This window comes from Bradyrhizobium sp. 179 (genome assembly GCF_023073535.1).
Classification (GTDB): domain Bacteria; phylum Pseudomonadota; class Alphaproteobacteria; order Rhizobiales; family Xanthobacteraceae; genus Bradyrhizobium.
Genome location: NZ_JADPJR010000028.1, coordinates 54,057 through 110,129, shown reverse-complemented (window position 1 = coordinate 110,129; position 56,073 = coordinate 54,057). Strand labels below are relative to the sequence as shown.

56 protein-coding genes and 3 pseudogenes (2 of these 59 running past the window's edge) are annotated in these 56,073 nt (G+C 64.2%); 32 read left to right on the top strand and 27 right to left on the bottom strand.

Going from position 1 to position 56,073, the window contains the following annotated elements; all coding sequences use genetic code 11:
- From IVB12_RS06185 to IVB12_RS06170, 4 genes are all read right to left on the bottom strand, one after another.
- Window positions 1-553: the 5' portion of a MoxR family ATPase gene (locus IVB12_RS06185; protein WP_247296649.1), read on the bottom strand. Its footprint begins 371 nt before the window's first position; only the first 553 of its 924 coding nucleotides appear in the window; it begins with the start codon at window positions 551-553; the stop codon falls past the left edge of the window.
- A 61-nt stretch (window positions 554-614) separates the two neighbouring features.
- Window positions 615-1,421, bottom strand: a complete 807-nt coding sequence (locus IVB12_RS06180) for a xanthine dehydrogenase family protein subunit M (protein ID WP_247296647.1) — start codon at window positions 1,419-1,421, stop codon at window positions 615-617.
- Between the two features lie 33 nt (window positions 1,422-1,454).
- On the bottom strand, window positions 1,455-1,940 hold the full coding sequence (locus IVB12_RS06175) for a (2Fe-2S)-binding protein (RefSeq protein ID WP_247280731.1): 486 nt from the start codon (window positions 1,938-1,940) through the stop codon (window positions 1,455-1,457).
- A gap of 135 nt (window positions 1,941-2,075) precedes the next feature.
- A complete protein-coding gene (locus IVB12_RS06170) occupies window positions 2,076-2,522 on the bottom strand; it encodes a carbon monoxide dehydrogenase subunit G (protein WP_247296645.1) in 447 nt (148 codons plus the stop codon).
- A 169-nt stretch (window positions 2,523-2,691) separates the two neighbouring features.
- Here IVB12_RS06170 and IVB12_RS06165 point away from each other — a divergent pair, with 169 nt between their 5' ends.
- From IVB12_RS06165 to IVB12_RS06155, 3 genes are all read left to right on the top strand, one after another.
- Window positions 2,692-4,047 (top strand): 3-carboxy-cis,cis-muconate cycloisomerase, encoded by a 1,356-nt coding sequence (locus IVB12_RS06165; protein WP_247296643.1) that lies wholly within the window; start codon window positions 2,692-2,694, stop codon window positions 4,045-4,047.
- A 27-nt stretch (window positions 4,048-4,074) separates the two neighbouring features.
- Entirely contained in the window at window positions 4,075-4,857 is a 783-nt protein-coding gene (gene pcaD / locus IVB12_RS06160; RefSeq protein ID WP_247296641.1) for a 3-oxoadipate enol-lactonase, read from the top strand.
- A 107-nt stretch (window positions 4,858-4,964) separates the two neighbouring features.
- Window positions 4,965-5,357 carry a carboxymuconolactone decarboxylase family protein gene (locus tag IVB12_RS06155; protein WP_247296639.1) on the top strand — a complete coding sequence of 131 codons (393 nt, stop codon included), beginning with the start codon at window positions 4,965-4,967 and terminating at the stop codon, window positions 5,355-5,357.
- Here the strand turns inward: IVB12_RS06155 and IVB12_RS06150 are convergent.
- Entirely contained in the window at window positions 5,319-5,843 is a 525-nt protein-coding gene (locus tag IVB12_RS06150) for a hypothetical protein (RefSeq protein ID WP_247296637.1), read from the bottom strand. The two genes, IVB12_RS06155 and IVB12_RS06150, sit on opposite strands and share 39 nt — an antisense overlap.
- Before the next feature lie 184 nt (window positions 5,844-6,027).
- Window positions 6,028-6,189 carry a hypothetical protein gene (locus tag IVB12_RS06145; protein ID WP_164934786.1) on the bottom strand — a complete coding sequence of 54 codons (162 nt, stop codon included), beginning with the start codon at window positions 6,187-6,189 and terminating at the stop codon, window positions 6,028-6,030.
- 275 nt (window positions 6,190-6,464) lie between these two features.
- On the opposite strand from IVB12_RS06145, the gene IVB12_RS06140 reads away from it, so the two are divergent.
- From IVB12_RS06140 to IVB12_RS06120, 5 genes are all read left to right on the top strand, one after another.
- Window positions 6,465-7,382, top strand: a complete 918-nt coding sequence (locus tag IVB12_RS06140) for a branched-chain amino acid ABC transporter permease LivH (RefSeq protein ID WP_247296635.1) — start codon at window positions 6,465-6,467, stop codon at window positions 7,380-7,382.
- Window positions 7,383-7,413: 31 nt separating this feature from the next.
- The gene (gene livM / locus IVB12_RS06135) at window positions 7,414-8,715 is read left to right on the top strand and encodes a high-affinity branched-chain amino acid ABC transporter permease LivM (RefSeq protein WP_247280767.1); all 1,302 of its coding nucleotides are present in this window, start codon (window positions 7,414-7,416) and stop codon (window positions 8,713-8,715) included.
- Window positions 8,712-9,545: an ATP-binding cassette domain-containing protein gene (locus IVB12_RS06130; protein WP_247296632.1), complete on the top strand. Its 834-nt coding sequence runs from the start codon at window positions 8,712-8,714 to the stop codon at window positions 9,543-9,545. Before livM ends, IVB12_RS06130 begins: the two co-directional genes overlap by 4 nt.
- Complete coding sequence (locus tag IVB12_RS06125; protein WP_247296630.1) at window positions 9,542-10,285, top strand: ABC transporter ATP-binding protein; 744 nt, start codon at window positions 9,542-9,544, stop codon at window positions 10,283-10,285. Before IVB12_RS06130 ends, IVB12_RS06125 begins: the two co-directional genes overlap by 4 nt.
- Window positions 10,286-10,458: 173 nt before the next feature.
- A complete protein-coding gene (locus IVB12_RS06120; RefSeq protein ID WP_247296628.1) occupies window positions 10,459-11,577 on the top strand; it encodes a branched-chain amino acid ABC transporter substrate-binding protein in 1,119 nt (372 codons plus the stop codon).
- A 74-nt stretch (window positions 11,578-11,651) separates the two neighbouring features.
- Here the strand turns inward: IVB12_RS06120 and IVB12_RS06115 are convergent, their stop codons facing one another.
- A complete protein-coding gene (locus tag IVB12_RS06115; protein ID WP_247296625.1) occupies window positions 11,652-12,038 on the bottom strand; it encodes a response regulator in 387 nt (128 codons plus the stop codon).
- A 234-nt stretch (window positions 12,039-12,272) separates the two neighbouring features.
- Between IVB12_RS06115 and IVB12_RS06110 the strand changes: the two genes are divergently transcribed.
- The 3 genes from IVB12_RS06110 to IVB12_RS06100 are packed head-to-tail and all read left to right on the top strand — an operon-like array spanning window position 12,273 to window position 16,443.
- Entirely contained in the window at window positions 12,273-15,125 is a 2,853-nt protein-coding gene (locus IVB12_RS06110) for a PAS domain S-box protein (protein WP_247296623.1), read from the top strand.
- A gap of 58 nt (window positions 15,126-15,183) precedes the next feature.
- Complete coding sequence (locus IVB12_RS06105; protein WP_247296621.1) at window positions 15,184-16,194, top strand: P1 family peptidase; 1,011 nt, start codon at window positions 15,184-15,186, stop codon at window positions 16,192-16,194.
- A 36-nt stretch (window positions 16,195-16,230) separates the two neighbouring features.
- Window positions 16,231-16,443: a KTSC domain-containing protein gene (locus tag IVB12_RS06100; RefSeq protein WP_247296620.1), complete on the top strand. Its 213-nt coding sequence runs from the start codon at window positions 16,231-16,233 to the stop codon at window positions 16,441-16,443.
- 158 nt (window positions 16,444-16,601) lie between these two features.
- Here IVB12_RS06100 and IVB12_RS06095 read toward each other — a convergent pair.
- Window positions 16,602-17,307 (bottom strand): annotated as a pseudogene (locus IVB12_RS06095) (EF-hand domain-containing protein).
- Here IVB12_RS06095 and IVB12_RS06090 point away from each other — a divergent pair.
- Together IVB12_RS06090 and rpe are read left to right on the top strand one after the other, a co-directional pair.
- The gene (locus IVB12_RS06090) at window positions 17,201-17,431 is read left to right on the top strand and encodes a hypothetical protein (protein WP_247296709.1); all 231 of its coding nucleotides are present in this window, start codon (window positions 17,201-17,203) and stop codon (window positions 17,429-17,431) included. The pseudogene IVB12_RS06095 and the gene IVB12_RS06090 overlap by 107 nt on opposite strands.
- A 177-nt stretch (window positions 17,432-17,608) precedes the next feature.
- Entirely contained in the window at window positions 17,609-18,310 is a 702-nt protein-coding gene (gene rpe / locus IVB12_RS06085) for a ribulose-phosphate 3-epimerase (RefSeq protein WP_247296618.1), read from the top strand.
- A gap of 264 nt (window positions 18,311-18,574) precedes the next feature.
- Here rpe and IVB12_RS06080 read toward each other — a convergent pair whose 3' ends face one another.
- The gene (locus tag IVB12_RS06080) at window positions 18,575-18,784 is read right to left on the bottom strand and encodes a hypothetical protein (protein ID WP_247296616.1); all 210 of its coding nucleotides are present in this window, start codon (window positions 18,782-18,784) and stop codon (window positions 18,575-18,577) included.
- 26 nt (window positions 18,785-18,810) lie between these two features.
- Between IVB12_RS06080 and IVB12_RS06075 the strand changes: the two genes are divergently transcribed.
- Window positions 18,811-19,002: a hypothetical protein gene (locus IVB12_RS06075; RefSeq protein ID WP_247296614.1), complete on the top strand. Its 192-nt coding sequence runs from the start codon at window positions 18,811-18,813 to the stop codon at window positions 19,000-19,002.
- Window positions 19,003-19,024: 22 nt separating this feature from the next.
- Here IVB12_RS06075 and IVB12_RS06070 read toward each other — a convergent pair whose 3' ends face one another.
- The 5 genes from IVB12_RS06070 to IVB12_RS06050 all read right to left on the bottom strand — a co-directional run bounded on the left by IVB12_RS06070 (window position 19,025) and on the right by IVB12_RS06050 (window position 23,364).
- Window positions 19,025-20,464, bottom strand: coding sequence for a bifunctional serine/threonine-protein kinase/universal stress protein (locus tag IVB12_RS06070; protein ID WP_247296612.1), 1,440 nt, complete (start codon window positions 20,462-20,464; stop codon window positions 19,025-19,027).
- Window positions 20,465-20,469: 5 nt separating this feature from the next.
- The gene (locus IVB12_RS06065) at window positions 20,470-21,210 is read right to left on the bottom strand and encodes a metallophosphoesterase family protein (protein WP_247296610.1); all 741 of its coding nucleotides are present in this window, start codon (window positions 21,208-21,210) and stop codon (window positions 20,470-20,472) included.
- Window positions 21,211-21,327: 117 nt separating this feature from the next.
- Entirely contained in the window at window positions 21,328-21,933 is a 606-nt protein-coding gene (locus IVB12_RS06060) for a hypothetical protein (RefSeq protein WP_247296608.1), read from the bottom strand.
- Window positions 21,926-22,597: a hypothetical protein gene (locus IVB12_RS06055; protein ID WP_247296606.1), complete on the bottom strand. Its 672-nt coding sequence runs from the start codon at window positions 22,595-22,597 to the stop codon at window positions 21,926-21,928. The genes IVB12_RS06060 and IVB12_RS06055 overlap by 8 nt, the downstream gene beginning before the upstream one ends.
- Window positions 22,594-23,364: a MotA/TolQ/ExbB proton channel family protein gene (locus IVB12_RS06050; RefSeq protein WP_247296604.1), complete on the bottom strand. Its 771-nt coding sequence runs from the start codon at window positions 23,362-23,364 to the stop codon at window positions 22,594-22,596. The genes IVB12_RS06055 and IVB12_RS06050 overlap by 4 nt, the downstream gene beginning before the upstream one ends.
- A 214-nt stretch (window positions 23,365-23,578) precedes the next feature.
- Between IVB12_RS06050 and IVB12_RS06045 the strand changes: the two genes are divergently transcribed.
- The gene (locus IVB12_RS06045; protein ID WP_247296602.1) at window positions 23,579-24,949 is read left to right on the top strand and encodes a histidine kinase; all 1,371 of its coding nucleotides are present in this window, start codon (window positions 23,579-23,581) and stop codon (window positions 24,947-24,949) included.
- Window positions 24,950-24,956: 7 nt separating this feature from the next.
- Entirely contained in the window at window positions 24,957-25,610 is a 654-nt protein-coding gene (locus IVB12_RS06040; protein ID WP_247296599.1) for a response regulator transcription factor, read from the top strand.
- Window positions 25,611-26,052: 442 nt separating this feature from the next.
- On the opposite strand, the gene IVB12_RS06035 is transcribed toward IVB12_RS06040, so the two are convergent.
- Window positions 26,053-26,640: a TetR family transcriptional regulator gene (locus IVB12_RS06035; RefSeq protein ID WP_247296598.1), complete on the bottom strand. Its 588-nt coding sequence runs from the start codon at window positions 26,638-26,640 to the stop codon at window positions 26,053-26,055.
- 557 nt (window positions 26,641-27,197) lie between these two features.
- Between IVB12_RS06035 and purB the strand changes: the two genes are divergently transcribed.
- Window positions 27,198-28,505, top strand: coding sequence for an adenylosuccinate lyase (purB, locus tag IVB12_RS06030; RefSeq protein ID WP_247296596.1), 1,308 nt, complete (start codon window positions 27,198-27,200; stop codon window positions 28,503-28,505).
- Between the two features lie 147 nt (window positions 28,506-28,652).
- Window positions 28,653-29,821 (top strand): annotated as a pseudogene (locus IVB12_RS06025) (M20 aminoacylase family protein).
- A gap of 381 nt (window positions 29,822-30,202) precedes the next feature.
- Here the strand turns inward: IVB12_RS06025 and IVB12_RS06020 are convergent.
- The 4 genes from IVB12_RS06020 to IVB12_RS06005 all read right to left on the bottom strand — a co-directional run bounded on the left by IVB12_RS06020 (window position 30,203) and on the right by IVB12_RS06005 (window position 35,460).
- Window positions 30,203-32,008: a caspase family protein gene (locus tag IVB12_RS06020; RefSeq protein ID WP_247296705.1), complete on the bottom strand. Its 1,806-nt coding sequence runs from the start codon at window positions 32,006-32,008 to the stop codon at window positions 30,203-30,205.
- Between the two features lie 203 nt (window positions 32,009-32,211).
- On the bottom strand, window positions 32,212-34,119 hold the full coding sequence (locus tag IVB12_RS06015; RefSeq protein ID WP_247296594.1) for an acyl-CoA synthetase: 1,908 nt from the start codon (window positions 34,117-34,119) through the stop codon (window positions 32,212-32,214).
- Between the two features lie 173 nt (window positions 34,120-34,292).
- Window positions 34,293-35,030 carry a hypothetical protein gene (locus IVB12_RS06010; protein WP_247296592.1) on the bottom strand — a complete coding sequence of 246 codons (738 nt, stop codon included), beginning with the start codon at window positions 35,028-35,030 and terminating at the stop codon, window positions 34,293-34,295.
- A gap of 85 nt (window positions 35,031-35,115) precedes the next feature.
- Entirely contained in the window at window positions 35,116-35,460 is a 345-nt protein-coding gene (locus IVB12_RS06005; protein ID WP_247296591.1) for a hypothetical protein, read from the bottom strand.
- Between the two features lie 159 nt (window positions 35,461-35,619).
- Between IVB12_RS06005 and IVB12_RS06000 the strand changes: the two genes are divergently transcribed.
- The 8 genes and pseudogenes from IVB12_RS06000 to IVB12_RS05965 all read left to right on the top strand — a co-directional run bounded on the left by IVB12_RS06000 (window position 35,620) and on the right by IVB12_RS05965 (window position 43,102).
- Window positions 35,620-36,693, top strand: a complete 1,074-nt coding sequence (locus IVB12_RS06000) for a preprotein translocase subunit SecD (protein ID WP_247296589.1) — start codon at window positions 35,620-35,622, stop codon at window positions 36,691-36,693.
- A gap of 251 nt (window positions 36,694-36,944) precedes the next feature.
- Window positions 36,945-37,751 (top strand): cyclic nucleotide-binding domain-containing protein, encoded by an 807-nt coding sequence (locus tag IVB12_RS05995; RefSeq protein ID WP_247280699.1) that lies wholly within the window; start codon window positions 36,945-36,947, stop codon window positions 37,749-37,751.
- A gap of 231 nt (window positions 37,752-37,982) precedes the next feature.
- On the top strand, window positions 37,983-38,780 hold the full coding sequence (gene murI / locus IVB12_RS05990; protein ID WP_247296587.1) for a glutamate racemase: 798 nt from the start codon (window positions 37,983-37,985) through the stop codon (window positions 38,778-38,780).
- A 61-nt stretch (window positions 38,781-38,841) separates the two neighbouring features.
- Window positions 38,842-39,615 carry an aldolase/citrate lyase family protein gene (locus IVB12_RS05985; RefSeq protein ID WP_247296585.1) on the top strand — a complete coding sequence of 258 codons (774 nt, stop codon included), beginning with the start codon at window positions 38,842-38,844 and terminating at the stop codon, window positions 39,613-39,615.
- Between the two features lie 68 nt (window positions 39,616-39,683).
- A pseudogene (locus IVB12_RS05980) lies at window positions 39,684-40,066 on the top strand (cupin domain-containing protein).
- 111 nt (window positions 40,067-40,177) lie between these two features.
- The gene (locus IVB12_RS05975) at window positions 40,178-40,945 is read left to right on the top strand and encodes an acyltransferase (protein WP_247296583.1); all 768 of its coding nucleotides are present in this window, start codon (window positions 40,178-40,180) and stop codon (window positions 40,943-40,945) included.
- 198 nt (window positions 40,946-41,143) lie between these two features.
- A complete protein-coding gene (gene rpsD / locus IVB12_RS05970) occupies window positions 41,144-41,761 on the top strand; it encodes a 30S ribosomal protein S4 (RefSeq protein WP_247296581.1) in 618 nt (205 codons plus the stop codon).
- A gap of 273 nt (window positions 41,762-42,034) precedes the next feature.
- Window positions 42,035-43,102 (top strand): threonine aldolase family protein, encoded by a 1,068-nt coding sequence (locus IVB12_RS05965; RefSeq protein WP_247296579.1) that lies wholly within the window; start codon window positions 42,035-42,037, stop codon window positions 43,100-43,102.
- A 44-nt stretch (window positions 43,103-43,146) separates the two neighbouring features.
- Here IVB12_RS05965 and IVB12_RS05960 read toward each other — a convergent pair whose 3' ends face one another.
- From IVB12_RS05960 to grxD, 4 genes are read right to left on the bottom strand one after another with little or no spacing between them, the layout of a single operon-like run.
- The gene (locus IVB12_RS05960; protein ID WP_247296577.1) at window positions 43,147-44,409 is read right to left on the bottom strand and encodes a serine hydrolase domain-containing protein; all 1,263 of its coding nucleotides are present in this window, start codon (window positions 44,407-44,409) and stop codon (window positions 43,147-43,149) included.
- 1 nt (window position 44,410) lies between these two features.
- A complete protein-coding gene (locus IVB12_RS05955) occupies window positions 44,411-45,697 on the bottom strand; it encodes a serine hydrolase domain-containing protein (protein ID WP_247296575.1) in 1,287 nt (428 codons plus the stop codon).
- Between the two features lie 45 nt (window positions 45,698-45,742).
- Window positions 45,743-46,294 carry an O-acetyl-ADP-ribose deacetylase gene (locus IVB12_RS05950; RefSeq protein ID WP_247296573.1) on the bottom strand — a complete coding sequence of 184 codons (552 nt, stop codon included), beginning with the start codon at window positions 46,292-46,294 and terminating at the stop codon, window positions 45,743-45,745.
- 3 nt (window positions 46,295-46,297) lie between these two features.
- Window positions 46,298-46,624, bottom strand: coding sequence for a Grx4 family monothiol glutaredoxin (gene grxD / locus IVB12_RS05945; protein ID WP_247296571.1), 327 nt, complete (start codon window positions 46,622-46,624; stop codon window positions 46,298-46,300).
- A gap of 236 nt (window positions 46,625-46,860) precedes the next feature.
- Between grxD and egtB the strand changes: the two genes are divergently transcribed.
- Window positions 46,861-48,159 carry an ergothioneine biosynthesis protein EgtB gene (gene egtB / locus IVB12_RS05940; RefSeq protein WP_247296568.1) on the top strand — a complete coding sequence of 433 codons (1,299 nt, stop codon included), beginning with the start codon at window positions 46,861-46,863 and terminating at the stop codon, window positions 48,157-48,159.
- 51 nt (window positions 48,160-48,210) lie between these two features.
- Window positions 48,211-49,182, top strand: a complete 972-nt coding sequence (egtD, locus tag IVB12_RS05935) for an L-histidine N(alpha)-methyltransferase (protein ID WP_247296566.1) — start codon at window positions 48,211-48,213, stop codon at window positions 49,180-49,182.
- Between the two features lie 10 nt (window positions 49,183-49,192).
- On the opposite strand, the gene IVB12_RS05930 is transcribed toward egtD, so the two are convergent.
- Together IVB12_RS05930 and IVB12_RS05925 are read right to left on the bottom strand one after the other, a co-directional pair.
- Entirely contained in the window at window positions 49,193-50,374 is a 1,182-nt protein-coding gene (locus IVB12_RS05930; protein ID WP_247280766.1) for a low temperature requirement protein A, read from the bottom strand.
- Between the two features lie 39 nt (window positions 50,375-50,413).
- A complete protein-coding gene (locus IVB12_RS05925; RefSeq protein WP_028137365.1) occupies window positions 50,414-50,668 on the bottom strand; it encodes a BolA family transcriptional regulator in 255 nt (84 codons plus the stop codon).
- A 175-nt stretch (window positions 50,669-50,843) separates the two neighbouring features.
- Between IVB12_RS05925 and IVB12_RS05920 the strand changes: the two genes are divergently transcribed.
- Window positions 50,844-51,203: a DUF427 domain-containing protein gene (locus tag IVB12_RS05920; RefSeq protein ID WP_247296564.1), complete on the top strand. Its 360-nt coding sequence runs from the start codon at window positions 50,844-50,846 to the stop codon at window positions 51,201-51,203.
- 73 nt (window positions 51,204-51,276) lie between these two features.
- On the opposite strand, the gene IVB12_RS05915 is transcribed toward IVB12_RS05920, so the two are convergent.
- Window positions 51,277-51,450, bottom strand: coding sequence for a DUF1328 domain-containing protein (locus IVB12_RS05915; protein ID WP_007612121.1), 174 nt, complete (start codon window positions 51,448-51,450; stop codon window positions 51,277-51,279).
- 161 nt (window positions 51,451-51,611) lie between these two features.
- On the opposite strand from IVB12_RS05915, the gene IVB12_RS05910 reads away from it, so the two are divergent.
- A complete protein-coding gene (locus IVB12_RS05910; protein WP_247296562.1) occupies window positions 51,612-52,799 on the top strand; it encodes an acyltransferase in 1,188 nt (395 codons plus the stop codon).
- 33 nt (window positions 52,800-52,832) lie between these two features.
- On the opposite strand, the gene purL is transcribed toward IVB12_RS05910, so the two are convergent.
- On the bottom strand, window positions 52,833-55,043 hold the full coding sequence (gene purL, locus IVB12_RS05905; protein ID WP_247296560.1) for a phosphoribosylformylglycinamidine synthase subunit PurL: 2,211 nt from the start codon (window positions 55,041-55,043) through the stop codon (window positions 52,833-52,835).
- A gap of 184 nt (window positions 55,044-55,227) precedes the next feature.
- Here purL and IVB12_RS05900 point away from each other — a divergent pair, with 184 nt between their 5' ends.
- Both IVB12_RS05900 and IVB12_RS05895 read left to right on the top strand, forming a co-directional pair.
- Window positions 55,228-55,707 carry a PaaI family thioesterase gene (locus IVB12_RS05900; RefSeq protein ID WP_247296553.1) on the top strand — a complete coding sequence of 160 codons (480 nt, stop codon included), beginning with the start codon at window positions 55,228-55,230 and terminating at the stop codon, window positions 55,705-55,707.
- 74 nt (window positions 55,708-55,781) lie between these two features.
- Window positions 55,782-56,073, top strand: partial view of a DMT family transporter gene (locus tag IVB12_RS05895; RefSeq protein ID WP_247296551.1) — the start only. Its footprint extends 671 nt past the window's final position; the window shows 292 of its 963 coding nt (coding positions 1-292); it begins with the start codon at window positions 55,782-55,784; the stop codon falls past the right edge of the window.

Below are 56,073 nucleotides of genomic sequence, written 5' to 3'. Positions count from 1 at the left end.
TGATGACGATCGGCGGGTGCGGCGCCCTCACGGTGCCGAATTCGGGGATCGTCACCTGGAAGTCGCTGAGGATTTCGAGCAGGTACGCCTCGAACGCCTCGTCGGCGCGGTCGAGTTCGTCGATCAGCAGCACCGGCGGACCCGCGACGTCGGGCTCCAGCGCCTGGAGGAGCGGCCGCTTGATCATGTAACGGTCCGCGAAGATGTCGCTCGATAGCTGGTCGCGATCGGTGTCGCCGGCCGCTTCCGCCATCCGGATTGCGATCATCTGCGCGGCGCTGTTCCACTCATAGACCGCGGAGGAGACGTCAAGGCCCTCGTAGCACTGAAGGCGGATCAATTTCCGCCCCAGCGCCGCCGAAAGCACCTTGGCGATCTCGGTCTTGCCGACGCCGGCCTCGCCTTCCAGGAACAGCGGCCGGCCCATGCGCAGCGACAGATAGGTCACCGTGGCCAGCGACCGCTCGGCGAGGTAGCCGCGCGAGGTCAGGAGTTCGAGCATCGCATCGACCGATGCCGGCAAAGCACCGGAAGAATTGGCCGCTGAAGTCATGAAAAAGCCAGTCTCACTACGCCCTCACCGGGGACAGTTTGGGCCGCGGAATGAGGTCAGCTCATTCCTTGGCATTGGCGGCATCGACGGCGCGGCGCGTCAGCACGCCGATGAGATGCGCACGGTACTCGGCGCTGCCGTGGATGTCGCTGTTGAGGCCTTGGGGCGGCATCACGATGCCGTCAAGCGCCTTCGACGAGAAGCGCTTCTTCAGGGCCTCCTCGAAGGCGGTGACGCGGAACACGCCTTCGGAGCCGGCACCGGTGACGGCGACGCGCACGTCCGACGGACGCCGCGCCACGAACACGCCGACCAGCGCGTAGCGCGAAGCCTGGTTGCGGAATTTGACATAGGCCGCCTTCTTCGGCAGCGGAAACATCACCTTGGTGATGATCTCGTCGGCTTCCAGCGCGGTCGAGAACAGGCCCTGGAAATACTCTTCCGCCTTCAGGCGGCGCTTATTGGTGACGATGGTCGCCCCTAACGCGAGGACCGCGGCCGGATAATCCGCGGTCGGATCGTTGTTGGCGAGCGAGCCGCCGATCGTGCCCTTGTGACGCACGGCGGGATCGCCGATTCCGCCCGCAAGGTTGGCGAGCGCCGGGATCGCCTCGCCGACGATCGGGGAGCTTGCTACCTCGGCATGCTTGGCGGTGGCGCCGATCACCAGCGAGCGCCCCTTCATCTCGATCGTGTCGAGCCCCTCGATATGAGAGAGGTCGACCAGATGCGGCGGGCTGGCGAGGCGCTGCTTCATGACGGGAATCAGCGTGTGGCCGCCGGCGATCACCTTGGCGTCTTCGTTCTTCACCAGGAGATTGGCCGCCTGGCGCACGGTGCCCGGGCGATGATATTTGAATTCATACATGGGTGTGTCCTGATCGCGGAATGCGCGCGTGGTCTACGCGAGATCGGATTTGGCCATCGCCTTCGCACCGGCGGTGATCGAGGCGACGATGTTCTGATAGCCGGTGCAGCGGCAGAGATTGCCTTCCAGCTCTTCGCGGATAGTGTGGTCGTCGAGCTCATGGCCCTTGCGATGCACGATGTCGATTGCGGTCATGATCATGCCGGGCGTGCAGAAGCCGCACTGCAGGCCATGATGTTCGCGGAAGGCCTCCTGCATCGGATGCAACGGCGCGCCATCCGCGGCGAGCCCCTCGATCGTTTTGACCTCGTGGCCATCGGCCATCACCGCCAGCGTGGTGCAGGACTTCACGGCCTTGCCGTCGAGATGCACGACGCAGGCGCCGCACTGCGAGGTGTCGCAGCCGACATGGGTCCCGGTCAGCCGCAGATTCTCGCGCAGGAACTGCACCAGAAGGGTGCGGGGATCGACATTGGCCGTGACCGGATTGCCGTTCACGATGAGGGAGATTTTTGCCATAAGCACTCTCTATCAGCGCCCCGACGGGTCCCATCGAAGCGGTTCTTATAATTATTCCGACCCATCATATGGGCCATTATGCCCGGGGGCAACATCGCCCCGGACGCAAGGCGCCATGCCCAAAGGCGATAGCCTTCAGCCCTGTACCGCCTTGGCGAAGTTCGCGAAAAATTCGTCGGCCAGCTTCTTGGCGGCGCCATTGATCAGGCGCTGGCCGAGCTGCGCCAACTTGCCGCCGATCTGCGCCTCGACGTCGTAGGAGAGCAGTGTGCCGCCGTCCTTCTCCGCGAGCCTGACGGCCGCGCCGCCCTTAGCGAAGCCGGCCACCCCGCCCTCACCCTCACCGGAGATCTTGTAGCCGTTGGGCGGGTCGAGATCGGAGAGCATGACTTTGCCCTTGAAGCGCGCGGACACCGGGCCGACCTTCATTTTCGCCGTTGCGCGAAAGCCGCCGTCGTCGGTCTTCTCCAGCTCCTCGCAGCCGGGGATGCAGGCCTTCAGCACCTCGGGGTCGTTGAGCTTGCCCCACACGGCCTCGCGCGGCGCCGCAAGCTGGACTTCGCCGTTCATCGTCATGGCCATGGGTGCCTCCCGGATCGCACAACTATAATGCTGCTCAAGTAACGCACGAACGCCGTAAAGGAAAGGGCGGCCCCCGGTCACGTGCAATGCATATTCGCAACTGCAAAAAGCTTGCGCCGATGGTTTGGGATTGGCACAGGCGGGCCATGGTGGTTAGGTCCCGCACAATATGAGCACATCCCTCTCCCCCCTGCTCGCGCCGATGCTGTCAAGCGCCGCCATGCGCGCGGTCTGCGACGATCGGTCGACCCTCCAGAACATGCTCGATTTCGAGGCAGCTCTGGCACGGGCCGAAGCCGCCACAGGTGTGATTCCCCCATCCGCGGTGGAGCCGATCGCGTCCGCCTGCAAGGCTGATTCCTTTGATATGGCAGTCCTGGCCGAGGCCGCGACGCGATCAGGCAATCTCGCGATTCCGCTGGTCAAGGCGCTGACCGCCAATGTCGGCAGGGCCGATGCGGAGGCCGCGCGTTACGTGCATTGGGGCGCGACCAGCCAGGACGTCATCGACACCGCGACCATGCTCACGCTGCGCGCCGGCATCGGTGCGCTGGACGCGAACCTCAACCGCGCCATCAAGGGTCTTGCCGCATTGGCGCGCGCCCATCGCGCCACCGCAATGGTCGCGCGCACCTGGCTCCAGCACGCGCTGCCGATGCCGTTCGGGCTGAAGGCTGCCGAATACGCCGCAAGCCTTGCCCGCAGCCGCTGCCGCCTCAGGCGGCTCTCCCGCGAGGGTCTCGCGCTGCAATTCGGCGGCGCCGCTGGCACGCTCGCCGCGCTCGGCGACAAGGGACTCGCTGTTGCAGAGCGGCTGGCGCAGGAGCTGAACCTGCCATTGCCGGATGCGCCCTGGCACACCCATCGCGACCGCATCGCGGAAGCCGCGTCCTGCCTTGCGATTCTCGCCGGCAGCTGCGGCAAGATCGCTCGCGACGTCTCGCTGCTGATGCAGACCGACGTTGCCGAAGCGTTCGAGCCCGCCGGCGAAGGCCGCGGCGGCTCCTCGACTATGCCGCACAAGCGCAACCCAGTCGCCGCCGCCAGCGCGCTCGGCGCGGCGACCATGGCCCCGCAACTCGCCGCGACCATTTTTGCCGCGCAGGTGCAGGACCACGAACGCAGCGCCGGCCCCTGGCATGCGGAATGGCCGACGCTGCCGCAATTGATGCTGGTCACCTCGGGCGCGCTTGCCGCCGTCGTTGATATCGCCGAGGGCCTTGACGTCGACACCGCGCGCATGCGCAGCAATCTCGATGCGACGCACGGCCTGATCATGGCGGAAGCGGTCACCTTTGCACTGGCAGAGAAGATCGGCAAGAGCGATGCCCATCATCTCGTTGAGGCCGCCAGCAAGCGCGCGGTCGCCGAGAAGAAGCATTTGCGCGAGGTACTGTCGGCTGATTCGCTTGTGACCGCTCATCTGCCGCCGGAAAAAATTGCGGCATTGTTCGAGCCGATGGCCTATCAAGGAGCTTCCCAAGCGCTGATCGACCGGCTGCTCGACAGCCTCGATCGCGAATAAGCACCGCGAATCCGACGGAGACGCCGCATGCCCATGATCGATGCCGACGGTTGCCTGCTCAACGTCTCGGTCGAAGGCCGCGACGGCGGCCCGACCTTGATGCTCTCCAACTCGCTGGGCTGCACGCTGCAAATGTGGGAGCCGCAGATGAAGGCGCTGACGCAGGTGTTCCGCGTCATCCGCTACGACCGCCGCGGCCATGGCAAGTCCAACGTTCCGCCTGGTCCCTACACGATGGAGCGCTTCGGCCGCGACGTGCTCGCGATCCTCGACGATCTCAACATCGAGAAGGTGCATTGGTGCGGCCTGTCGATGGGCGGCATGGTCGGACAATGGCTGGGCGCGAACGCCCCGGAACGCTTCGGCAAGATCATCCTCGCCAACACCTCCTGCTATTATGCCGAACCGACCAAATGGCTGGAGCGCATCGACGCTGTGAAGAAGGGTGGCATCGCGGCGGTCGCCGATGCCGTCATTGCAGGCTGGCTGACCCAGGACTTCCGCGAGCGCGAGCCCGAGATCACCGCGACGATGAAGTCGATGCTGCTTGCTTCGCCCGTCGAGGGCTATCTCGCCTGCTGCGAGGCGCTGTCGACACTGGACCATCGCGCGCTGCTTCCCAAGATCAAGAGCCCGACGCTGGTGATCGCCGGCCGCCATGACATGGCGACGCCGATCTCGGCGGGCGAGCTGATCCGCTCGAACATTCCCGGCGCCGGCATGACCATCATCGATGCCGCCCACATTTCCAACGTCGAGCAGCCGCACGCGTTTACAGATGCCGTGGTGGGATTTTTGACGCAGCGCTGATCTCACCACGCGTCATTGCGAGCGCAGCGAAGCAAATCCAGACTGTCTCCGCGGAAAGATTCTGGATTGCTGTCGCTGCGCTCGCAATGACAGAGAGGAGGATAGATATGGACGACCAGAACCGCCGCGATGCCGGCATGAATGTACGCCGAAAGGTACTGGGCAATGCCTGGGTCGAAAAGTCGATCGCCAGCCGCAACGCCTTCAACACCGACTTCCAGGACCTGATCACCCGCTACGCTTGGGGCGAGATCTGGACGCGGCCGCATTTCGACGAGCGCACGCGACGGGTGCTGGTGATCGGCACCATGGTCGCGCTCGGGCAATGGGACGAATTCCGCCTGCATGTGCGTGCGGCGCTCGCCGAAGGCGGCTTCACCCCCGACGACATCAAGGAAATCCTGCTGCAGCAGGCGATCTATTGCGGCGTCCCGGCGGCGAACCACGCCGTGAAGGAAGCCTCAGCGATTGTGCAGGAGCTCGGCCTGCTCAAGACCTAGGGGAGCGGCGATCTCGACCGTCTTCGGCGCTGCCGCCGGCTTCTCGACCACCACGACGATGGCCGCGCCGAGCAGAAGCAGAAGCTCGGTCGCGTGCAGCCGGAGCGCGGCCATCTCGCCGACCTTCGAGGCCATCACCATGCTGGCAAACGAGATCAGACTGCCGATCGCCAGGGCAATGCCGAGCGCCTCGTCACTGCCGCCATTCTTCCGCGTGCGGCGGATGCAGAGCAGCGCGAGATAGATCAGAAAGAACGCCACGACGGTCAGCCGTCCCAGGGCCAGCAGCCAGGCGGCCCGCACCGTGCTCATCCCCGCCATGTCGAGATGGTCGCTGAGGAACAGGGCGACCGCGACGCTCGGCCGCTCGTAGAGGCCGTGCACCGGTGCGACCATGATGTTGAAGGCCACCAGCGTCCAGGCCGGGATGAAGTAGGCCGCCAGCAGCGCGCCGTTGACCGAGCCGATCCGCCAATTCCTGAACATGCCGCTTCCCGCTTGCTTTGCCGAAGGCCCTCAACGGAAGGCAATGGCTTTGCCGGAGCTAACTCGCATCAGAGTGTGGCGGCAATTTAAACCCTTTGTTTACCTTAACCGCCCGGCGGACCGGGCGCCCACAAAAAAGGCCCCGCCTTACGGCAGGGCCCCTCTTCACGTCTGGGCTCCCAAACTACTTGTCCTGACCCTGTTGCTGACCGGGCCGGTCGCCCTGGCGCATCGGATCCTGCTGCTGCTGTCCGGGTTTCTGGCCGCCGCCTTGCTGTTGCTGAGGCGTGCGCTGGCCGGGGTTCTGACTCTGCTGACCCGGATTCTGGTTCTGCTGCTTCGTCATTAGGGGGAACTCCCTTGTTGAACGTCAGAGGCGAGACAACGGCCGCGCTCCATTTTGGTTGCTCAGGAACCCGATTCCTCGCTGTTCGAGGGAGCCGAAGGCGAAAATGACCTCTGTACAAGCCTGGATGTCGAGATCTGGCCAGTTGCAGCGTCCAGTTCCCTCCTGTTACAAACTGGAAGAACGCTCAAGGGCTGCCGGGGCCCGAGGAGAACTTGCGACCTCTCTCTCGAAGAGCTCCCTTTGAGCCGCGTCAGGTTTGGTAACGGCAGCCCATGGATTATTTCGCCCAGCAGCTTATCAACGGTCTCGTCCTGGGCTCGATTTACGGCCTGATCGCGATCGGCTACACGATGGTCTACGGCATCGTCGGCATGATCAACTTCGCCCATGGCGACGTCTTCATGATCGGCGGCTTCATTGCGCTGATCACCTTCCTGATCCTGATCTCGCTCGGCCTCACCGCAATCCCGGTGATCCTGCTCGTGGTTCTGCTGGTCTCGATGGTGATCACCGCGCTCTACGGCTGGACCATCGAGCGCATCGCCTACCGGCCGCTGCGTCATTCCTTCCGCCTCGCCCCGATGCTGTCGGCGATTGGCATGTCCTTCGTGCTGACCAACTACTCGCAGGTGGCGCAAGGCGCGCGCGTCAAGCCGATCCCACCTTTCATCACCGGCGGCTACACGCTGCATGAGAGCCCGGACGGCTTCGTCATCCAGCTTTCCAACATCCAGATCATGGTGGTCATCACCACCATCGCGCTGCTGGCGATCTTCACCTGGCTCGTCTCACGCACCCGTCTCGGACGCGACATGCGCGCCTGCGAACAGGACCAGACCATGGCGGCGCTGCTCGGCGTCGACGTCGACCGCACCATCTCCATGACCTTCGTGATCGGCGCCGCGCTCGCCGCGGTCGCAGGCCTGATGTACCTGCTCTATTATGGCCTGGTGGATTTCTTCATGGGCTTTGTCGCCGGCATCAAAGCCTTCACTGCCGCCGTGCTCGGCGGCATCGGCTCGCTGCCCGGCGCCATGCTCGGCGGACTTGCGATCGGCCTGATCGAGACGTTCTGGTCGGCTTATTTCTCCGTGGAGTACAAGGACGTCGCCGCGTTCTCGATCCTGATTGTCGTGCTGATCTTCATGCCGACCGGCCTGCTCGGCCGTCCCGAAGTCGAAAAAGTCTGACGGACCGGCCCGCGTGACGACTCCCTCGACCATGTCCGACCATCGCCCAGCAGGCATCTCCTACATTTTGAAGAAATCCTTCCTTAGCGCGCTGATCGCACTCGTGCTGTTCTCGTTGATGGTCGGCGTGCGCACCGAGGCAGGATCCTCCGGCCAGCTCACCTATTGGACGCGATTCGGCGAGGTCGCCTCGCTCGTCGCCGTGGTGTTCGGCGGCTCGATCGTGATGGAGCTATTGCGGCAATGGATCGGCTCGAGCGGTGCCGAGAAGCTGGTGCCCCCGGCGGTGCAGAGCGGCATATCCTTCATCGGCCGCTACCTCGCGCCGGCGCTCCTGATCTTCACGCTGCTGGTGCCCGTGATCTTCTATAACCAGCGCTACATCCTCGACCTCGCGATCCTCGTGCTCACCTATGTCATGCTGGGCTGGGGGTTGAACGTCGTGGTCGGCCTCGCCGGCCTGCTCGATCTCGGCTACGTCGCCTTCTATGCCGTCGGCGCCTATTCCTACGGGCTGCTCGCCACCAATTTCGGCTGGTCGTTCTGGATCTGCCTGCCGCTCGCCGGCATCCTCGCCGCATTCTGGGGCGTGCTGCTCGGCTTCCCCGTCCTGCGCCTGCGCGGCGACTATCTCGCGATCGTGACACTCGCCTTCGGCGAGATCATCCGCCTCGTCATCATCAATTGGCAGGAGCTCACTGGCGGCCCCAACGGCGTCTCGGGCATTCCACGGCCTTCTTTCTTCGGCATCCCGCTCGACAACAGCGACGACGGGCTAGCTGCCAAGCTCGGCATCGAATATTCGCCGACCCACCGCATCGTCTTCCTGTTCTATCTGATCCTGGCGCTGGCGCTTCTCACCAACTGGGTCACGATTCGCCTGCGCCGCCTGCCGATCGGGCGGGCCTGGGAAGCCTTGCGCGAGGACGAGGTCGCCTGCCGCGCGCTCGGCATCAACACCACGACCACCAAGCTCACGGCATTTGCGACCGGCGCCATGTTCGGCGGCTTCGCCGGCGCGTTCTTCGCCACGCGCCAGGGCTTCATCAGCCCGGAATCCTTCACCTTCCAGGAATCGGCGCTGGTGCTCGCCATCGTCGTGCTCGGTGGCATGGGCTCGCAGCTCGGCGTCGCGCTCGCGGCGCTCGCCATGATCGGCGGCTTCGAGCTGTTCCGCAGCCTTGAGACTTACCGCATGCTGGTGTTCGGCATGGCGATGGTGCTGATCATGATCTGGCGGCCGCGCGGCCTGATCGGCCATCGCGCCCCCACCGTGTATCTGACCAAGGCGCACGCGATCTCCTCCGATCTCGTCAAGGAAGGGCACGGATGAGCGGCGACCAGATTCTCAGCGTCGACCGGCTCACCATGCGCTTCGGCGGCATCGTCGCCGTGCAGGACCTGTCGCTCTCGGCGGAGCGAAAGAAGATTACCGCATTGATCGGCCCGAACGGCGCCGGCAAGACCACCGTCTTCAACTGCATCACCGGCTTCTACAAGCCGAGCGGCGGCAGCATCCGCCTGAAGCATGACGACGGCAAGCTGATCGCACTGGAGAGCCTGAACGATTTCCGCATCGCCAAGCAGGCCAAGGTCGCGCGCACCTTTCAGAACATTCGCCTGTTTCCCGGCATGACCGCGCTGGAGAACCTGATGGTGGCGCAGCACAACGCGCTGATGCGCGCATCCGGCTTCACGCTCCTCGGTCTCCTCGGCGTGCCCGCCTACCGCGACGCCGAAAAGCGCGCGATTGATCTCGCCACCGACTGGCTCCGGCGGGTCAACCTGCTCGAGCGCGCCGACGACGCTGCCGGCAATTTCGCCTATGGCGACCAGCGTCGGCTCGAGATCGCCCGCGCGATGTGCACCGAGCCCGCGCTATTGTGCCTGGACGAACCCGCCGCTGGCCTCAATGCACGCGAGAGCGCGGCCTTGAGCGAGCTCCTGCTCTCGATCCGCGACGAGCTCGGCACCTCGATCCTGCTGATCGAGCACGACATGTCGGTGGTGATGGAAATCTCCGACCACATCGTGGTGATGGACCATGGCGTCAAGATCGCGGAAGGCTCCCCGCGCGACGTCCGCGACGATCCCAAGGTGATCGCCGCCTATCTCGGCGCCGACGAGGACGAGGCGGTGGCTGTGATGGAGGGCGGGACGTGACGTCTGCGCCCACTCCCCTGCTCGCGATCCGCAGCCTTCGCGCCGCCTACGGCAAGATTGAGGCGCTGAAGGGCGTCGACGTCGAGATCAATGCCGGCGAGATCGTTGCCCTGATCGGCGCCAACGGCGCCGGCAAGTCGACCCTGATGATGACGATCTTCGGCAAGCCGCGCGCCCGTGCCGGCCAGATCCTGTACGAAGGCCGCGATATCACCGACGTTCCCACCCACGAGATCGCGCATTTGCGCATCGCGCAATCGCCGGAAGGCCGCCGCATCTTCCCGCGGATGAGCGTTGCGGAAAACCTTCAGATGGGAGCGGATGCCACTGAATGCACGGATGTGGAGCGCGAGGTGACGCTCCAGCGCGTGTTCACGCTGTTTCCGCGGCTGAAGGAACGCTATGCCCAGCGCGGTGGAACCCTGTCCGGCGGCGAGCAGCAGATGCTGGCAATTGGCCGCGCGCTGATGAGCCGCCCCCGCCTGCTCCTGCTCGACGAGCCCTCGCTCGGGTTGGCTCCGTTGATCGCCCGTCAGATTTTCGATGCGATCCGCACCCTGAACCGACAGGATGGTCTGACCGTTCTGATCGTCGAGCAGAACGCCAACCATGCGCTCAAGCTCGCCCATCGCGGCTATGTCATGGTCAATGGCCTGATCACCCTGGCCGGCACCGGCGCCGAGTTGTTGCAGCGCCCCGAGATTCGCGCCGCCTACCTCGAAGGCGGCCGGCGCGGCTGACGCCGGCCGAAGCCGGACAAGGGCAGACCCACGTGCGGGCCGAATGTGGCGAGATATCTCCGCCGATGCCCGTATTTTGCCGGTGACTTCTCCTCAAATTCATTCGAGAATGGCGCCGGTTTGAACCGGGCAAGCCCGGCAACTTCCACAGGCGACCACCCGCGAGGTATCTCATGAAATCACTGAAGCTCATCGGTCTGGCATTCGGCGCATCGCTCGCGCTCTCGAGCGCGGCATTCGCGCAGGATGTCACCGTCGCAGTCGCAGGCCCGATGACCGGCGGCGAGTCCGCCTTCGGCCGCCAGATGAAGAATGGCGCCGAGATGGCCGTGGCCGACATCAACGCCGCCGGCGGTCTCAACGACAAGAAGCTGGCCCTATCCGTCGAGGACGACGCTTGCGATCCGAAGCAGGCGCGCTCGATCGCCGAGAAGATCGCCGGCGCGAAAATCCCGTTCGTGGCCGGGCATTATTGCTCGTCCTCGTCGATCCCGGCTTCGGAAGCCTATGCCGACGGCAACGTGCTCCAGATCACGCCGGCCTCGACCAACCCGCTGTTCACCGAGCGCAAGCTCTGGAACGTGGCGCGCGTCTGCGGCCGCGACGACCAGCAAGGCCTGATCGCGGCGCAATACATCGCCAAGAATTACAAGGGCAAGAACATCGCGATCCTCAACGACAAGACCACCTACGGCAAGGGTCTTGCCGACGAAACCAAGAAGGCGCTCAACAAGGCCGGCATCACCGAGAAGATGTACGAGTCCTACAACAAGGGTGACAAAGACTTCAACGCCATCGTCTCACGCCTGAAGCGCGACAACATCGATCTCGTCTATGTCGGCGGCTATCATCAGGAGAGCGGCCTGATCCTGCGTCAGATGCGCGATCAGGGCCTCAAGACCGTGCTAATGGCCGGCGACGCGCTCGCCGACAAGGAGTACGCCTCGATCACCGGTCCGGCCGGCGAAGGCACGCTGTTCACCTTCGGCCCCGATCCGCGCAACAAGCCGACGGCGAAGAAGATCGTCGAGGCGTTCAAGGCCAAGGGTATCGATCCCGAGGGCTACACGCTCTACACCTACGCGGCGATGCAGGTCTGGTCGCAGGCGGCCAAGAAGGCCGGCACCACCGACGCCAAGAAGGTCATGGAGACGATCAAGGCCGGCAAGTGGGACACCGTGATCGGCCCGATCGAGTATGACGCCAAGGGCGACATCAAGCAGATCGACTACGTCGTCTACAAATGGGATGCCAAGGGCGGTTACGCCGAGATCAGGGGCAACGGCACCTAACCCCGCCGGTGGCCTCAGACCGACCAATCATCACCACGCCCCGGCTCGCCCCGGGGCGTTCTTCTTGCGTGAGGTCAGACGGCGGCCGGCAGTTCGCCGCCGGGCGCCGCCTCGGCCTTTCGCAGAGCTTGCAGGAGATCATTCGGTCGAAACGGCTTTTGCAGGCAGACCACATTGGCGAGGTGGGGCGATTGGTCCATGAAATCGAGCGTCGTCACTCCGGACACCGCAATGACGGGGAGCGCAGGCGCGCGCTCGCGCAGGGTCGCGATGACATCCAGGCCGTTGGTATCACCGAGGAAGATGTCGACGATCGCCGCGTCAAAGGGGCTTTCCGCGAAGGCTTTCAGCCCGGCCGCACCGCTTTCGGCCTCCACGACCTCGAAACCATTGACCCGAAGCACGATCGCGACCATCGCGCGGACGTCCTTTTGGTCGTCGATGACGAGAACGCGGCGCATGGGACAACTCTCGATATCGAAATCAAATCGTCTGATTTAAACTTGGAACCCGCCGCGGCGGAGGGGCATTATGACACCGTCCAGTAAAGCGCATCTTACCCATCCCTGCTCCGCGTTCTCTCCAGAATTAAGTAAGCTGTAACCCTCGGTTGAGTCGTAAACCGGTTCCATTCACGATGAGCGCCAGAACCCCGCTACCATGAACGGGCTCGCAGCCGAATGAGACCAGCGGAGATGCTCAAGACCCAGCTCAAGACCGACCAGCACAAGACCGACCAGCTCAAGATCGACTTGCGAGAGGTGGACGTGCCTGCAACGATCGACCGAAGCACATTTCTTTCGACCCTGCCGGCCACCTCGACCGACCGCGCTGCGGCATTGACGATTGTCGGCGTGTCCTCGATCCTGTTCGCGGCGGCTGTGCCCTACGCGGGTATCCCGCTACTGCCGGTCCCCGCCTTCGTCGCGAGTTACCAATCGGCGCTCGCCGTCAGCGACACCGTCACGGCAGTGCTGCTGCTGTCGCAATTCGCAGTCTTGCGGACTCGTGCATTGCTATGGCTCGCGACCGGTTATCTCTTCACCGCCGCGGCGGCACTGGTCCATGCCCTCACCTTCCCCGGCCTGTTCACACCGACCGGGCTCTTCGGCGCGGGCCGGCAAACCACGGTCTGGCTCTACATGGTCTGGCACGGCGTCTTCCCGCTATGTGTGCTGGGCTATGCCTGGCTGAAGGAAAAGGACGGGGGCCCCCAGGTTCGGGGTGCGACGAGCAGTGCGATCTATGCCTGCGTGCTCGGAATCATCGTCGCGATCGCCGTCTTCACCTGGATCGTCACCGCGCAACACGATGTGTTGCCGGTCCTGCTGCGCGACGGCCACTACACGCCGACCATGATCGGCGTCGTGTCCTTCGTGTGGTCGCTGAGCTTTGCCGCGCTTGTCTCGCTCTGGTTCCGCAGACCGCATACGGTGATCGACGTCTGGCTCATGGTCGTCATGTGCGCCTGGCTGTTCGACATCGCGCTGTCGGCGATCGTCAACGTCGCGCGCTTCGACCTCGGCTTTTATGCCGGCCGGCTCTACGGCCTCGCCGCAGCAACCTTCGTGCTCGCGGTGCTCCTCATCGAGAATGTCCGTCTTCAGGCGCACACGATGGGCCTCGTCGGCAGGTTGCGCCAGCAATCGGCTTCGGAACGCGACTATTACGGCAAGCGCCTCGCGCTGTATGGCGCGGTGATCGAGTCCTCCAACGACGCCATCATCACGAAAACGCTCGACGGCATCATCACAGGCTGGAACAAGGCCGCCGAACATCTGTTCGGCTATTCCGCTGCGGAGGCCGTCGGCCAGCCAATCGACATCATCGTGCCGCCGGACCGCAAGGGCGAAGTCAGGAGCATCCTCAATCGTGTCGCCAGCAACGAGTCGATCGCCCAGCACGAGACGGTCCGCATCCGAAAAGACGGACGCCCACTCGACGTCGTCCTGAATATCTCCCCCCTGCGCACAGATCAGGGCGAGATCATCGGCGCCTCCAAGATCGCCCACGACATTACCGAAGAGAAGCAGGCGAGAGAGAAGCTGCGCCGCGAGACTGAAGAACGCCAGCGCATCTTCGAGACATCGCAGGACCTGATCCTGGTCACCGACGGCTATGGCAATTTCGTCCAGGTCAGCCCGAGCGTGAAGAACATTCTCGGCTACAGCCCTGAGGACATGGTCGGGCACAGCGCGACCGAGTTCATCCATCCTGACGATCTCGAGAAGACGCGGAGCGAGATGCGCGCAGCCCGGCGTGGCGCGGTCAAGCGCAGCTTCGAGGCGCGCTACTACCATTACGACGGTCACGAGGTCACGCTGAACTGGATGGGCACCTGGTCGGAGCCGGTGAAACGCCATTTCTTCATCGGCCGCGACCTCACCGACAAGCAGGCCGCCGAGGCCCAGCTCCGGCAGGTCCAGAAGATGGATTCGATCGGCCAGTTGACCGGCGGCGTCGCTCACGACTTCAACAACGTGCTGACCGTCATCACGGGCACGATCGGCATTCTCAGCGACGCCGTCGCCGACAGGCCGGAGCTTGCCGCCATCACCAAGTTGATCGACGATGCGGCTGAACGCGGCGCGCAACTGACCAAGCACCTGCTCGCCTTCGCGCGCAAGCAGCCGCTCCAACCGCGCGAGATCGACGTCAATGCACTGGTGCTCGAAGCTGCCAAGCTGCTGCATCCGACCCTGGGCGAGCAGATCACGATCTTGCCGCAGCTCACCGAGGACGCCTGGCCCGCGCTGGTCGATCCGGGCCAGCTCTCCACCGCGATCCTGAATCTCGCATTGAACGCGCGCGATGCCATGCCCGACGGCGGCACCTTGGTGCTGGAGACGCGCAACATCTTCCTCGACGACGGCTATGCCAGTATGAATCCCGACGTGGTCGCCGGCAATTACGTAATGATCGCCGTCAGCGACACCGGCAGCGGAATTCCGCCGGACCTGATCGACCGGGTATTCGATCCCTTCTTCACCACTAAGGAGGTCGGCAAGGGCACCGGCCTGGGCTTGAGCATGGTGTTCGGCTTCGTTAAGCAGTCGGGCGGCCACATCAAGATCTACAGCGAGCAAGGCCACGGCACCAGCGTGAAGATCTACCTGCCGCGCTCGACCGGAGTGCAGGAGACCGCGTTCGAGGCGCTCCAGAATGCGCCGATCGCAGGTGGCAATGAGAAGATCCTGATCGTCGAGGACGACGCCCTGGTGCGGCAATATGTTGTGACGCAGGTCAGAAGCCTCGGCTATACCGCGCTCGAGGCCGCCAGCGGCGCCGAGGCCCTCGCCATCATCGACAGCGACAAGACCATCGACCTGCTCTTCACCGACATCATCATGCCGGGCAACATGAACGGCCGCCAGCTTGCCGACGAAGCGCACAAGCTCCGCCCCGACCTGAAGACGCTATTCACCTCGGGCTACACTGAGAACGCCATCGTCCATCACGGCCGGCTCGATTCCGGCGTGCTGCTGCTGGCCAAGCCCTACCGCAAATCCGAGCTCGCCAAGATGCTCAGGGCGGCCCTCGCCAGTTGAGCCTGCGACGTCTCTGCGCTATCGCAGATGCGAACTCCTCTCAGCTCGCGAGGCCAGTTTGAAGAATCTCCTCACAGACGTTGCCGGCGTCCGCGTCGGCCATGCCGAAGACGCAAAAGTCGCCTCTGGCGCGACCGCGGTCATCTTCGATTCTCCCGCGATCGCCGCGATCGATGTTCGCGGCGGCGGACCCGGCACACGCGAGGAGGCATTGCTCGATCTTGCCAACACCATCGAGCGCGTCGACGCCATCGCGCTGTCGGGCGGTTCCGCCTTTGGCCTCGATACCGGCGGCGGCGTGCAGGCCTGGCTCGCCGAGCAGGGCCGCGGCCACCGGGTTCGCGAAGCGCTGATCCCGATCGTGCCGGGCGCGATCCTGTTCGACCTCCTCAACGGCGGCGACAAGGCCTGGGGTCGCTTCTCGCCCTATCGCGAGCTCGGCTACGCCGCGGCAGCCGCCGCCGACACGGACTTCGCGCTCGGCAGCGTCGGCGCCGGCCTCGGTGCCACCACCGCGACGTTCAAGGGCGGGCTGGGCTCGGCCTCGGCGGTGACGCCCGAGGGCGCCAAGGTCGCGGCGATCGTCGCCGTCAACGCGGTGGGCAGCGTCACCGTCGGCAACGGACCGTGGTTCTGGGCGGCGCCGTTCGAGGTGGACGGCGAATTCGGCGGGCGCGGCCTGCCGGACAAGTTCACCGACGACATGCTCCGCATGCGCATCAAGGGCGGTCCTGCCGCGAGCGCGCGCGAGAATACCACGATCGGCATCGTCGTCACCGACGCGGTGCTGACCAAGCCCCAGGCCAAGCGGCTGGCGATGATCGCGCATACCGGCTTTGCCCGCGCGATCTATCCGGTGCATGCGCCGACCGACGGCGACGTGCTGTTCGCCGCCGCGACCTGCGTGAAACCGATCGAGCCCCTGGTCGGCCTCACCGAACTCGGCACGGTCGCAGCCAACGTGGTCGCGCGCGCCATCGCCCGCGGCGTTTACGGCGCGACGGCCCTGCCGTTCGCCGGGGCGCAGCCGGCGTGGAACGATCGCTTCGGAGAGCAACGAAACGACTGAGATAGCGTTATTCCGACGGGGCCAAGGTGCACCGTCATGCCGTCGTCAGTGATCCGCTTCTTTCGCTATGCGCCCGATACGCGTGAGCTGAAGGTGACTTTCGTCAGCGGTCGCCTGTATGTCTACGAGGACGTTCCGGCCGATGTCGCGGCCGCGTTCAGTCAGGCCCGCTCAAAGGGGTCGTTCTTCAACCGCGAAATCCGCGATCGCTATGCCTATCGTGACATTACCCACGAATACGCAGGCTAAAGCGCGATGAGATCAGGATGAATCGTCATTGCGCTTTGGGTTATTGGTTGAGCATGATCTATTCGGAGAACCGCTACACGCTTTCCCAGATCATGCTCTAGCCTGGATCCCGCTCACACGCTCATTGACGTCGAGGAAGCGGTGGACGCGGTCTGCGCCTAGCGCTGCATCATCTGCCCCAACCAGTCATACGGCGAATTGCCGCCACCATTCGCGGTTGACGAGCGGGACGCGCCAGGGACCATCGTCGACATCTTGAAGCCGTCCGCATAGGTGACGGTCGTGATGGTCGAGCCATCGGCATTGGTCGTCGTCGAGGTCGATCCTCTGCTTGCCTTCGACGCGGACTCCGATCCGCCGCCCGACGCATCGCCCGATCCGCTGGCGCCTTGCGCCTGATGGCGGCCATGACCGCTCGTCAGCGCCTTCGTCATTTCGCCGAGGTTGATGCTGCCATCCGAATTTGCATCCATCTTCGAGAACACGTCATCGGCCTGCGAGATTGGTGCCGCCGGCACTGAGCGCGTCATCGAACTCGGCCTTGGTGATCTTGCCGTCGCCGTCCGCATCGATCTGCGAGAACAGATCTTTCAGCGCCGCCTCCCGGCCCTTCGAGGTCGAGTGCGCCGAACTCGATGAGGTCGAACCGGTCGCGCCGCTCGCACCATCGGTCGACTGACTCTGCGCGGCGAGCAGCGCCGTCATGGTCACGGGCGCGATCTGTGGCGGACTGGCTGAGCCGACCAACGAGGTCGTCATGCTGCTGCTGTCGATCGCGAACGGGTTGGTCGCGCCTTGCGAAGTTCCGATCTTATGCGTCGACCCGGCCTTCTGCGTTGCCGACGACGACTTCGAGTTCGTCAACGACTGGATCGCGTCGAGCGCACTCGATACCGCGCCAAGGGCAAACAACATTGCACAACTCCAAGCGATGCGGCATGCCGCGGCCAATGTTCCGACGACGTCAGCAAGCGTCGTGCCAGCGTGAAAAGCTCAACAAAATCCGCCTTCGCTGCGCCTTGCACGGCCCGGGAACACCGGCAATTCGTGCCGGTCGCGGCAGAAATTTCCGCCCACAGGAAGCAGCCTCCCCCTGCATTGCCCGCCGCAGAGGCCCATGTTAGGCGAGGCCATTCTTCTTCGGCCGCCACCCGGAAAACGCGCCATGACCCAAGCTTTCGCCCCCCGTCCCCTGGCCATCGCGCCCTCGATCCTGGCCTCCGACTTCTCAAGGCTCGGCGAGGAGGTGCGCGCGGTGGACGCGGCAGGCGCCGACTGGATCCATCTCGATGTGATGGATGGACACTTCGTTCCCAACATCTCCTACGGTCCCGAGGTCATCAAGGCGATGCGCCCGCATACGAAGAAGATCTTCGACGCGCATCTGATGATCTCGCCCTGCGACCCCTATCTTGAGGCTTTCGCGAAAGCCGGCTGCGACCACATCACGGTGCATGCGGAGGCAGGTCCCCATCTGCACCGTTCACTCCAGGCCATTCGCGGCCTCGGCAAGAAGGCGGGCGTGTCGCTCAACCCAGGCACGCCGATCAGCGCGCTCGAATACGTCCTCGACCTGGTCGACCTCGTGCTGGTGATGTCGGTCAATCCCGGCTTCGGCGGCCAGGCCTTCATCCCCTCCGCGATCGGCAAGATCCGCGACATCCGCGCGATGATTGCGGGACGCCCGATCGACATCGAGGTCGATGGCGGTGTTGGTCCTGACGTTGCCGGCGCGCTCGCGGCCGCCGGCGCCAACGCCTTCGTCGCCGGCACCTCCGTGTTCAGGGGCGGCACGCAGGAGGCCTACAAGACCAACATCGCGGCCATCCGCAACGCGGCTGCAGGCGCACGCGGCGAAGCGATTTGAGCTGGATCGGGAGTCCGCAAACCTGCGGCTCCCAACTCTTGCGGCGGGCAATGCCCAAAACGGAAATCTTGATCCGTACTCATCCGGACTTCCCTGATTCGCGCAAATCACCGCAAGTGACTCCTGCCTGCTTTTGACGGGAGCACATCATGACGACGACCCTGGTTTGGACTGGCGTAGCGTTATGGTTTGGATTGAATGCTGCGATTGCAGCTCGCAGCCTCTACATGGCGCGACCGGTGAAGGCCGCATCCTCTGCCCGCATCATTCACCTTCAGCGTCGCCGGGAGTGATGCCATGCAGCTCGCACTCGTGAAACGTCAGCCGAAGCGCAGGTGCCGTATTCCGCGGCGACCGCATCCGAATCTCGACTACTTTTTCGGCCGCCTCGAACGCGCCGATCGCACGCGGAACGACGATGCCGGGCCCGACAATGCGGACGTCGACCATTCGCTTGCCGCGCAGCGCAGACACTGAGATCTCCTTTTCTGGACCGTCCCATGAGACCGCATTGCCCGAACTGCCTGAAGGAAATGACCAAGGCATCCGCGTCGCGTAACCTGTTCAATTGCGAACCCTGCCGCGAGATCATCCAGTATTTCGGCGGCAGCGCGGATCAGGGCGAGGCCGGCCCGCAATTCTCCTGGCCCATCCGCCGTAAGCACGCGGCTCACCCCGCCCACGCGGCCTGATCCGCCGTTTGAAGGCGCACCCCTATCCGGCCGCCTCGCCGTTATCCGCTTCAGCCACATCCCCCGCCATGCGCGGCGGCCGCACAATGGTGACGGTACAGCTCGCCTCCGAGGCCACCTTGGCCGAGACGCTGCCGAGCAAGGTGCGCCTGAACGAGCCTTGCCGCGCGCCGATGATGACATGGTCGACATGGTTGACCTCGGCGAACTCCAGGATCGCAGCGGCGGGATCGACGGCCTCCAGCACATGGACCGACAACCGGCTCTCGTCCAGCTTGAGCGGCGCCGCCCAATGCCGGAGCGCCACCAGGCGGTCGATATGCTTGTTGGAGCCCTGCTCGTCGAGCGTCCGATCGATCGCGATGCGATTGAGCTTGAGCACGTTGAGGCAGGCCAGCCGCGCCGAGGGCAACGTGGCGAGAATGCGCTCGGTCGTCACGCGCAGTGCCTCGTTTAGCTCCGGTGCGCCCTCCACCATGTCGAGCGCGATCGCAAGAATTGGGCTCGACGCGATCTGCGCCGCGACATCCGATTTCGCTCGTGGCTGCATGACGCCTTGATTGAAGCGGCGCCGCCACACCACGCCAAGGGAATCACGCTTCAGCCGTTCCGCGCGCGCGGTGAGCTTGACCTGGTCCGGATGGGTGAGATCGAAGGCGAGCTGGGACGCCGTCGGATAACGCCACACCGGCTCGATCTCGAGGCAGCGCAGCACCACCTCCTGGAGCCAGGGCGGATAGTCGGCGCGCAATGCGCGCGGCGGATAGGGATCGCGCCACAGCCGGCGCCGCATCGCGCGCAACGTTTCACCCTCGCCGAAGGGACGCTCGCCCGTGGTGAAGAAATAGAGCAGCACGCCGAGCGAGAACAGGTCACTGCGCGGATCGTCGCGCACGCCTAGCAGCCGCTCGGGTGCCATGTAGGGCGCGGTTCCGTAAGGCAGACGAAATTCTTCCTGCAACAGGTCAGGCAGATGGTTGTGGTGCGACAGGCCGTAGTCGATCAGCACCGCCTCGCCACTGTCGCGGAACATGATGCTGCTCGGCTTGATGTCGTGATGAATCACGTTCTGCCGATGCAGGTCGGCGAGCGCGGCCGCGATCTTCGCCACGAGCTGCCGCGCCTCGTCATAAGGCAGCGGCAAGTCCGGCAGTCGCTTGTAGAGCGTCGCCCCGGGGATACGCTCGATCACGACATAGGCCTGATGCGCGAAATCCCCGGTGCCGAAGCAGGCCGGCACGTGCGGCCCCGCAACCCGCGGCAGGATCATCATCTCCATCTCGAACGAGACGATCGCCGCGGGATCCTCACCTTCCGACACCCGCGGGATCTTCATCAGCAAGGGCATGTCGATGCCGGGATGAGTGACGGTCCACAACGTCGCCATGCCGCCGGCATGAACGCATTCACCGATGGTGAAACCGTCGATCTCCGCACCTGATCTGACCAGGGATTTCGGCATCGCCGTCAGCGCCCCTGCGACAGGCGGTCGGCCAGCCAATGCGGCAGGCCGTTGTCGCGGATCCTGCCGGCCGCGGTCGCGACGTCATAAGGCGCGCGGCAATAGGTGATCTGGCACGAGACCGTGTCGAACAGCACGAAGGCCGCGGACGGATCGCCGTCGCGGGGCTGGCCGACCGAACCGAGCACGGCAAGCCATTGCCGCCCGCGCAGGAGCTGCACGGAGACATCGGTCTTCGGCACGAAGCTCGTCATCTTCGCCGTCACCGACATCGAATAGAGCGCAGGTCTGTGGATGTGACCGCAGAAGGTGATATGCGCGGGTGTCGCGATCAGGCTCTTGGCGGCATCCGCCGTCGACCGGACATAGTGCCAGCGCTGCGGGCTGGAGGCTTCCGAATGCACGAACAGGCGGCCGTCGTTCTCCACCAGCATCGGCAATTCGGCCAAAAACCGACGCTGCGCGCTGTCGAGCCGGCCGCGAGTCCATTCGATCGCAACCTGCGCCTCGGCGTTCATGGTCTCCGCCGAGGAATTGACCGCCTGGTCGTGATTGCCGCGCACGGCGATGGCGCCGCCGGCAACGAGCTCCATCGCGGTGTCCACGACCCATTCCGGATCGGCGCCATAGCCGACGAAATCACCGAGCAGGATGAAGCGCTCCGCGCCTTTCGCGCGGGCCATCTTCAGGCACGCCTCGAACGCCTGCCGGTTGCCGTGGATATCCGAGAAGATAGCTAGGAGCACGCACCCTCCACCCTCAAAATCTTATCGGAAGCCGATAAGGCCAAATTGAGGGACGTCAAGAACATGCGCCGGCGCGTGCCGGTTTTCCAGCGGGACGCTGCCGCGATGGTGAAGGGCCTATTGCTCGTCCTTTGGCGGCATCCGCGGCGGCGGCAGCGGCGTGAACACGACGCCCTGCGCGCCGGCCGGCGGGGCGTTGAACTCGCCGGTCGAAGAATCGCCGCCGCTGGTCTCCAAAATCGTCTTCGGCGTCACATATTCTCGCACCATGTCGATCAGGCTGCCGTCACCGCCGCCGAAGTCGGCGGCGCGCCCGCCCTGCGGATGCCCAGCCGCGATCTCGTTCTGCGCTGCATGGGTCTTGTCGGCCAGCCTGTCGTCATAGGGCACCCGGAAGGCCCGCGGAATGCCGCTCGGCCGATTGTCCTCGTCGAGCGCCTCGACCCAGAGATAGATCGAGCCGGGATCGCCCTCCAGCGAATGCGGCTCGACGATACGGGCCTGGAGCAGCTTGAAGGCGGTCGGCATCCGGTCGGAGCTGGCCCAGCCGAGCAGCCCGCGCATTTCGGTGAAGCTGACTATATAGAAGGCGCTGGTGATGACGACGGCCGTCGCCTTCAGGACCCAGTGCAGCCGCGCATAGACCAGCACCACCAGCAGCAGCGCGCCGATCACGGCATAGGCGACCGACAAGGTGAGGATGACCGTTTGCAGATTACTCACGGCGCACCCTCACCCGGGTCTTCGGATCGACATCAGCGCCGTTGCGCCAGCTGCTGCGGAACGTCTCCAGCAGCGATTTCGGCCGCTGGTCCACATTGACGACCTTGCCTTCGGCATCGAGCCGGAACCGGACGGCGGTCTTCTCGTCGCCGGTGTGATCGAGCGTGAACTTGTTGTCGAAGACGACCTGCGCGGTCGGATTGAGCTTCTGCACCTTCACATTGGCAGTCACGGGCTCGCCGGTCGTCGCCACGAAATGCGAGACGTTGACGGTGTATTCGCCGGCGACGATGCCCCGCACCGTGACAATCTCCTCGCGGATGGGCGAGGCGATCTTCTTGCCGTTGACGATGATGAAGTCATTCGCCCCGCCGCGGTCGTCGCGATCGAGTGTGAGGAAGCCGGCCTCGCGGTGGCGATACCAGGCGATGTTGCCGGCGGGGTCCTGCACGAACAGGTCGAGATCATCGGGGTGGTTGTCCGGCCAGTCCAGCGTGATCATGAACTCGGCCTTGGAGTCGATCTTGCCCTCCTTGGCGTCCGGGGAGACCGCGAGCAGCGCCAGGAAAAACAGGAAGGCGATCACCTGGAGCGCCTTGAACAGCATCACGCCGAGCGGATCGAATGGCTCCTCGCGCGGATAGAGACCGAAATCATCCATCATGACGGCGATCCAGCACCCTTGTGCTCCAGGACCGGCGTCACATAGGTCTCGGTCAGCACCACCGCATCCGAGAACACACGCTGGGTCGCGGCATCGAGCATGTAGTACTGGATGCGGACCAGGATCGAGCCGACGAGGCCGGCCAGCGTCGTGTACATCGCCACCGCCATGCCGTCGCTCATCAGCCCCATCGAGGACCGCATCGCGGCCTTGTCGGCGGCATCGAGACCCGCGATGGGCGCCAGCATGATGATGAAGCCGATGATGGTGCCGAGCAGGCCGAGCTTCATCAAGGTGTCCGAGACGAAGGCGCCAAAACCGTTGGAGCCGCGCAGCCGGTCGGCGAGCGTCCGCAGCAGCAGCGTCTGGTCGACCGGCCGGTAGCCTTGCGCAGCGGCCTTGGTCACAAGGCTCTCGATGTGATCGCGCACCAGGCCGCGCGGAAGCGCTGTCGCGCTAGTATCGAGCGCCTTGCTGCCGCCGGCGGCCGACAGCACCGCCCGGCAGCGCCGTGCCGCTGCTCCCTCCCGCGCGATCGCGCGCGTCCGCAGGAAGCAGTGGCCGCAGGTGACGACGTAAAGCACCGCGATCACGCTCGAAATGTAGGTGCGGTCCGAGGTCAGCATCAGGTGAATCAGTCCGAAGCGCCACAACAGCACGATGGCGAAGATCGAGAGCCCGGTGAAGATCATCCAGAACAGCAGCGCGCTGCGCTCGGTCGGGTCGGCAGCGTGGCCCGCGATCGGCCCAATCGTCATCGAACTCATGCTGCACTGCTCCTGGCTTGCGACGATTGGCCAAGAAAGATTGGCCTAGAAGGATTCTTCGGCCGATTAGATCAAAACCGCCGCGCCAGGTCCAAAGAGCCATGCCCAATCCGGCTTGGGAAATTTGCCCGAGCTGCCATCCTGCCGTTCCCCGCAATTGGCAAGGCGCGGCGGCGTTGTTAGGCTGAGCTTACCAAAGGTTGGGGGTGATCGCATGCGCCTCGTGCTTCAGCTCGTCGCCCGTCTGCTGCTCATCGTGGCGCTGTGCCTGGGAGCAGCGACGGTATGGGCGACGTTCGACGCCTATCGCAGCATCGACCGGGCGACCGCGGCTTCCGCACAAAGGGTCGCGCAGGCGCTTCAGGCGCTATATTGGCGCGAGCTCTTGTTGCGCAGCAGCAGAGCACGTGAACATCTGTTGCCGGTTCCGGACTGGCGTTCGCTGGAGACAATGAAGCTGATATCGCCCGGTGTCTGCGTCGAGTTCCAGCCGGCTACGGCGTTCGAGAAGCCGCTCTGCGGTCAGAGCCAAGGCATCGGCAAGACGCCGCCGCATTGGTTCGCATCGATCGTGCCGACCTTCCTCGGCAGCCATGCCGAGGTGGTGCGGCCCGTTAGTCCGCGCGCGGCGGCCGCCGGCACGGTGGTTGCAACGCCGGACGCCGCCGCCGCGATCTCGCTCGCCTGGGAGTACATCCTCAACGTGATCGACGTTGCGCTCTTGATGGCGGCGGCAATCGCGCTGCTGGCTTCGCTCGCGATCGCGCACGCGCTGGCGCCGGCACGCACCATCGTCATCGCGTTGCAGCGCATGGCGCGCGGCCAGTATCGCACGAAGCTGCCGCGCTTCCGCTCGATGGAGCTTGCGATGATCGGCAGCGCCGTCGATGCGCTCGGCGGCCGGCTGGAGGAAGCGACCGAGCAGCGCGCGGCGCTGACGCGGCGGCTGATCGAGATCCGCGACGACGAACGCCGCGCGCTCGCCCGGGAGCTGCACGACGAATTCGGACAAAATCTCTCCGCCATCCTCGCCTTCGCCAACACCATCGAGACGGCGAGCGCGAAGGATAACAGGGATAAAGGCATCGCGCAGGATGCGCGGATGATCTCACAGGCCACCCATCATCTGATGGCCTCGCTGCGCGATGCGCTGAAGCGGCTGCGCAATCCCCTGCCCGAGGAGCTCGGGCTCGAGGCAAGTCTCGTAAATTTGGTAGATAGCTGGCGTTCGCAGAGTGCGGCGCGGCCGACAATCCAGCTCGACCTCAGGGGCGATCTTACCGATATCAGCGGCCCGGCGGCCATCACCGCCTATCGCGTGGCGCAGGAATGCCTGACCAACGCCCTGCGCCACAGCTCCGCGCGCGAGATCTCGCTACGCGTTGAGCGGCGCGCGGGCGAGCACGACGCGCTCCTGATCCGGGTCGAAGACGATGGCGGCGGCGATGCCAAGCGCGTCGCGCAATCGGCCGGACTCGGCCTCACCGGCATCCGCGAACGCCTTGCAGCCGCCGGTGGATCACTCTCGATCCTGCCTGCGAATCGCGGCCTCAGCGTGGCCGCCACCATCCCGCTCGCCGCATGAGGCCGACGTGAACGATGTCGCGGCAACAGGCATCTCCGTGCTACTGGTCGACGACCACCCGATCGTGCGGCAGGGCTACCGGCGCGTGCTGGAAAGCCAGGGCGATCTTCGTGTCGTCGCGGAAGCCGACAACGCTGCGGACGCCTATAGCGCCTTCAAGGCGCATGACCCCGACGTCGTCGTCCTTGATATCTCGATGCCCGGCGCGAGCGGGCTGGAAGCGATCCGCAACATCCGCGCACGCAGCCCGCGGGCGCGGATTCTGGTTTTCACCATGCACAACGAAGCCGTGCTGGTGAAAGCCGCCTTCGGCGCGGGCGCCTCTGGCTTCGTCACCAAGAGCAGCGAGCCGTCCGCGGTCGTGAATGCGATCCGCAGCGTGGCGCGCGGCGAGCGCGCCATGAGCGACGACATCGCGCATATTCTCGCCGAGGACAGCCTATCGCCGACGGGTTCAGCGCTGGATCAGCTGGGCGAGCGGGAGATCGAGATCCTACGCCAATTCGCCGGCGGCGCTACCACCGAGCAGATTGCAGCGCATCTCAATCTCAGTGTGAAAACAGTCCAGAACTACCATTATCTGATCAAATCAAAGACCGGCGCACGCACGGATGCACAGCTCGTGCGGCTCGCAGCAACGTGCGGACTGACGAGGATCTAGCAGCAAAGCTGCCGCACTCCGTCTTGAAGCTCGTCAATCTGCCGAACGAATTGGAACGGAGCCCATCCGGCTCCGGTTAGTACGGCAGAAGGAGTAAAGGGTCATGAGTAAGGGTCATCACAACGCAGTCGACCATCCCCCGATCATCACTGTAGGCGAGCTCATCGACGAACTCTGCCGTCTGCCGGACACCGCCGTCGTCCACTTCCGCTGCCCCATGCTCGATCAGGAGCTAACCTTCTACCGCCTGCGCAAGCGGTCAAAGGACGCCGTCGAAATCGCAGTCAATGCATACCCGGAAAGTCCCCCGGTGGTGCCATCGTCCGACCCGAACTTCCATGCGCGGAGACGCTCGGCTTCGGCGCCCCCGGCTCGCAATGGTAGCTTTCTTCACAAGGCGAGAGGTTGATGGCCCTCGCGCCAATTGGGCAGGTGGCGTGGCCTAACCCGCCTTCAATCCGCGCAGCAGTAGCGCCAGCGTTGCATCGACCCGCGCGGAAAGATCGGCGTCCTTCCACTCGTCGGCATGGGCCGGATGGTGGAAGCGGACGGTGGCATCGAAAATGGCGCGCGCGGTCGTCTTGACGTCGTCCACCTCGAATACGCCCTGCTTGATGCCGTCGGCCAGGATCGCCGCGATCTGGTCGATCATGGTGTCCTTGTGACATTTGACGGCTGCGCAGGCCTCGCGCGCCAGCGTCAGATAAGTCTGGAACATCTCGGGGTCGTCGAGGACGCGCGAACGCTTGGCGGCGAACAACGTGCGCAGCCAGCGGCTGAGCCTATCAGGCGCGGGGCCCTGCTCCTCGGCGATCGCGCGCAACGGCGCGTCGATGCGGTCGAGCCAGCGTTTGGCAACGGCTTCGCGCAGCGAGGCCTTGCTCGGGAAATGGCGATAGACGCTGCCGTGGCTCACATCGAGCGCACGGGCAACGTCGACCACGGTGGCCTTGGCAAGTCCGAAGCGCCTGAGCACGTCCTCGGTGACTTCGAGGATTCGCTCCGGCGTCAAGACAACAGCTTCATTCATGCCAGCACCATTGTTCCCGTTCAGGGCTCAGTTACCCGGCAGTAGGGCTGTTTCCGAAGCGCCCTCGCCGGTCGTTTCGGAAAGCCTATGCCTTAATGAGGCAGTTTTGCAGCCTGCGCCGCGATCTGGCGCGCCACCAGTAAATTGAGCCAATGCCCAATCATGCCGGTGAAATTGAGGATTTCGGTCGTCATGTCTTAAGTCTCCATTCGTCCGCTTTCCCCGTTCTTCAATCGGCCCTCCGATCCGAGCTTGCTTCGGATGTTGGGCTCCCCGGGGCTTATCGCGGGACGCCCAATCGGAGCGTCCGGAGACGGATATACACATAGCGCTGACAGATTTCAATATCTGTCAGTCAATGATCCGTGATTGATAGCTGATCTTTGGTCCGGCGCGGGCCGGCTTCGCCCCACCGGTGGATAGTTGCCCCGTACCCGGGCCCGGATCGTTTGTTTCGTCCTCCCCGCTCTGCTAAATCGCGGCGTAAAAAGCATTTTGGCCGGAGCCCGCGCCCCCAGATCCCCAGGGGTGTCCCGCCCACCTCTTGGAGCCGTCAGATGATCCCCCGCTATACCCGCCCGGAAATGGCCTCGATCTGGGAGCCGCAAACCCGGTTCAAGATCTGGTTCGAGATCGAGGCGCACGCGGCGGACGCGCTCGCCGAGCTTGGCACCATCCCCAAGGAGGCTGCCAAGACGGTCTGGGCCAAGGCCAAGGACGCCATTTTCGACGTCGGCCGCATCGACGAGATCGAGCGCGAGACCAAGCACGACGTCATCGCCTTTCTCACCCACCTTGCCGAGATCGTCGGTCCCGAGGCACGCTTCGTGCACCAGGGCATGACCTCCTCCGACGTGCTCGACACCTGCCTCAACGTCCAGCTCACCCGCGCCGCCGACCTGCTGCTCGCCGACATCGACAAGGTGCTGGCCGCCCTGAAGAAGCGCGCCTTCGAGCATAAGATGACGCCGACCATCGGCCGTAGCCATGGCATTCACGCCGAGCCCGTCACCTTCGGCCTCAAGCTCGCTTATGCCTATGCCGAATTTACGCGCGCGAAGGAACGTCTGGTCGCGGCGCGCAAGGAGGTCGCGACCTGCGCCATCTCCGGCGCCGTCGGCACATTTGCGCAAATCGATCCGCGCGTCGAAGAGCACGTGGCCAAGGCCATGGGCCTCGTACCGGAGCCGATTTCGACCCAGGTGATCCCGCGCGATCGCCACGCGATGTATTTCTCGACCCTCGGCGTGATCGCCTCTTCCATCGAGCGCATCGCCGTGGAGATCCGCCACATGCAGCGCACCGAGGTGCTGGAGGTCGAAGAGTTCTTCTCGGAGGGGCAGAAGGGCTCGTCCGCGATGCCGCACAAGCGTAATCCGGTGCTGTCGGAAAACCTCACGGGCCTGTCGCGCATGGTGCGGGCCTATGTGACGCCGGCACTGGAGAACGTCGTGCTCTGGCACGAGCGCGACATCTCGCACTCTTCCGCCGAGCGCATGATGGGCCCGGACGCGACGGTGACCCTCGACTTCGCGCTGGTGCGCCTCGCCGGCCTGATCGACACGCTCGTGGTGTACCCCGCCAACATGCAGAAGAATCTCGACCGCCTCGGCGGCCTCGTGCACTCCCAGCGCGTCCTGCTGGCCTTGACGCAGAAGGGCGCCAGCCGCGAGGATTCTTACAAGCTCGTGCAGCGCAACGCGATGCCGGTCTGGCGCGGCGAAGGCGACTTCCTTCAGCTTCTGAAGAAGGACACTGAGGTGAAGAAGTATCTTACCGACGCCGAGATCGAGGAGCAGTTCGACCTCGGCTATCACCTCAAGCACGTCGACACGATCTTCAAGCGCGTGTTCGGACAGAGCTGAATTTTCTTCGTCATTCCGGGGTACGCGAAGCGTGAGCCCGGAATCTCGCGCTACAATCTCCAGATTCTCTGGTGCACAGATGCGCACCATAGCTCGATGCTTCGCATCCCTCCGGAATGGCAAGAACCCACAAGAGACGGATCCCTCATGCCCATCGTCAATCGCGTTGCCGCCCTCTCCGACGAAATGGCCGCCTGCGCCATGACTTCCACGAGAATCCGGAGCTGCTCTACGAAGTCCACCGCACCGCCGGCATCGTCGCCGATAAGCTGCGCGAGTTCGGCTGCGACGAGGTGGTGACGGGCATCGGCCGCACCGGCGTGGTCGGCGTGATCCGCGGCCGCAAGTCGGCGTCTGGCAACACGATCGGCCTGCGCGCCGACATGGACGCGCTGCCGATCATGGAGACCTCGGGCGTGCCCTACGCCTCCAAGGTCCCGGGCAAGATGCACGCCTGCGGCCATGACGGCCACACCGCCATGCTTCTCGGCGCTGCCAAATATCTCGCCGAGACGCGCAATTTCGACGGCACGGCCGTGTTGATCTTCCAGCCGGCCGAGGAAGGCGGCGGCGGTGGCAAGGCCATGGTCGAGGACGGGCTGATGACGCGCTGGAACATCCAGGAGGTCTACGGCATGCACAACATGCCGAACCTGCCCGAAGGTCATTTCGCAACTACCCCTGGCGCGATGCTCGCCTCGTCCGACAACATCCAGATCACCGTTCACGGCAAGGGCGGTCACGCCGGCGCGGGTCCGCACAAATCGATCGACAGCGTGCTGATCGGCTCGCAGATCGTGGGTGCGCTACAATCGATCGTCGCTCGCAACGTCGATCCGCTGAAGTCGGCCGTCATCTCGATCACGCAATTCCACGCCGGCACGGCCTTCAACATCATCCCGGAGGTCGCCGAGCTCGCGGGCACCGTGCGCACGCTCGATCCAGAAGTGCGCGATCTCGTCGAGCGCCGCATCGGCGAAGTCGCCGACAGTGTCGCCCGCGCCTATGGTGGTTCGGCCGACACGAAGTACACGCGGATGTATCCGGTGACGATGAACCACGCACGCGAGGCCGGCATTGCCGCCGACGTCGCCCGCGACATCGTCGGCACCGAGCGCGTCAACGACAAGTTCATTCCCATAATGGGCGCCGAAGATTTCTCATTCATGCTGGAAGCCCGCCCCGGCGCGATGATTTTGGTCGGCATGGGCGACGGCAACGAGTGCCACCACCCGGCCTATGTCTTCAACGACAACATTTTGGGCCACGGCGCCTCGTTCTGGGCGCGGCTGATCGAGACGCGGCTGCCGGCGTAGAGTCTGTAGTGGACTAGCCGAAGGCGTAACCCACCATTTTTCTGTCGACGTAAAGTGGTCGGCTACACTTGCTAACTCACCCGACTCAATCGCAGACGTCTCTCGTCCGGCCAACCCTCACTGAACTCGCATCAGCGGTGCTAGCGCGCTCCATTCTGCATCCGTTGCCGACAAGCTGGCAGCATTGCCTCAACCTGGGCGCGCTCGGCAACGAGCCTCACCTTCTCCTGCTCGGCCGCCTTCGCCTTTTGCTCGGCTGCGGCACGCGTGTCTTCCGGCAGTGCTCTTCAGCACATCATCGCGCACGAAGCCAAACGCTTGCGCAGGTCCAGGCCGAGAGCTCTAAGCGCGACGAGTACGCTCGAAATGAACGCTTGATCATCAGTTGCATATTTCGGCAGGTATTTTAGACGCCGGATTGGAAGGATGATTGGCCGTCCCGAGCCGGCACCCTTTGGCAATCGGCCTGCACCCGGCCGCGTTGCAGATCACCTGACCAGATGCCTGCGGCGCTGAGGGCGCGGCTTCCGTTTGTTTTCGGTCCCGATCCCGCCTCTTCGAATCCTCGCGCGTCGCAACCGGCTTCTTCTCCGGGATCTTCTCGCACTCATTGTCGTCACCGACGCGATAGCCGGCACGGCAGGTGATCTTCACGCATTGGTCGCCGTCGGCCTTGAAGCCGAAATTGCACACCAGCGGGCAGACGCGCCCCGGCTTCGCCTTCAGCGCATCGAGTGCGTCGCTGCTTGCGAGCTTCACGTCGAACTGGGTGCCGGCATATTTGTTGAACAGCGTCAGCGAGCGCTGCGCGGCCGAAGTCCACTCGCCCTCTGCAGCCGAGGTGAGGCAGCCGACCCGGCGCAGTTCGCTCTGCACCGATTTGGCGAGCTCAGCTGCGGATAATGTCGAGGTCGGTGCAGGCGAGAGCGCGGCCACCTTCTGGTTCTCAACTTCGGGAATCTGCCGGTCGGCCGCCGGCTTTGCGGCCTGCTCCGCTTTCTCTGCCGCCTGCTTTGCAGCGAGTTCGGCCTTGGCTTTCTCCGCTGCTTGCTTCTCGGCCAATGCCTTCGCCGCCGCCGCTTCGGCCACCTTGCGCTGTTGCTCGGCGGCCTCGGCCCTCGCCTGCTCGATCTGCTTCTGCTTCTCGGCCGCAATCCGCGCCTCCTCGGCGGCCTTGGCCGCCGCGGCCGCCTTCTCCTGCTCGGCCTTCTGGGCGCGCTCGGCAACGAGCCTCGCCTTCTCCTGCTCGGCGGCCTTTGCCTTCTGTTCGGCCCCCGCGCGCGTCTCCTCGGCAGCGATCTTGTTCAACTGCCCCTTGGCGAGGTTGGCGTAGAAGCCGTCCGGATACGCCGCCAGAAACGCTTCCCAGCCGTCCCGCGTGCCGAGTTGGAGCGCCAGCTCGTAATCCCTGCGAACGGCCTCCTGCGGGTTAGCCTGCGGACCGGTCGCGGCCGGCTTGACCGCGACTAACGGCACGTCGTCGCCGCCGAGTGAGCCGTAGACATAGGGCTCCTGCTTGTAGCTGGTCGCCTTGAGCACGTCGTCGCGCACGAAGCCGAAGGCCTTGCGCAGATCAAGACCCGGCTTCGGCAGGTGCTCGACCAGCGCGGCGGCGAACGGGCTGTTTCGGGAATCGCCATCCGATGCCGTCGATCCTGCTTTGGCGGCGAATGCGATCATCGTATTCGGGCTGGTGGGCTCGACCTTGGCCAGGCCGCGCCCGACCGCGCGCGAGGCCAGCGTGCGCTTCATCGTTTTCGCAAACGGATTGTCCCGGCACGCATCCAGGATGATCAGGCGCAGCTGCTTGGCCGGCTCGACTGCGAACAATGCCCGCTCGACTGGGATGGTCTCGTCGAGAACGTCGCCGTCCGTCTCCAGCGTGGCGTCGGTCGGAATGAGATAGTTGTTGCCGTCGAGCTCGATACCGTGGCCGGCGTAATAGATCACCGCCATCTCCGCATCACGCGACCTGCCGGCAAATTCGCGCAGCATACGCCGCATCTCGCTGGCGCTGAGGTCGAGCCTGACGTCCACAGAATCGAAGCCAGCCTTCTTGAACATGCCGCCGACCAAGGTGGCGTCGTTCACGGGATTGCCGAGCTTCGGTGCGCTCTTGTAGGCGGAATTGCCGATGACGAGCGCGACCCGGCGGTCGGCATGCGCCGGTCCGCAGGCAAGGCCCATCGCAAATATCAAAAAAGCAAACAGCCGAAACGGAATCACTTGCGTCCCCCCGGATGCAATTCCCTGAGACTATTCGGTAGCGTCGCCGATTGCTAATTCTTCCTATGTGATACCGATCACAGAGAGGTCCTCAAAACAGGGGTATGGATAATGCGGCGAAGCGTCGCCCTGCTGCCCAGCTGACCCCGCGGCCTTTCGGGCCGCTACGCTTGCACCACCTCGTGGCGCATCACGAATGGTGCCAGCAGCGCGTGCACCTCGCCCGCGACCGCTTCGCGCTGACCCGCCGGCAAGCCGGTCAGCGTCACGATGGCGATGGAGCCGTGGCTGCCGTGCGGACCGACCTTGACCTTGCAATCGATGCCGCGCTCGACCAGCGGTGCCAGCACCTTAGTGAACACACGCTGCGCTGCGTCCCAGCGCAGCTGCGGCTTGAACACTTTGCCGACGCCCGTCAGCGGCATCGGATCGATCGGAATGACCTGCACCGGCACGGCGGCGCGCTCCGGCGTGCGCTCGCGCACCCACGCTTCGAGCTCGCCCGGCTCGACGCTCGCGCCGGGCTTCAACTGCACGTACCCCACCGGCAATTCGCCAGCATAGGCGTCGGGCTGGCCAACCACGGCGGCGAAGCCGACGGCGGGATGTCTGAACATGATCTCCTCGATCGGCGCCGGATCGATGTTGTGGCCGCCGCGGATCACGAGGTCCTTGGCGCGGCCCGTGATCCAGAGATAGCCGTCAGCATCGAGGCGACCGAGATCGCCGGAATTGACCCAGACCTCGTCGATGAAAGCGCCCTTGTTGTGCTCGTCGTTGAGATAGCCGCCGAACACGCCGGGCCCGGCCATGATGACGACGCCGATCTCGTCGGGCGCGCAATCGCGGATCAGGCGTCCCTCGGCATCGAGCTGCACGATGCGCACGCGCGCGTAAGGCATGGGAAGGCCGACCGAGCCAAGCCGGATCGGCCGCGACGGATAGGCCAGCGTGTGCACGCTCGAGGTCTCCGTCATACCGTAGACCTCGATCACCGGCAGCTTCAGTTTCTCCTGAATCGCCGAGCCGACCGCGACCGGAATCGCCGAGCCGCCACCTGCCGCATATTTCAGGCTCGAAATATCCGCGTTACCCGGCGGCACCGCCAGCGCGGCAGCGAGCACCGTCGGCACGCTCGACAGCGCCTCGGGCTTGAAGCGCTCGACCAGCCCCCAGATGTTCTTCACCGCATTCGGATTGCGCCAGCCGCTCGGCGACAGCACGACCAGCGAGCCGCCGCTTGACAGCGTCAGCAACGCCTGTGTCAGCGAGCCCCCGACGTGGAACAGAGGCATGCCGAACAGCAGGTTTGCGCCGGGCTTGGGCTTCAGCAGCAGATTGAGCGCCCAGGCCTGATAGACCTGGTTGGCATGGGTGTGCCGCACCAGCTTCGGCGTGCCGGTGGTGCCACCGGTGTGGAAATAGGCGGCGATGTCGCTGCCCAAGATCTTGCGGCCGCTGATAAGCCGGTCCGCCGGTTGCTGCTTGATCAGGTCGCTGAAGGTAAAGATGCCATTCGCCGGATCGCCGCCGCCGAACACCTGCACGATTGCCTTGAGATGCTTGAGTTGCGGCCGGATCTGCTCGACCTTCTGCCAGATGTCGGTGCCCGGCATCGGCCCAAGCGCCACCAGGATTTTCGTGTTCGCAGCCTCCAGGATCTCCGCGATCTGGTGCGGCTGGAGCAGCGGATTAACGGGATTGGCGATGCCGGCGGCTTCGGCGCCGAACAATGTCACGAAGGCGTCCGGCACCAGCGGCAGCATGAAGCTGATGACGTCGCCCTTCTCCGCGCCCAGCGCGTGAAACATGTTGGCGGCCTGCGTGACGCGCGCCATGAAATCGCGATACGTGACCACGACCGGCGTGTCGGCAGGATCGGCGTTTCGCAGGAACTGGATCGCCGCCCCGTCGGGGTTGCGCGCTGCACCCAGCCGGATCGCGTCATACGTGCTCTCGGCTGCGACGCGATCGGCGTAAGGAACCTGCTCGAAGGCCCGGACCTCCGCGTCCGTCAACAAATCCGGATAGTCGTTGCCGATGAGCCGATCGAGCGCATGGATGCCCGCCATGGATTTCCGTCCTCCCTCAGATGCATGTCCCCACCCTTCTTGTGACATTTTGGTTCGGCGGGGCCTCGACCGATGACCCGTCGAGCGCGGACAGAATGATGGATGATTTGGCGTTCGTCCATGGCCGATGCCATTGGCCACACGCTGCGACCCGCCGTTGTCCCCTTGAGGAGTTACGGGCGGTCGGGCGTCCAGCCCACCGCGTTGAAATCGGCTGGAGCCGGCATCACTTCCGGCTCGGCAGTCGGCTTTCGCAGGATTGCATTCGCGAGGTCCGAATCTGCGACCTCGAGCGGGACGCTCGCCTTGCTTACGGCAAGTATCCCGATCAGCTCCGCCGGCGCGGCCATCACGTAGCGGTCCGCAATTTCAATCAGACGAAGCACCTCGTCACGAATGAAAGGCGCCGACCATTCCGACGGCAGGCCCCTTACGGCGGCAAATTCCTCGGCCGGGATCGACAACGCATGCCGACGGACTTCTTCGATGGTTCGACGCGGAGAGAAATTGGGCGGCTTGCCCGCCGCAGCAAGCACGAGCGGCCCGAGCGGACAGTAGTCGCGACCGATGGCCACGAGATCGGCGATGTCGCGCGCCTTCGAACGACCTGCGGCGGCTAGCACCTTGTTGACGGCAAGATCGGCTTGATGAAGGCGGGCCCCCCATTCCTCATCTCGAATGAGCGGAAAGAATCGGAGCTTCGTCTCGGCGAACCATTGAATGATTGTCGACTCGCCATCGCGCGAAACGGTTGCATCGACGCAGCCATAGATGATGAAGTCCCGCTGCGCCTTGAAGCCGGCTGCATCGAGGGCGGCCAGATCGGAGTTTGCCGCCTCGGTCACTTCCTCATCGCTGTCGTGGAAAATGTCGATGTCGTCGGATCGTCTCTGCCAATCCTTGTTGAGCATCAAACCGCCGGCAAGATAGCTGCTCTCCGAGCGGTTCTTGGCAAGAAGCCGCAGGATGTCGCTCTGTAGCTTGCTTAGAGCCATCTTAGTCCTCGCACGCGTTGACCCGATCCAGCATCTTCCTGCCCATCGCAAACGCCCTTGCGTCGCCGCGATCGATCATTGCGCGGGCAGCGACCGCGGCACGTGACCGGAGATCGGGAAGCCGATCGAGATCGACATTGTCGAGTATGCGCGGTCCATACAGACGAAGCGCATTGTCGAGGAGTGATTGGAGCTCTTTGGTCAGGCGATATTCCGCCCGCATGCGCGAGGCCATCACCAGAAGCTCGTTGCGAGCAGTCGGCGGAATCAGGACCTCGACACGCACCAGATCTGCGGCGCCGCCTTCGCTTCGGTATTTCCTAACACGCTTGTTCGCGGGAACCACGTCGGCCTTGCTCCTTTGAACAAGATCTATCACGCGTATCCCGGTTACGCAACTTCGTAACCTGGTTACGTCATCAAGTATTTGAAAGCGAGCTGCGATGAACCTCCTCGACCGATTGCGGGACCAAGAATTGCCCCGACCGCAACACGCGAGAACATTATGCCTGCGCATCTGCGGAACCGCATCACAAGGCTGCTCGTCGTGCTCGCGATGGCATCGGCGATCGTGCTGCCTCGCGCGGCGTTCGCCGACACTCAATTCGACAAGATGCGCGCCAAGGTCGCGGCTTTCGTCGCCGACACGATGGAGAAGCTGGGCGGATCCCGCATCATTTACAAGGTGGACACCGACGCTCTGCGCGAGGCGGTCGTCACGGATCTGCGCGACGACGTTTACAAGATCCTGCGCGAGGGCCGGATCGCCTTCTCCGGCCTTGCGATCCGTGACGGCGGCGTCGAGGTGAAAATCCCGGACGCGAAGGGCCGCGAACAGCTCATGCGCAAGCTCGCATCGGCGGCGGAGGGGCTGGCCACGCAAGCGCTCACCGTGACCGATGCCGGAGACGGACTGATCAGGCTCGCGCCGACCGACGCCGCATCTGCCGCACGGCTGCACGACCTCGTCGAAGATTCCATCGCCATGATTGAGCAGCGCCTCAAGGACGCCGGCATCACGCTCGCCAGCGTCCAGGCTGAGGGAACAGACCGCATCCGCATCTTCCTGCCGGGCACGATGGAGCCCGAGCGCATCACCGCGATCTTCGCCAAGAAGGTGCGGGTCAGCTTCCGCCTGATCGATCTCTCGATGTCGGAGCAGGCGCAATCCGGCACGCCGCCCGCTGGCACGGAAGTCCTGCTCGGCTTCAAGGACAAGCTCCCCTATCTGGTGAAGGCCAGCGTGCTCGACGGCGACGACATCAGCTATGCGGGACCGGGATTTGCGAGCAGCACGAAAGAGCCGATCGCCTCGTTCCGTTTCAACGGCCGCGGCACGCGGCGTTTCGCCCACCTCACCGCAGAGAACGTCGGCAAGCCCTTCGCCATCGTGCTCGAAGACAGGGTGCTCTCCGCCCCCGTGATCCGCGAGCCCATCACCGGCGGCTCCGGCCAGATCTCCGGCAACTTCAGCCTCGAAGAGGCCAACAGCATCGCCATGCTGTTGCGCGCGGGCTCGCTGCCCGGACGCCTTGGCCTCGTCGAGCAGCAGGTCGTGCAGCCCGCCGCCAGGCCCTGAGGCGGAGATCGGGCGGCCCCGCCTTGTTGCGGCGCGCGGGTCCATCCCCAGCACCAAAGCCCGCCCCAGGCCTCGAATCATCGGCCAGACGCGCAAACCAACGAGCAATTGCCGAAACGCCCGATCAAGCTAAAATTTGCCTCTTGCGGCGTGACGGCCAAAGGCTTCATTTCAGCCGGCCGTCATTCGATTTGGGCTACACGTGTCGAGCATACCGACCAGGACTGAAGGCCTTACGCGGGGTTAGTATCATGCCGTCCGGCAGCGCAGACGTTTCGTCGATCCTCGACCGCATTCTCGATGCGGCAACGGACAATCTCAGGATCGCGAAGATCCTGGTCCAGATGGGCCTCGATCCAAACAACGTCACCTACGACGCCATCTTCAATCGGCTGCTGGAGATCTTTGTCCAGAACATCACGCTGGCCAATCTGTTTGCCGCGGTCGGCGCCGGCTTCTTCGTCGCCACCCTCTTGATGCGGACGATGGTGCCGCTGCGCGTCGCGAACATGGTCGGCTGCGCGTTGTTCGCCGTTTTCGGCGCGCTCTCCGCCAACGTCGCGACGTTCCTGCTGTATCTTCTGTTGCTTCCGATCAACGCCCTGCGCCTGCGGCAGATGCTCAAGCTGGTCAAGAAGGCGCGCCATGCCGCCGAAGGCGACATGTCGATCGAATGGCTCAAGCCGTTCATGACCGAACGCAAATACCGCCGCGGCGACATCCTCTTCAAGCTGCGCGACCCCGCTAACGAAATGTTCCTCACGGTCACCGGCAAGTTTCTGGTCAAGGAGATCAACGTCGAAATTTTGCCCGGAGCTCTGATGGGTGAACTGGGCTTCCTCACGCCGGACAACCGGCGCACCGGAACGGTCGAATGCATCGAAGACGGACACGTGCTGACGATCACCTATGACCGGCTGCTCGAGATTTATTTCCAGGATCCGCAGTTCGGCTATTACTTCCTGGTGCTGACCAGCCAACGCCTCTTGCAAAACATCGAGCGTCTGCAGAGCCAGCTCGCGGCCGAGCGGGCGGCAACGACGAACAGGATTGCGTGATCGCTGCGCCGTCCCCGCCGATACGAATGGCAGTGACACATCTACTCCGTCGTTGAGCGTGCCACATTTCCTCCTGCGCCGGACGCAGCGCAGCGCTTCAGCGGTGCCCCCGGAATTTTGCGGATGTGTGCCCTCCGCGGCGCATTCATCGATCCAGATCCGCCCCAAGCGGCCCCGCCGCAAAACCGCCCTAAAAACAGATTGGTAACCATGGCGCCTTAGGATAATGACGTGACCAATTCTCCGACGATTCTGGTGTTCGATTCCGGCCTTGGCGGACTCACGGTGCTCCGTGAGGTCGTCGCCGCACGCCCGGACGCGCATTACGTCTATGTCGCCGACGACGCCTTCTTCCCCTATGGCCACCATGGCGAGGACGAGATCATCGCCCGCGTGGTGCCATTGATGGGGGAATTGATCGGCACGCATGATCCCGACCTCGTCGTTATCGCCTGCAACACGGCATCCACCCTGGTGCTGTCTCACTTGCGCGCCGCTTACTCCCTGCCCTTCGTCGGCACGGTGCCGGCCATCAAGCCGGCCTGCGCGCAGTCGAAGACCCGCCGCGTCTCGGTGCTCGGCACCAAGGGGACGGTGAAGCGCGAATATACGAAAGCTTTGATCCGCGAGTTCGCGCAGGGCTGCGAGGTGACGCTGGTCGGCTCGCCCGAGCTTGCCTCGCTGGCTGAAGCCGAGCTGAGCGGCGTTCCGATCAGCGACGAGGCCATCCTTGCCGAACTCGCTCCTTGCTTCGTCGGCGACGCCGGGGATGCGACATCGCGCACCGACACGGTGGTGCTCGCATGCACGCATTATCCGCTGCTGCTCGACCGACTCAAGCGGCTGGCGCCGTGGCCGGTCGACTGGATCGACCCGGCGCCCGCGATCGCGCGCCGCGTCTCGGATCTGCTTGGCCCGCGGATCGTCGGCATCGCGCAGTCCGGCGCCGAGATGATCTTTACTTCGAACCGCGTGCATAGCCTTTCGGCGATGCTGACGCCGTTCTTCGGCGGCCGCGCCCTGGCCTGACTTTGCGCAGCAACGGCGCGCTGCTAGGCTTTGCCGTCGTCACCTTGCCGCAGGCCTTTCCATGTCGGTCCCGTCCACACCACTCAACCGTCTTCGCCAGCTCTGGCGCGAGGGGCGACCCGCCTTTGGCGCGATCGCGACGATCCCGAGTGTGCAGATGGTGCAGATCATGGCGCGCTCGCTCGACTGGATCATCGTCGATCTCGAACATGGCCCGATTGGATTGACCGAAGCACATGCGATGATCGCCGCGACCACAGGCACGCCGTGCACGCCGCTGGTTCGGATTGCCGCGAACGAGCCATGGCTTGCGAAAGCACCGATGGACATCGGTGCCTTCGGCATCAACTTCCCGATGATCACCAACCGCGATGATGCCGAGAAAGCGGTGCGCAGCGTGCGCTACCCGCCGCGCGGCGATCGACTCTGGGGTCCCTTCCACGCGCCATTCCGCTGGGGACAGTCGATGCCGGACTATATGGCTACAGCCGACGACGAGATGATCTGCATGATCACCATCGAGCATGTCGATGCCGTCAACCGCATCGACGAGATCATGGCGACGCCGGGCGTCGACGTCGCGGTCATCGGTCCCGGCGATCTCGCCACCTCCATCAACAAGCGCGGTCAGATGGACGATCCGGAGCTGCTCGAGCTGGTCGCCCGTGCGGAAGCCGGCATCCTCAGAAGCGGCGTGCCGATCGGCGGCGTGGCCCGCACCGCCGACCAGGCCAACGCTCTGATTGACCGTGGCTACCGCGCGATCGCGCTCGGCTTCGACTGGTCGCTGTTCCAGCGGGGCATCATGGCGGCGTTCGACGGGGTCAGGCGCTAAATCGCCGATACGGCCTTGCTGGGCACCGCGGCGCTGCTAGGGTCGTCGGCTCCAGGGGAGGAAAAACCATGCTCAGAAAGACTTTGCTTGCGCTCGCTTCACTGGCATCGCCGTCGCGGCCTCCGCCCAGCAATCCGGCATCAAGCGCACCCCGCTCCAGAAGATCGACTTTCCGGAGGGCTACACGACCGTGACCGCCATCGCCGAAGTGCCGGCCGGCGGCGCCGCCGGCCGGCATACCCATCCGGGGATCGAGACGGGTTATGTCCTGGAGGGCGAGCTCGACCTCCTCATCGAGGGCCAGCCGGACAAGCGCCTGAAAGCCGGCGATTCCTGCCAGATCCCGGCGGGTGCCGTGCACGACGCCAAGACTCATGGTGACAAATCATTGAAAGTGCTTGGAATTTACGTCGTCGACAAGACCAAGCCGCTGGCGTCGCCGGCCCCCTGATGCGGCGAACCGACTGGGTCCAAATCCGTTGGTTCGTGCTAGAGCACGCGGCGAGCGGACGACCGCTCGCTGCACATATTTTAATCCTTGATCCCCAGGACCCGGAGACCAATGCGCGGGACGCCCAAGACCATCTCCCTGCGGCGCCGTCTGATCTGCGACCTTATGCATGCTTCGATGGGTGTGCCCTTCGTCTCGCTATCCCGTTCGCTCAATGTCCGCCCTCTGCTGGAAGCTCGCGCGGGCGCAACGGCGCCCGCCGGCTGGGCAGCGATGTTCGTGAAGGCTTTCGCTCTGGTCGCAAGGGAGGAGCCGATCCTCCGCACGGTCTACGCCAAATGGCCCCGGCCAGCCCTCTATGAACTGCCCAGGAGCGTGGCACTGGTGGCGGTCGCCCGCGTCGAAGATGGCGAGGAATGCGTGATGCCGCAGCGGATTGTGGCCCCCGAGGCCATGACGCTGGCGGCGGTCGATGCCGAGATCAGGCGTGCCAAGACGGCACCGGTTGAGGAGGTTCCCATGTACCGCAAGATCATGCGGGCGACCCGCCTCCCGTTGCCGCTGCGACGCCTGTCCTGGGCGGTGGGGCTGAATTTCGGCCGGCAGCGCGGCAACTGGTTCGGCAGCTTCGCGGTGAGCTCGGTGGCCGCCTATGGCGGCGGCGAGCTCCACCCCATCACACCGGGACCCTTCATCGTCAGCTATGGGGTGGTCGAGGCCGACCAGACCATCCATGTCGTGATCCGCTGGGACCATCGGGTGACGGATGCCGCCCCGATCGCTCGGGTCCTGACCCGGCTGGAACAGGTCCTGAACACTGAAATCGCTAGCGAATTGCGTGTGGCCGGGCCAAAGCCGGTCCGGGCGGTGGGTACCTGATTCCGGGTCCATTCGCATTGACAGCGAGCCCCAAACTCCCCTAAAAGCCGCCTGCTCGCGGGCCGATTTCGGCCCGCGAAGCGTTTCGCGACCCGTGGTCCTATCCCCCCGCTTTGGGGATCGGACCTGTCGGTGCCGGGATCTCCCCGTCACACAGGAGGGCGCGTTTCCTCAAACCATGTACCTGAAGAGGACGCGATGACTAAGCGCAGTGAGGCGAAGTACAAGATCGATCGCCGTATGGGCCAGAACATCTGGGGCCGCCCGAAGAGCCCCGTGAACCGCCGCGAATACGGCCCTGGCCAGCACGGCCAGCGTCGCAAGGGCAAGCTCTCCGACTTCGGCGTGCAGCTGCGCGCCAAGCAGAAGCTGAAGGGCTACTACGCCAACATCAGCGAGCGCCAGTTCCACGGCATCTACGTGGAAGCCAGCCGCCTCAAGGGTGACACCGGCGAGAACCTGATCGGCCTCTTGGAGCGCCGTCTCGACGCGGTCGTGTACCGCGCCAAGTTCGTCTCCACGATCTTCGCCGCGCGCCAGTTCATCAACCACGGCCACATCAAGGTGAACGGCCGCAAGGTCAACATCTCGAGCTACCAGCTCAAGGTCGGCGACGTCGTTGAAGTCAAGGAAGCCTCCAAGCAGCTCGCCCATGTGCTTGAAGCCAGCCAACTCCCCGAGCGTGACGTGCCCGACTATCTCGAAGTCGACCATGGCAAGATGACCGCGAAATACACGCGCATCCCCAACCTTTCCGACGTGCCGTTCCCGGTGCAGATGGAGCCGCATCTGGTCGTCGAATTCTATTCGCGCTAATCGTTTCGGCAGATCGAAGTTCAAAGGCCCCGGTTTCCGGGGCCTTTTTCGTTCAGGCAGCCACTCCGATGTCTCAGCCTATCCGCATCCTTATGCAGGACGGCAGACCACGCGTGCATACGTCCGTCGCTTGCCGCTCAACGCTTATCCTCATCTGATCGATTATCGTGTGACCGAGACAGAAATCGCTATTATGCGGTTTCGTCACGCCGCCGGCGTCCACCTAGAACTCGCTGACCGCGAGTGAATGCCAATCCCTCAGGGAGCAAGTTGATGCTCTACACCCCTCCCCCCATCGACCCGAAGGCACCCCCGGTGCACATCAATCTGCTCTCGGACACCCAGACCAAGCCGACGGCTGCGATGCGCGAGGCGATGGCACGGGCGGAGGTCGGCGACGAGCAGGTCGGCGACGATCCGACGGTGAACGCGCTGTGCGAGCGCGTGGCGGATCTGCTCGGCAAGGAAGCGGCGGTCTACATGCCCTCGGGCACGATGTGCAACGTCACCGCGACGCTTGTGCATTGCCGTCCCGGCGACGAGATCCTTGCGCACGAGACCGCGCACATCATCGCCCGCGAAGGGGGCGCGCATGCCGCGATCGGCGGCTTTCAGGTGAGGCAGCTCAAGGGCGCCAACGGCCAGTTCACGCCGGAGACTCTCCGTCAGGCGCTGCATCCACGCACGCGCTATCAGCCGCCGCAGACCGTCGTCAGCGTCGAGCAGACCGCCAATATCGGCGGCGGCACGATCTGGAAGAAGGCGGCGCTCGACGAGATCGTCGCGATCGCCAAGCAGCACGGCCTCATCACGCACATGGACGGCGCGCGCCTGCTCAACGCCACCGTGGCGAGCGGAATCTCGCCGCGTGACATGACCGTGGGATGGGATTCGGCCTGGATCGACTTTTCCAAGGGCCTCGGCGCGCCGATTGGCGGCGTGCTTGCAGGCTCACGCGTCTTCATCGACGCGGTGTGGCAATGGAAGCAGCGCCTCGGCGGCTCGATGCGGCAGGCCGGCATCTGCGCGGCCGCCTGCATCTACGCGCTCGACCATCACGTCGAGCGTCTTGCCGACGATCACGCCAATGCACGCGCGCTCGCCCGCGGGCTGTCGCAGATCGCAGGCATCGAGGTGCAGGAGCCCGAGACCAATCTGGTGTTCTTCAAGCCCGACGGCGCCGGCATTCCCGGCGACAAGATGGTCGCAGCGTTGCGCCAGCGCGGCGTGACGCTTGCGATGATGGACGGCCGCATCCGCGCCTGCACCCATCTCGATGTCAATGCGCACCAGATCGAGGAGACGATCGGACACGTGCGCGAGATCGTGCGCGGGGCGTAAAGTCGCGTAGATGGAGTAACGGGCCGACCAACCAACGCTCGCGATCATCGCCCCATTGCTTGATAGATCAGCGTCTTCAGCGCCAGCTGGATCCGGCCGCGCTGCGAGGGGGTCTGCACCATGAAGATCCCGAACAGATCGTCTTTGGGATCGATGAAGAAGAATGTGCCGCCGACGCCGTCCCAGCGATATTCGCCAAGCGGCCAGGAAGTACCCGACGGCACTGCGGTACGTACGGCGAAGCCGAGGCCGAATCCGCTTGTGGCGCCCGGGTAATAGTTCTGGTCGCGCGCGATCTTCGTCTCAGGTCCAATGTGATCGGATGCCATCAGCGCGATCGTCTCGGGCTTGAGATAACGCCGTCCCTCATATGTGCCGCCACTGAGCAGCATCTGCGCGAAACGGGCGTAGTCGCCGACCGTGCCGACCATGCCGCCGCCGCCCGATTCCCACTTCGACGGCCGCCTGATGTCGCGAACCGGCGTGGTCGGGTCGATGTTGCGATCCTCCGGCATCGGCTCGGCAATGCGCGGGAATTTGGCGGGATCGGCGACGAAGAACGCGGTCTCGGTCATGCCAAGCGGATCGAGCAGCCGCTCTTTCTCAAACTGAAGCAGGGTCTTTCCCGCGACCACCTCGATGACGCGGCCGAGCACGTCGGTGGAAAAGCCGTAATCCCACGCGGTGCCCGGCTGCTCGACCAGCGGCAGCGTGGTGATCTTCGCGACGAAGTCGGCATTGCTGAGATTGCTTTGGAACAGATTGGCCTCGGCATAGAGCTCCCGCACCATGCCGCCACCATAATAGCCATAGGGCAGACCCGACGTGTGGCGAAGCAGGTCCTTGATCGTGACGGGACGATTCTGCGCTTCCAACGCCAGCGCGACCTTGCCGTCCTCGGCCTTCTTCTCGACGCCGACCTTCATCTTGGCAAAGGCCGGAATGTATTTCGAGACGGGATCGTCGAGCGAAAGCTTGCCCTCCTCGACCAGCATCATCGCCATGACAGAGGTGATCGGCTTCGACATCGAATAGAGCCGGAAGATCGTATCCGCGCTCATCGAGATCTCGGTCGCGACGTCGCGGACGCCGAAATTTTCGTAATAGACCGGCTTGCCGTGCTGCTGAAGGAGCAGGATGGCGCCGGGGATCTTGCCGGTGGCGATCTCGTTTCGGATGTAGTCGGAAACCTTCGCCAACCCTTCGCGCGAGAAGCTGCGCGCGGCCCGTCCCTCAGAGCCGGCCTTCGCACCGCAGGCACCGACCAGAACAACGAGCCCCGCGATCAGCGCGCGGCGCCCGCGCACTTCACTTCTCCATGGCTTCATAGACCAACTGCTTCAATGTCCGTTGCACGCGCTGGCGCTCGGTCGGGGTTTGTTCCAGGAGGACGAAGAACATGTCCTGCTTGGGGTCGATCACGAAATAGCAGCCGGAGGCGCCGTCCCACTTCAATTCGCCGAGATTGCCCGGCGGCGGCGGCTTGGCATTGCCGGGATCAGTGCGGACGGCAAGACCGAGGCCGAAGCCAAACCCGTCACCGGGAAAGTAGAAGTAGTCGCGCTCGACGCCGGAGCCTGGTCCGACCTGATCGGTCACCATCAGCTTGAAAGTCTCGGGTTTGAGAATGGTCTTGCCATGGAGGCTGCCGCCGTTGAGTAGCATCTGCGCAAAGCGCTCATAGTCGGCCATGGTCGTGACCATGCCGCCGCTGGCGAATTGGATCTTCTTGACGACTGTTGGATCGTTGATACGGCCGACCCGGAAATCGCCGTCGTTCGGCACCGGCTGCGCTAGCAGCTTCTGCTTCTCCGGGTCGGTGACGAAGAACCCGGTATCGACCATGCCGAGCGGATCGAGCAGCTTTTCCCGCATGATATCGATCAGCGGCTTGCCGGCCGCGATCTCCATCACGCGCGCCAGCACGTCGGTGGAATGGCCATATTGCCAGAGCGCACCCGGCTGGTTGTGCAGTGGCAGTTTTGCGATCCGCTCGGCGAACTCGGCAAGATCGAAATCGCCGGCATAGATGTTCGCCTCGCGATAGGCTTTGCGCACCAGGCTGTCGCCATAGAAGCCATAGGTGATGCCCGAGGTGTGGCGCATCAGGTCGAGCACCGTCATCGGCCGGTTGGGCGGCACCAGTTCGAGCGACCTGCTGCCGTCCTCGGCCTTCTTCTCGACGCCGACCTTCACATTGGCGAAGGACGGGATGTATTTCGCGACGGGATCGTCGAGCTTGATCTTGCCCTCCTCGACCAATTGCATCGCGACCACTGAGGTAATCGCTTTGGTCATCGAGAACAGGCGGAAGATCGTCTTATCGGTGATCGGCGCCTTGCTGACCACGTCCTGAACGCCGAACGCTTCGTGAAAGACCGCCTTACCGTGCTGCTTGATCAGCACGGTTGCGCCGGCGATCTTGCCGGTAGCGACTTCGTTCTTGAAGAACTCGCTGATCCTCGCGAGCTTGTCCTGGTTGAGATGCGCGCCGGCTGGAATCTCGTAGGTGCCCTCCGCCCGCGCCAGCGACACGGGGCCAAGCGACATCAGCGCGCCGCAGACCAGCGCACGCAATCCTGATTGTGAAATCATATCCCCTCCCCGGAACATGGCCCGCGGAGTGTACCGACCGCGTTGTCAGGCACAAGGGCTGCCGTATCGCGCCAGAACGGCCGTGTGAAGAGCGGCGCTTATCTCCGAGAAACAACAGAATATGACGCGGGTGACCGAGGGCGTGGCCGGCAGCGTGTCGATGGTCGTATGAACTGCAATCGTCGCGGCCTGGTCGGCCGGGAAACGATACACGCCGGTGGAGATCGCGGAGAAGGCCAGCGAAGTCAGCCCGTTGGCCTGACAGAGCTCGAGCGCGCGCCGATAGCACGAGCGCAGCGCCTCCGCCTCGCCGCGGCCGCCGCCGTGCCAGACGGGGCCGACCGCATGGATCACATGCCGCGCAGGCAGAAGATAGCCCTTGGTGATCTTGGCATCGCCGGTCGGGCATCCTCCGAGCGTCCGGCACTCGGCGAGAAGCTCGGGACCGGAAGCGTCGTGGATCGCCCCGTCGACGCCGCCTCCACCAAGGAGAGACGAATTTGCGGCGTTGACGATGGCGTCAACGCCGAGCGTGGTGATGTCGGCAACGATGACCTCGAGCTCGGCGCCGCCGATCCGGCGCGTCAGCTGGGCCATGCATCAAGCCGCGACGACGACGCCCTTCTCAGAGAGGAGCTGCTGCAATTCGCCGGCCTGAAACATCTCGCGGACGATATCGCAGCCGCCGACGAACTCGCCCTTCACATAGAGCTGCGGGATGGTCGGCCAGTTCGAGTATTCCTTGATGGCGTTGCGCAGCTCGGCGGATTCGAGGACGTTGAGGCCTTTATAGCCGACGCCGATGTGGTCGAGGATTTGGACGACCTGGCCGGAGAACCCGCATTGCGGAAATTGCGGCGTGCCCTTCATGAACAGAACCACGTCGTTCGACTTCACTTCGTTGGCGATGAATTCCTCGATGCTCATATCCGTGTCCTTCTGGGGCGGAGCCCTTCTTTCACGTCGGGCCGGCTCAGCCGATCTAACCCGATATCTGTCATATATGTAGCCCAAACCGTTGTGCATCCAAAGCAAAATGGCGGCGAACGGTCGGCGGCGGCCGGTCTGAACCGCCCCCGGTGCATAGGCTGATGACAACAATATCATCGCTGGCGAGGACTTTCATACCGTAACGGAGCCCCTATCTAGGACGAACCCTGGTCATGGAACCGGGAAACGCGAACAACGTTCTCTTGTCCTGTCTGGAGAAAACCGTGACGAAACCAGCCTCCGCTACGGCCGCCCCTCAGCTTTCGTCGCTGTCCTCCGACCCGGGCAAGTTCGCCCAGCGGCTTCAAGACGCGTTTCTGACCGTACGCGACGAGACCGAGCGCCGTGCCGCCCCGCTGTCGCCGGAGGACCAGCAGATCCAGTCCATGCCCGATGCGAGCCCGACGAAATGGCACCGGGCGCATACCACCTGGTTTTGGGAGCAATTCCTGCTCGGCGAGCACTGTCCTAATTACCGGCCCTTCCACCCCGATTTCGCGTTCCTGTTCAATTCCTATTACGTCAGCGCCGGCGCGCGTCATGCCCGGCATCGCCGCGGCGACATCACGCGTCCCAACGCCGACCAGGTCGGCGCCTATCGCAGCTATGTCGATGCAGCCGTCGTCAAATTCTTCCGCGAGGCCGGCTGGGACAAGCTGCGCGAGATCGCACCGCTGGTCGAGGTCGGGCTCAATCACGAGCAGCAGCATCAGGAATTGATGTTCACCGACATCCTGCACGCCTTCGCGCAAAACCCGGTCTCGCCGGTCTACGATCCGAACTGGCGTTTCCCGGCCGCGACCCGGGGCGGCGAGGACTGGCTGACGCTGAACGAGGGCATCCACACCGTCGGCCACGTCGACGACAGCTTCCATTTCGACAATGAGAAGCCGCCGCATCGCGCCCTCGTCGGCCCGGTCAAGATCGCCCGCCATCTCGTCACCAACGGCGAATGGCTCGCCTTCATGCGCGACGGCGGCTACCGGACCGCAACGCTGTGGCTGATGGACGGTTTTGCCACCGTGAGCAATGAGGGCTGGGACGCTCCGGGCCATTGGCGCGAGGTCGATGGCGCCTGGCACGTGATGACGCTGGCCGGCCTCAAGCCGATCGATCCGAACGCGCCGGTCTGCCACGTCAGCTATTACGAGGCGGATGCGTTCGCGCGCTGGGCCGGAAAGCACCTGCCGACCGAGATAGAATGGGAGGTCGCGGCCCGCACGGGCCAGCTCAACGATGCTTTCGGCATTGTCTGGCAATGGACCCGCTCTTCATACGCGCCCTACCCCGGCTACCGCGCCGTCGAAGGCGCGCTCGGCGAATACAACGGCAAATTCATGGTCAACCAGTTGGTGCTGCGCGGCTCCTCGCTTGCAACTCCCGAAGGCCACAGCCGTATCACCTATCGCAACTTCTTCTATCCGCACCACCGCTGGCAGTTCACGGGGCTGCGGCTTGCCGACTACGAGTAAAAAAACTTCCGACGACAAATGCGCGCCGGACAGCGCGTTCAGGAGAGTATCATGAATGTGCACGCCAGCGCTTTGGCCGAAGCCCATCTCCCCGACGAGCAGACGACTGCCTTCGCCCGCGAGGCGATCGAGAATCTCTCGCAGCAGCCGAAAAAGCTGTCGCCGAAATATTTCTACGATGCGACCGGATCGGAATTGTTCGAGGCGATCACGCGCCTGCCGGAATATTATCCGACGCGCACCGAGCTATCGATCCTGAAAGAGCGCGGCAGCGAGATCGCGAAGATCATCCCAGAGCATGCGGCCCTGGTCGAGTTCGGCGCCGGCGCGACCACGAAGGTCCGGCTGCTGTTGAACCACTGCAAGTTTGCAGCCTATGTGCCCGTCGACATCTCCGGCGATTTCCTGAAGGCGCAGGCAAACGGCTTGAAGCGGGATTTTCCCGCGCTCGGCATCCACCCGGTGGCGGCCGACTTCACCACGCCGTTCGAGCTGCCCAGGGCGGTCGCGTCCATGCCCAAGGTCGGCTTCTTCCCTGGCTCGACCATCGGCAATTTCGAGCCGCAGGAAGCCGAGGGCTTCCTGAAGAGCGCACGCAAGATCCTCGGCCGCGGCGCGCAGATGATCATCGGCGCCGATCTCGAGAAGGACGAGCGGGTGCTCTTTGATGCCTATAACGATGCCGCCGGCGTCACTGCGCGCTTCAACCTCAATGTGCTGGTCCGCATCAACCGCGAACTCGGCGGCAATTTCGATCTCTCCGCGTTCACCCATCGCGCGATCTACAATCGCGAGCGTCATCGGATCGAGATGCACCTGATCAGCAAGAAGAGCCAGATCGTGCGCCTGCTCGGCACCAGCTTCTCGTTCCGCGCCGGTGAGAGCATCCACACCGAGAACAGCTACAAATACAGCCTCGAGCGCTTTGCTGCGTTGGCGCAAGACGCAGGCTGGCGCGTGCGCGAAAGCTGGACCGATGCGGCCAAGATGTTCTCGGTGCACGCGCTGGAGGTCGCCGACTAGGCCTCCCCGCTTAGGCCTCGGTTGCCGACCCGAGCGACACCGATTCCCACACCGCAACGACAATCATGATCACGGACGTCGCGACCGACAGCCAGAGCGGCGAGAGGTCGGCGGCGAACCACCACAGCACCAGCAGCAGGATGATGCCGATGCCGTGGGAGAGCTGAAGGAAGCCGCGAATGGCGTGCTTGAACAGGATGGTGCCGACCAGGAATACCAGCGGCCCGCCGATCGTGCTCAGGATGATCCGCAGGTCGGAATGACCGGTGGGATGCTTCAGCACCAGTTCGTCCGAGACCGCGGTCAGGATGATGCCGGCGACGATCGGCATGTGCAGATAAGTGTAGGCGAGCCGCGCCAGCCGCCCGGATTCGGTGGACTTGGAGATGCGCTCGGAGCCGGCCTCCGCGCCCTTGTGGAAATAGACCCACCACATCGCGATGGCGCCGACCAGGGCCGAGACGAAGGCGAGGATGTTGCCCGCGGTCCAGGTCAGCTCAGCAAAAGTGGCGCCGTTGACGACGACGGCTTCGCCAAGCGCGATGATGACGAACAAAGAGCAGCGCTCGGCCATGTGCGCGCCTTCGACGGCCCAGGCCTCGACCGACGAGAAGCCCAGCTTCGGGACCCAGAAGCGTGCGGCCGGCGAGATGTACTCCCAGGTCACTGCTGCGATCCACAGCCATAGCCGGGTGTCTCCCTCGGACAAGCCGCCTGCGATCCACAACACAGCGGAGAGCGACAGCCAGGTCAGGATGCGAATGGCGTTGTGCCGCACCGCGGTGCGATGATGGGGGGTCGCGAACAGCCAGAACGCCGTGCGTCCGACCTGCATGGCCGCATAGGCAATCGCAAACCACAGGCCCCGGCCCTCGAAGGCGGTTGGGATGGTCGTCGACAGCACGAGGCCGCCCAGCATCATCGCAAACAGCAGGATGCGGACCGGCGTCAGCTCGGGATTGAGCCAGTTGGTGACCCAGGCGGTGTAGACCCACACCCACCACACCGCCAGAAACAGCACCGCGACATGGACCGCGCCGAGCGGCGTGAAATGGTGCAGCAGCGTGTGGGAGATTTGCGTGACGGCAAAGACGAAGACGAGGTCGAAGAACAGCTCGGCATTGGTGACGCGGCCGTGCTGGTTCGGACCGATGACGCGAAACATTGCGCCGCGCGGGTTGTCCGCAGCCATCATCGTCCCCCGTCGCGCCGAGATCAGGTGCCGTTCAGATCAGGTGCCCGGCGCCCCGGGTCCGCCAGGTACCCCGGTTTGCAGCGCCAGGGCGTGCAGGACGCCGCCCATCTGCCCGCGCAGGGACTGATACACGATCTGGTGCTGCTGGACGCGGGACTTGCCGCGGAAGGATTCAGAGATCACGGTCGCGGCATAGTGATCGCCGTCGCCGGCGAGGTCTCGGATGGTCACCTCGGCATCGGGGATCGCTGCCTTGATCATCGCCTCGATATCGTGGGCGTCCATGGGCATTTCGGGTCTTGCTCCTTCTGGTCTCGAATCGCTTGCCGGGGTCCCCTCACCGGCTCGGCCAAACTTAGCGTGAACGGCCTTCACCGTCACGCCGTCCGGCACTATATCCCTGATCGCAACAGGAAGGCACGATAAAGTGCCGCGCGCGGCAGGTTGATCGAAAAGGCGTGACATCATGAAGCTTCCAGGGCCCGACCACCCCATCACCATCACCCAAAATCCCCGGCGCGTCCGCGTGTCGGCCGGCGACATCGTGATTGCCGAGACCAGCAAGGCGCTGACCCTAAAGGAGGCCAAATATCCGGCGGTACAGTATGTACCGCGGGAGGACACCAATATGGCGCTGCTCGAGCGCACCGACCGCGTCACCCACTGCCCGTACAAGGGCGACGCGAGCTATTACAGCATCAAGGCCGATGGCAAGACGCTGGACAATGCGATCTGGACCTACGAGACGCCCTTCCCCGCGATGACGGAGATTTCCGGCCATCTCGCCTTCTATCCGGACAAGGTGAAGATCGAGGAAGTGGGCTAGCCCTGGCTAGACGCCGCCGTCACGGCCGGGCTCGTCGCCGGCCATGACGAGTGTAAGCATGGATGCCGCAGGGCTACGCCCTGAAGATCGTGAGCCCCAATATTAGCAGCACCAGGAAGATCACGACGAAGACGTAGAACAGGAAGCGGGCGATATCGGCGGAGGCGGCCGAAATGCCGGTGAAGCCGAGCACACCGGCCACGATCGAGACAAGTAAGAAAATCAGCGCCCACTTCAGGATCGTCATCGCCGCCTCCGAATTGGTGCCGCCCCCTCGCGGCCCTCACACCTTTTTCGCGAACGCTAACTTCGCTGCGCGGAACTGGTTCCTAGGTGACCCAAAGGGCCCTTGATGAATCTGGTTCCCGGCGGCACAGTCCGCACCGGGAGCGGGAGCGCGGGGCAACGATGATCACGATGTCACATTCAGCGACGATCGGCGCGGAGGCGCATGCTGCGCCCAAGAGCAAGGCGCGCAATTTGTCGCTCGATCGCGCCCGCACCTTCCTGACGCTGGTCGTGCTGCTGCATCACGCGGTGATCCCCTACACGCATTTCGGTCACACCGATCCGGCCTCCTGGGCCGGCTTCGACGTGATCGTGCTCGCCACCGACAGCTTCTTCATGGCGATGTTCTTCTTCCTGTCGGGACTGTTCACCTGGCCGGGCATCGCGCGCAAGGCGCCGTCAGTCTTTCTCCGCGACCGCCTGTTGCGCCTCGGGCTGCCGTTCGTGATCGCGGCCTTCACCGTCATTCCGCTCGCTTATTACGCGATCGCGCTGCGGCAGGAGCCGGAGCTGACCTTCGCTTCGTTCTGGTGGAAGACGGTGACGGCGGGCCCGTGGCCGAGCGGCCCGATCTGGTTCGTCTGGGTGCTGCTGGCGTTCGACCTGACGGCGAGCCTGCTCTACCGGGTCTCGGCGCATCTGGTCGATCCGGTCAACCGCATCTCGGTGCGCGGTTTCGAGCAACCGGCCCTATTCTGGCTGCTGCTCGCGGCCATCAGTGTCATCGTCTACGTGCCGGCGCTGGTCTATTTCGGGGCCAACAAGTGGTTCGAGTTCGGGCCGTTCTCGGTGCAGGCGAGCCGCATCCTGCTCTATTTCGCGTATTTCTTCATAGGGGTCAGCGTCGGTGCGGCGAACTTCGACCGCGGTGTGCTCAGCGCCGAGGGCCAGTTGCCGAAAACCCGCTGGCTGTGGGTGGTCGTCACGCTGATCCCCTACTGCCTGATGTGGGGCATGATCTATATCAAGCGTGAGATCCTCGGGAATCCGGATCCGCTGCCGCACTGGTATCATGTGTTCTACGGCACGTTTCTCGTGCTGTTCTCGGCCTCGATCCTGCTCGCGATTCTCGCCTTCTTCCTGCATTCGAAGGCGCCAGGGCCGACCCTGCTCGACCGCATGCAGGCGGATGCCTACGGCATGTTCCTGGTGCATTATCCGATCGCGCTGTGGATCCAGTACGCTCTGTTCGACTATGCGTGGCCTGCGATCGCGAAGGCGGCGATCGGCTTCGTGCTCACGGCGATCCTGAGCTGGGGCCTGACTGCGGCGTTGCGGAAGATTCCGGGCGCGTCGCACGTGTTGTGAAGCGTAATCCGGGTCTGAGTATGCGGAAGCCGCTCAGGCCACCTTCCCGCCCATATACTCCGGCAGCCAGCGCTCGAACGACTGACGCAACACGTCGATCGCCACCGGCGCTTCACCTGAGATCGCAACCGCATCGCCACCAGTGGTGCCGATGCGCACGCAGGGCACCTCGCAGCCGCGCATCTTGGCGAGCACGCGGCCGGCCTCCGTTTCCGGCACGGTGACGAGATAGCGCGCCTGGTCTTCGCCGAACCAATAAGCCTGCGGAACGAGCGCGGTCGGTGCTGCGAGCAGTCTTGCGCCGATGCCGCTCGCCATCGCCATCTCGGCGAGCGCGACCAGCAGACCGCCATCGGAGAGGTCGTGCACGGCCGTCGCTGTGCCCGCATGGATCATGCCGCGCACGCAATCGCCGTTGCGCTTTTCGGCGCTAAGATCGACCGGCGGCGGGGCGCCCTCCTCGCGACCGCAGATGTCGCGCAGGTACACCGACTGGCCGAGCCAGCCATGGGTCTCGCCGATCAGCAGGATCGCTTCGCCCTCGGCTTTGAAGGCCAGGGAGGCAGACTTGGTGAAATCGTCGAGCAGACCGACGCCGCCGATCGAGGGCGTCGGCAGGATCGCCCGGCCGTTGGTCTCGTTGTAGAGCGAGACGTTGCCGGAGACGACCGGGAAGTCGAGCGTACGGCAGGCTTCCGAGATGCCCTGCAGGCAGCCGACGAACTGGCCCATGATCTCGGGCCGTTCAGGATTGCCGAAATTGAGGTTGTCGGTAATCGCCAGCGGCTTGCCGCCGACCGCGGTGATGTTACGCCAAGCTTCCGCCACCGCCTGCTTGCCCCCCTCGAACGGATCGGCTTCGCAATAGCGCGGCGTGACATCGACGGTGAGCGCCAGGCCCTTCGGCCCGTCCTGCACGCGCACCACGGCGGCATCGCCGCCGGGACGCTGCATGGTGTTGCCGAGAATGACGTGGTCGTACTGCTCCCAGACCCAGCGCTTAGAGCACATGTCCGGCGTGCCGATCAGCTTCTCCAAGGCCGCACCCAGGCCCATCGGCGCCGGCACGTCGCGGGCGTGCACGATCGGCGGCGCGGCGGAGGGGACATGCGGGCGGTCATAGACCGGCGCCTCGTCGCCGAGCTCCTTGATCGGCAGATCGGCCATGACGTCGCCGCCATGCTTGACCACGAAACGCTTGCTCGGCGTGGTGTAGCCGACGACAGCGAAGTCGAGCCCCCACTTCCTGAAGATCGCCTCGGCCTCTTTCTCCTTCTCGGGCTTGAGCACCATGAGCATGCGCTCCTGGCTCTCCGAGAGCATCATCTCGTAGGCGCTCATGCCGGTCTCGCGCGTCGGCACCGCATCGAGATCGAGATCGACGCCGAGGTCGCCCTTGGCGCCCATCTCGACCGCCGAGCAGGTCAGGCCCGCCGCGCCCATGTCCTGGATCGCGATGACGCAGCCCTTCTCCATGATCTCGAGGCAGGCCTCGAGCAGCAGCTTCTCGGCGAAGGGATCGCCGACCTGCACGGTCGGGCGCTTCTCCTCGGACTTATCGTCGAACTCGGCCGACGCCATCGAGGCGCCGTGAATGCCGTCGCGGCCGGTCTTGGAGCCCAAATAGACGATCGGCATGTTCACGCCGGAGGCAGCCGCATAGAAGATCTTGTCGGCATCGGCGAGGCCCACGGCCATCGCGTTGACGAGGATGTTGCCGTCATAGCGGGTGTGGAAGCGCACCTGGCCGCCGACCGTCGGCACGCCGAAGGAATTGCCGTAGCCGCCGACGCCGGCCACCACGCCGGACACGAGGTGCCGCGTCTTGGGATGTTCCGGCGCGCCGAAGCTCAGCGCGTTGAGGCAAGCGATCGGACGCGCGCCCATAGTAAAGACGTCGCGCAAAATGCCGCCGACGCCGGTGGTCGCGCCCTGGTACGGCTCGATGTAGCTCGGGTGGTTGTGGCTCTCCATCTTGAAGACCACAGCCTGCCCATCCCCGATATCGATCACGCCGGCATTCTCGCCGGGCCCCTGGATCACCCAGGGCGCCTTGGTCGGCAGGCCGCGCAAATGGATGCGTGAGGACTTGTACGAGCAATGCTCGTTCCACATCGCCGAGAAGATGCCGAGTTCCGTGAAGGTCGGCTCCCGCCCGATCAGCTTGAGGATGCGCTCATACTCGTCGGGCTTGAGCCCGTGGGCGGCAACCAGTTCTGGGGTGATCTTGGGTTCATTCTTCATGGATTGGGGGCTTTCGGCAGCGTTTGGCCGTTCTTAGGAACATCGGGGGCTCACGAAAAGCCCTTTATGGCGCATTTTCCCGCTGTCCCACGTTTTGCGGCAGGCGAGCTGCGGGAACAGGAATTGCACGGCGCGGACGGATCGGATTTAAGGGCTAAAGACCCGCAATTGAAGGCCCACGTCCGTGCACGAATTGACCAAAGCGCCCCCGCTCCGCCGCCGCGACCTCCACGTCGCCACAGACGGCGAATTCAAGGGCTGGCGGACCTGGATTCGCGACAGTTTTGAATCCCATGTCGGCCCCTTCTGGCACCGGATCGAGGCGGACGGCAGCGTCCGCTGCGCCTTCCGGGTGGAGAGGAAGCACCTCAACGGCTCCGGCAACGTCCATGGCGGCTGCTTCATGGCCTTCGCCGATTATTGCCTGTTTGCAATCGCCACACATGAGTTGGATGGACCTGCCGTGACCACCAATTTCGCCTGCGACTTCCTCGATGCAGCACGCGAGGGCGAGTTGATCGAATGCGTGGGCGAAGTGTCTCGCGCCGGCGGCTCGCTGATCTTCCTGCGTGGCAAGCTGGCCTCCGACGGACGGCCGCTGTTCACCTTTTCCGGGACGATCAAGCGGGTGAAGCGGAAGCCGCAGCCCCAGCCAAACGCATAGCTCGAGGCCTTCCCTTTTCACGCTCCCTCGCCCAGAGTTGGTCAAGCGCTTGTGCGCCGGGGAGCAAGAACAAGGTGCCGCACAGCACATCGGAGGCGGGTCGCACGACGGCGTCCGCATCAACGTTGCCGTCAATCGCCACCACCGGCGCACGCAGCTGGCGCGACTTCGCGCTGCTGCTGGCGCTGGCCTGCTGCTGGAGCTCGACCTATCCGCTGGCCAAGCTGGCGCTGGACACGATCCCACCCATCACCTTCATCGCGGCGCGCTCGCTGATCGCGGCCGCCTTCCTGTTCGCGATCCTGTGGATGCGCGGCGTCACGATCCCGACCGACGCGAAAGCCTGGAAGCTGTTCGCGACCCAGC

Coding starts and splice junctions, on each gene's coding strand:
- IVB12_RS05910 (WP_247296562.1), top strand. CDS start 51,612: ATGATCACGATGTCACATTCAGCGACGATCGGCGCGGAGGCGCATGCT.
- IVB12_RS06090 (WP_247296709.1), top strand. CDS start 17,201: ATGCTGCTGCTGTCGATCGCGAACGGGTTGGTCGCGCCTTGCGAAGTT.
- livM (WP_247280767.1), top strand. CDS start 7,414: ATGTCCGACCATCGCCCAGCAGGCATCTCCTACATTTTGAAGAAATCC.
- IVB12_RS06115 (WP_247296625.1), bottom strand. CDS start 12,038: ATGCGCCGCGTTCTCGTCATCGACGACCAAAAGGACGTCCGCGCGATG.
- IVB12_RS06070 (WP_247296612.1), bottom strand. CDS start 20,464: ATGCCGAAATCCCTGGTCAGATCAGGTGCGGAGATCGACGGTTTCACC.
- IVB12_RS06145 (WP_164934786.1), bottom strand. CDS start 6,189: ATGACGAAGCAGCAGAACCAGAATCCGGGTCAGCAGAGTCAGAACCCC.
- purL (WP_247296560.1), bottom strand. CDS start 55,043: ATGAAGAATGAACCCAAGATCACCCCAGAACTGGTTGCCGCCCACGGG.
- IVB12_RS05995 (WP_247280699.1), top strand. CDS start 36,945: ATGCCGTCCGGCAGCGCAGACGTTTCGTCGATCCTCGACCGCATTCTC.
- IVB12_RS06155 (WP_247296639.1), top strand. CDS start 4,965: ATGGACGACCAGAACCGCCGCGATGCCGGCATGAATGTACGCCGAAAG.
- IVB12_RS05965 (WP_247296579.1), top strand. CDS start 42,035: ATGCTCTACACCCCTCCCCCCATCGACCCGAAGGCACCCCCGGTGCAC.
- IVB12_RS06015 (WP_247296594.1), bottom strand. CDS start 34,119: ATGGCGGGCATCCATGCGCTCGATCGGCTCATCGGCAACGACTATCCG.
- grxD (WP_247296571.1), bottom strand. CDS start 46,624: ATGAGCATCGAGGAATTCATCGCCAACGAAGTGAAGTCGAACGACGTG.
- IVB12_RS05985 (WP_247296585.1), top strand. CDS start 38,842: ATGTCGGTCCCGTCCACACCACTCAACCGTCTTCGCCAGCTCTGGCGC.
- IVB12_RS06175 (WP_247280731.1), bottom strand. CDS start 1,940: ATGGCAAAAATCTCCCTCATCGTGAACGGCAATCCGGTCACGGCCAAT.
- IVB12_RS06150 (WP_247296637.1), bottom strand. CDS start 5,843: ATGTTCAGGAATTGGCGGATCGGCTCGGTCAACGGCGCGCTGCTGGCG.
- rpe (WP_247296618.1), top strand. CDS start 17,609: ATGACCCAAGCTTTCGCCCCCCGTCCCCTGGCCATCGCGCCCTCGATC.
- IVB12_RS06020 (WP_247296705.1), bottom strand. CDS start 32,008: ATGGGCCTTGCCTGCGGACCGGCGCATGCCGACCGCCGGGTCGCGCTC.
- pcaD (WP_247296641.1), top strand. CDS start 4,075: ATGCCCATGATCGATGCCGACGGTTGCCTGCTCAACGTCTCGGTCGAA.
- IVB12_RS05955 (WP_247296575.1), bottom strand. CDS start 45,697: ATGATTTCACAATCAGGATTGCGTGCGCTGGTCTGCGGCGCGCTGATG.
- IVB12_RS06110 (WP_247296623.1), top strand. CDS start 12,273: ATGCTCAAGACCCAGCTCAAGACCGACCAGCACAAGACCGACCAGCTC.
- IVB12_RS05920 (WP_247296564.1), top strand. CDS start 50,844: ATGAAGCTTCCAGGGCCCGACCACCCCATCACCATCACCCAAAATCCC.
- IVB12_RS06045 (WP_247296602.1), top strand. CDS start 23,579: ATGCGCCTCGTGCTTCAGCTCGTCGCCCGTCTGCTGCTCATCGTGGCG.
- IVB12_RS06165 (WP_247296643.1), top strand. CDS start 2,692: ATGAGCACATCCCTCTCCCCCCTGCTCGCGCCGATGCTGTCAAGCGCC.
- rpsD (WP_247296581.1), top strand. CDS start 41,144: ATGACTAAGCGCAGTGAGGCGAAGTACAAGATCGATCGCCGTATGGGC.
- IVB12_RS05950 (WP_247296573.1), bottom strand. CDS start 46,294: ATGGCCCAGCTGACGCGCCGGATCGGCGGCGCCGAGCTCGAGGTCATC.
- IVB12_RS06055 (WP_247296606.1), bottom strand. CDS start 22,597: ATGATGGATGATTTCGGTCTCTATCCGCGCGAGGAGCCATTCGATCCG.
- IVB12_RS06075 (WP_247296614.1), top strand. CDS start 18,811: ATGAGACCGCATTGCCCGAACTGCCTGAAGGAAATGACCAAGGCATCC.
- IVB12_RS06000 (WP_247296589.1), top strand. CDS start 35,620: ATGCCTGCGCATCTGCGGAACCGCATCACAAGGCTGCTCGTCGTGCTC.
- IVB12_RS06140 (WP_247296635.1), top strand. CDS start 6,465: ATGGATTATTTCGCCCAGCAGCTTATCAACGGTCTCGTCCTGGGCTCG.
- IVB12_RS06130 (WP_247296632.1), top strand. CDS start 8,712: ATGAGCGGCGACCAGATTCTCAGCGTCGACCGGCTCACCATGCGCTTC.
- IVB12_RS06035 (WP_247296598.1), bottom strand. CDS start 26,640: ATGAATGAAGCTGTTGTCTTGACGCCGGAGCGAATCCTCGAAGTCACC.
- IVB12_RS06180 (WP_247296647.1), bottom strand. CDS start 1,421: ATGTATGAATTCAAATATCATCGCCCGGGCACCGTGCGCCAGGCGGCC.
- egtD (WP_247296566.1), top strand. CDS start 48,211: ATGAATGTGCACGCCAGCGCTTTGGCCGAAGCCCATCTCCCCGACGAG.
- IVB12_RS05975 (WP_247296583.1), top strand. CDS start 40,178: ATGCGCGGGACGCCCAAGACCATCTCCCTGCGGCGCCGTCTGATCTGC.
- egtB (WP_247296568.1), top strand. CDS start 46,861: ATGGAACCGGGAAACGCGAACAACGTTCTCTTGTCCTGTCTGGAGAAA.
- purB (WP_247296596.1), top strand. CDS start 27,198: ATGATCCCCCGCTATACCCGCCCGGAAATGGCCTCGATCTGGGAGCCG.
- IVB12_RS06010 (WP_247296592.1), bottom strand. CDS start 35,030: ATGCTCAACAAGGATTGGCAGAGACGATCCGACGACATCGACATTTTC.
- IVB12_RS05915 (WP_007612121.1), bottom strand. CDS start 51,450: ATGACGATCCTGAAGTGGGCGCTGATTTTCTTACTTGTCTCGATCGTG.
- IVB12_RS06100 (WP_247296620.1), top strand. CDS start 16,231: ATGCCGTCGTCAGTGATCCGCTTCTTTCGCTATGCGCCCGATACGCGT.
- IVB12_RS05930 (WP_247280766.1), bottom strand. CDS start 50,374: ATGGCTGCGGACAACCCGCGCGGCGCAATGTTTCGCGTCATCGGTCCG.
- IVB12_RS06120 (WP_247296628.1), top strand. CDS start 10,459: ATGAAATCACTGAAGCTCATCGGTCTGGCATTCGGCGCATCGCTCGCG.
- IVB12_RS06170 (WP_247296645.1), bottom strand. CDS start 2,522: ATGGCCATGACGATGAACGGCGAAGTCCAGCTTGCGGCGCCGCGCGAG.
- IVB12_RS05925 (WP_028137365.1), bottom strand. CDS start 50,668: ATGCCCATGGACGCCCACGATATCGAGGCGATGATCAAGGCAGCGATC.
- IVB12_RS06050 (WP_247296604.1), bottom strand. CDS start 23,364: ATGAGTTCGATGACGATTGGGCCGATCGCGGGCCACGCTGCCGACCCG.